Below are 55,784 nucleotides of genomic sequence, written 5' to 3' on the forward strand. Positions count from 1 at the left end.
AGTACCACCGCAAACGCCGTCAACGCCGACTCGGGAAACTCACCCCCATCGAGTTCGAACTCATCATGAACCCAGCCGCTACACTGGCGGCATAAACCCGGAGGTCAACCAAACCTTCAGCGGACCCGGCAGCTCTTCCGCGGCGGCCGTCTTGAACCCGCTGAACCCGTCCATCGCAACCACCTCTATTCCGTCTCGCCATGCCTGCGGGCGACCCGCGAGCCACTGCTTGAAGACAGCCTTGGAGCGGCCCTCGACCATGTCCAACAGCCGTGCAGGACCCGTGTTCTCGCGGGCCGGGGTGAGGTCGATGATCACCGTCACGTACTTGTCGCCCAGCCGCGTGTGCCGCCAGACGTGCTCATCGACACCGATCGTGGTGACGCCATCGAACCGAGCCGCGTCATCGATCAGAAGGCGCCGACCCTCGGCGATGATTACGGTGTTCGCGGTATGCCACGACACCCCGAGACCGGCTGCGGCGCGTGTCACGGTGAGGTGATCGACGACGATCGCGGTCAGCGCCCAGCACAACCCGCCCCGCGAGATCTTCGCGCGAGGCGCTGCGGCCTTCGACGTGTCCTGCCGCCATGTCTTCCCGCAGTGGGAGCATCGGTAGCGGCGCACCCTCACCTGCAGGATCGTGGGCCGGTGCCCGAACGGCTCATGCGCGAGCCGACGGACCACGGTGTCTCGCGGCACGCCCTCTGCTGCGCACTTGCGGCACCACGGATCGTCGTCGACAACGCGGCACTCGATCACCGCCCGATCCGCGTCGAGATGCTGCCCGACGGCCTCGAGGCCGAGCTCATCGAGGCGCCCGACCTCACCACGTTCTGCCGCCTCGAGGCCGAGCTCATCGAGGCGGCAGAACGTGGTGAGGTCGGGCGCGGCGAAGGTAGCGTTGAGCACGTCGAGGTCTTCCGGATGGTGAGTGTAGGAACTTCCATCCTCGGGGGACCTCGACCCCTATCCAGTCACCGCCGCCCGACCCCCGGGCTACACCCTCAACTACGAAGAGCCTGCAATGGTTGCGAGCATCGGCTTGATGTTCGCAGTGGCCGTGACCGGATGCACGGCAACCGGCGACAGTGGTGTCGACGGGGATCCGGTCACGAACGTCGACGCGACGGAATCGGTCGATGCGGCCGAGACCGCCGCGCCGAGCGAATCGGCCGAGCCCGAGGAGTTGGAGGAGCCATCGGCGACGACCGGCCTAGCTGAATCCGAGGACGCGGACGAGCTCGAACCCGCAGCCGTCAACGGCCGCTGGTGCGCTGCAGCCGACAGCCCGACCGACGAAGGCTGCATCACCATCGAATGGCCGAACGTGGCGTTCGACTCGGGCACGCCCTCGCTCACGATCTCGGTCGTGGACGAGGACTCCGACGGCTGCGTCGTGCTCTCGCAGGGCGACGCCCCGTTTGGCACGTATTGCGGTGCCGGCATCGAGCTGCGGGTGCCGGCGGAGAACTTCACGGGCAGCGACTATCCGAGCGAAGACCGCATTTGGGGCTCGCAGACCGGCTGGATGTACCTGCGCGAGTAGCCGCCCACAGAATGTCCCCGATATCCCATTTCCGTCGAGATTTTTGGGACATCGGGGACATTCCGTGCGGTCGCCCTACGGCGCGAACTGCGCGAGCTTACGCGCCAGCTCGAGTCCCGCATCCTCTCGTGACAGATCGACCGACACGACATGGATGCGCCGGTCGCCAACAACGAGGGTTTCGTCGCGCCCGGCGTCCCCCGCGTAGACGAGCACGCCGTCGAGTATCCGGGTCGCGGTGAGGTAGGCGTTGAGCTGGTAGACGTCGTCGCGGCGCGCGCCCGAGGGCTGGAGCACCTTGTACTTCACGTCGCCGACGAACCGCCAGTCGCCGCCGACCCGCACGCCGAGGTCGGGCTGCAACTCCACGCGCCGCCCGGCGTCGAGCCAGAGCTGCTTCTTCCACGCATCCGGCATGACCCGCGCGTCGAGTGACCAAGCGCGGCGCAGTCGCGTGCGCACCCACTGCTCGACGACCTGGGGCATGTTCAGGACGAAGCCGGGGATCGTCGTGTCGCCCGCATCCGGCGAAATCGAGCCCGACGCGAGCACGATGCGCGCGAGGCGAATTGCCCGCTCGTACCAGAGGTTCTGGCGCGTCCACACGATGCGCCGCGACGCCTCGAGCGGGTCGCGTAGGCGCGCGACGTCGCGCACCTCGCGCCACTGCCGGTGCGCGTCCGAGCGCGTGCGATGCGACACAACGGGCGACAGCCGAACCACCTGCAGGGCGGCCCGAAGCACCCGGTTTTCGAGGTTGTCCTCGTCGAACACGTCGGCCTCGACCGCGACGGGCACCGGGGCGAAGCGGCGGATTGTCTGCGGAATCAGCACCTTGCCGCGCACGAACCCGAGGTCCTGGCGCGTGCGCCGGTACGAGTGCAGGAGCCCGCGGCGGAAGGTCTGCTGGCACGCCCGCACGAAGAGCGCGGCCACCGCATCCTCGACCGTCTTCGCGCTCGCGACGGCATCGTCGTGCTCGAGCCAGCCGTACGGGTCGGCGATCTCGCTGAGCAGCTGCAGCAGCCGCTCGACCGGGATCTTCGGCCGCACCGACACCGCGAGGCCGTCGACGACCGCGCCGCCGACGCGGGCGCCAGGGGTCACGGTCACGAGCCCGCCCGGCGCCGGCTCAAACTCCGCGTCGAACCAGGCGCGTAGCTTCTGCTGCTGGCCGACCGTGAGCGCGACGGGCGCGCTGCGGCGATGCTCAGTCAGCTGCAGCATCGGTCTCGTCGATCCGCACCGCCGCCTTCAGTGCGTCGAACTCAAGGCGCGCGACGCGGTCGGGCTGCCCGTAGAACAGCTCGCGCAGCGTCGGCATCACCGTGAAATCCCAGGCCCGGTGGGCGTTCTGCTCGGTGAGGCGCTCCTCGGGTAGGAGGAAGTGGCTCGGGCCGATCGCCTGGTCCGGGTCGGCGATGATGCGGTTCGCTTCGTCGAGCAGCGCGCCGAGCCAGCCGAGATCGGATGCGCGGGCCGACAACCATGCGTCGAGCACGTCGGTCATCGGGGCCTCGCCGGGGCGGAGGTCGCGGATCACGAAGCGGCGTCGGAGCGCGGCGTCGATCGCGGCGATCGAGCGGTCGGCGGTGTTCATCGTGCCAATGAACAGGAGGTTCTTCGGCAGTGTGAAGCGGTCGCCGTAGTTCAGCGTGACCTCGGCCTCGCGGTACTCAAGTAGGAAGTAGAGCTCGCCGAACACCGCGGGGAGGTTCGCGCGGTTGATCTCATCGATCACGAGCACGTGGAGGTGGTCGGGGTTGCGGCGGGCGCGCTCAGCGACCTCCATGAGCGGGCCGTTGCGCAGCGCGAACGCGCCGGGCACGCCCGGGTCGGGGCGCAGGCCCTGCACGAAGTCCTCGTACGAGGTCGCCGGGTGGAACTGCACGAGCGTCACACGGTTGCGGTCGCGCGTGAGGAACCGGGAGAGCCCCTGCGCGACGAACGTTTTGCCCGTGCCGGGAGGGCCCTGCAGGATGATCTGTCGCTTGTCGAGCAGCAGGTCGCGCGTCAGCGTGAGCCAGTCGCGGCTCGAGCGGGTCGTGAAGCCGAGCGAATCCGCGAGCTCTTCGAGGGTCTGCGGAATCGGCTTCGTCGAGGCAGGTTTTGCAGGTGCATTCTCGGCGGTGACGGCGTTTTCGACGCGCAGCTCCGCTGCAACAGAGTCGGGCGACACAACTCTGCGCCCGGCGCGCCAGTCGAGGTACGCCTCGGCGAGCTCGGCCGGCCAATCGGTGTCGGCGGGGTTCAGCTCGAGTGTCTGCTGCGCGAGATCGGCGGCGGTCGCCGGGCTGAGGTCTATGCCCTCGCGCTCGAGCAGCGTGCGCTGCAGTGTGCCGGTCGCCTCGAGCAGCGTCTGGTACGACTCGCCCGGGCCGCCAGCCACTGACGTGTCGATGTTCGCGAGCTGCTCGCGCAGTGACGGCAGGTTCGCGCGGAAGAACTGGGGCCGCGCAGGATTCAGGGTGTGCAGCAGGGTCGACGCAGCCTCGACGAACTCGTCGACCGAGCCCGCGAAGCCGGTCACCTCATGCAGCTCGTCGATCGCGCGGGAGGGCTCGTCGAGGCGCACGCGCTCGAGCAACTCCGTGCCAGTCCCGGGGTTATCGCGCAGCCAGGCGATCAGCGACTTCGCCGCATCCGTCTGTAGCTCATAGAGCGGTTCAAGGATGCTCGGGAGCGCTTCGAGCGTGACGGGCTCCGACCTCGTTGTGGTCGCGTCGGGCTCGAGGCCTTCGCGCACGAGCGAGGCCCACGCCGCCCAGGTCAGCTGGGTTTCGTTCGGCTCGCGCCAATCGAACACGAGTGGCGCCGCGAAGAAGTTCACCTCGCGGCGGTCGCCGTAACGGAGGTTCGGCTCGACGGCGTTGAGCAAGTCGCGCTGCGTGCCGGAGGGGACGAGCTCGGCGTAGGCCCTGAGGATGCGCTTGCGATCCTCCAGGGCAGCACTGTTGATCGCGTATTCGGGGAACCAGAGGTGCTCGATGAGGCGCTGCAGCGGGCCGGATGCCGGCACGTCGATGCGCTCGAGGAGCGACTCAAAGTCGCCCCACGTTGTCAGGGTGCCCTCGCGCGCGTCTCGGGGGAGCGCGGAGAGTTCCTCCGTGAGCCGGATGAGGAACTGCAGGAGCCGCCACCGGTAGGTCTGGTATCCCGTGCCGCCCGGGATGATGCCGGTGGCGAGGGCACGCGCGAGGTCTTCGGGCAGCGCAGGGAGTGTCTCGCGCCAGCCGAGGATGGCGTCGATCTGGGCCTGCTTGGTGGCGGCACGCATCGAAGCCGGGAGCATCGGCAGGCAATAAACATAGAAGAGCTCGGCCGCGAGCAGGATCGCCTCATCGGCGGCCGGCTCGAGCTGGGTGTAGAGCTTCTCAAGGAACGAGCCTTCGCCCTCGTCGGGCCGCTCCACGAAGTAGGTGACGAGGTCGCGCACCGCGGCGTCGTAGTTGAGCGGCGCGCCCGTGAAGAGCGAGCGGCCCTCGATGAGTGCGTTGCGCCAGCGGTCGGCGAGCTCGTAGATGATGTCGGCCGACGGGCGCGACAGACGGAACGTCTTCGTGGTCTCGGCCTGCGCCTCGGCGTCGTCGGCCGCTTCCTCCGAACGCGACCAGCGCGAATCCGCGAGGAACGCGTCGATGTCCTGCGGCGCATCCTCGAACACGAAGCGCTCGAGCTGCTCGGCGTACGGACTCTCGGGGTCGAGGCGCCAAACCGAGCCGCGGAACGTGTAGTAGTACCACTCGCGCGGCTCGAACGCCGAGTCCCACGCGACGCGCACGCGGTCGTCCTCGACCGCGACGATTTCGCCGCGCGCCTTGACCCGCATGCACGACACGGGGCGGCCCTGCGCGTCGAACGGGAGGTCATACTTGCGCACGTAGGTCGACTTGATCGCAATGCGGTCGCCGGGCCGCATCGCGGCGGCCTCGGCGGGGAGACCGTCGGCGAGCGTCCAGAAGCCGCCGGCGATCAGGGCCTCGGTGCGGTCGTTCTTGCCATGCATCGCGGAGACGAGCCAGACGCTGCGCGTCGGCTCCGGGGCCGCGGGCCCCGGGTGGCTGGCGAACCGGTACTTGTTTGCCTGCTCGGGGTCGCTGGCGATGGCCTCGTAGAGCTCTGGGTCGCGACGCACTCGCGACAGAGTCTGGATGCTCTTCAGCCCGTTGCGCGTCTCGACCGGCAGGGCGTCGCGGAGCATGTCGGTGACCTCCCACTCGACCGGGTAGCGGTGGCGGTGCTGCGGCTGCGTGCCGTCGTAGAAGTAGTCGCCGGTGATCTTGCCGACGCGCATTCGGTGGCTCTGGTCGTACGGCGCGACGACGACGTCGCCGACCTCGATCTCTTCGTAGAATCGCCGGAGGACGCCCGCCCACGCGATGAGGCTGCCGCGCGAGGCGTCGGCGTGGGTCTTTTTCAGCTCGTCGACGAGGGCAGCGGTCTCGAGGTTGGACTGGCTCAGGTCGCCGACCTCGTCCCACCCGATCGACACGAACCCGTCACGCTCGAGCTCGCTGTCGAACACGTCGTTGCGGATTAGCCACACGTTCGCCATCGTTGGTCCTCTCTCACGGCTCCCCTGAGCTTATCGGCCGCCAGCGACGCGGATGCGCGCGGCCAGTTACGCCCCGAGGAGCCAGCCCGGCTGCTGCGCGATGATGCGCTCGACCAACTCGCGCTTCGGCGCGGGCGACGAGGTGCGCATCCAGGCCGCGATCAGCGTGATCGAGCCGCCGGCCAGGAACAGCGCGGCGTCGTCGCGGTTGATCGACGCGGGCACGGCGTCGCCCATCGCGTCGAACACGTCGCGATACGACGCGGCGAGCGCCTCGTTCACCGACTCCGGCACGCGCGACGAGGTGCGCCACTCGAGCGAACTCACGAAGAACGTCCGGTGCTCGTCGAGGTAGTCGACGAGGCATTCGAGTGCCGTCGTCGCCGCGACCACCGACGGGGTGCCCGCGCGCAGCGCAGCCGTATCGGCCGTCGAATAGGTGCGGAATACCTCCGCGAGCATGTCGATCGCGAGCGCATCCAGGTCGGAAAACTGGTCGTAGAACGCGCTCCGCGACACCCCCGCCTCGCGGGTGATCGCATTCACCGTCATGTCGGTGCCCGGCCGCTCGGCGAGGCGACCAACCGCATACTTGATCGCGGCGCGGGTGCGCGCGGGCCGCGGGTCCGGCGCTCGCGTCGGCTGCGGTTCGCTGGTCTCCGGGTGCTCGCTCGACATGGACGTCAAGTGTAGTAATGCGCGGCGCCGACTTACGCGAACGCCGCCCTACCGCGTTAAATCGAAGCGGCAGACAACCTCTGCTGCGTCCATCCCCTTGCTGGCCCCGCGCATCCGACCCATCCCACAACGACACCTTCGGTCACTTTCTCTGGACGACCGCGCACTCGGCCGCACCGCATCCGCACGCGAACGCCACATTCGGCGTGCCGATGACCCTCGTCGAGGGCATCGGCGCGCTCGAGATGGGCGCGTCGACCTATGACTAGGTGCGCGAGCACGACTCCGTCTGGTCGTACGGGCAGCCCACGTGGGTGTTCACGCACCGCGACCTCGCGCCGCCGGAGGGCGCGGACGTGCGCTTCACCCAGGCGAGCCTCCGCGACGTGCACGCCGAGATGACCGCCGAGGCCGACGGGCGAGACCTCTGGGTCGTCGGTGGGGGAGACCTCGCTGGCCAGTTCGCGGATGCGGGGCTCCTGGATGAGGCCTGGCTCCAGTACGCTCCGGTCACCCTGGGGGCGGGCGCGCCCCTGCTCCCGCGCGCCCCCGAGCTCGAGCTCATCGACGTCGCCCGCAACCGCGCCTTCCTGTGCGGCCGCTACCGCGTCGTGAAGTAGCCGATTCAGGCTTCGCGGCGGGCGGCGCGCGATAATTGGGGCATGACTCACCAGCCTCAGAACGTCTCGACCCAGGAGCGCGGTGCCGCGGTGCTCGCGCACCTTTCCGCCCCGATTGCGGCCATCGTCTCGGCGGGCTGGCTCGCGATCGCCGGCCCGCTCATTGTCTGGCTCTTCTACCGCAACCACTCGCCGTTCGTGCGCACGGCGGCCGCGGGCGCCTTCAATTTCCAGATCAGCGCGTGGTTGATGTCGGTCGTCGGCTGGGTCCTCTGCTTCACGATCATCCTGCTGCCGATCGGCATCCTGCTGATCATCCTCGGCAACCTGCTTACGCTGATTCTCGGCATCTGGGGCGCCGTGCGCACCTCGGGCGGGCACCAGTACAAGTACCCCTGGCAGATCCGCATCCTCAGCTAGCGCCAGCCAGCCGAAGCCCGGCCGCACGAACTACTCGTGCAGCCCGGCCCCGAGCATCGACACGGCGGCGGCCTGCGCATCGCGGCCTCGATCGCCGCGATGCGCGATGAGTTGGTCAACGAGCTGCTCCGTGAGCAGCATGAGCGCGGCCCGCGAGGTGTGAATCAGCTCGTCCTGAAACGACTCGTTGATCGGTGGCGCGACGAGCACGACGTCGGCCTCGTCGGCGAGCACCGAGCGGGCGAACGAGGTGATCGCGAGCACCCGTGCCCCGCTTGCCTTCGCGGCCCGCATCGCCTCGAGCGTCGATCGATTCGCGCCCGAACCAGACAGCACGACGCAAACCGAACCCGCGCCGAGCAGGCGTGCGGAGATCTGTTGCGACATCGAATCCATGAGCATTTCGGCGGGGCGCCCCGCCGAGTTGAGCCGCAGCACGAGGTCCAACCCGAGCGACGACGAGAGTCCGTTCGCGATAACGAGCACGCGCTCGGCCTCATCGAGCCCGCGCACGAACGCGCCGACCGACTCCTCGGTGAGCGCCGACACCGTGTGGCTGAGGCGCGCGCCGAAGCGCTGCACGCCTGCGCGTACTGAGCCGACCATCGTGCCGTCGCCCGCATCCTCACCTGCCGCGACACGGGCCGAGGTCTCGAGCGCAAGCTCCTGCGCGAGGGCAACGCGCAGCTGCGGGTAGCCCTCGTAGCCGAGCGACTGGGCGGCGCGAATGACCGTCGTGCGGCCGACGCCCACCGCATCCGCGAGTTCTTGCGCCGTGCGCTCGACAGTGCCGCTGCGGTCGGCGACGATCGCCTCGGCGACGCGACGTTCGCCGGGCTGCAGCGAGGGCGACAGTGAACCGATGCGCGCCGACGGCGGTGCGTCAGACGACCCTTGCCAGCTCACGTGACCGCGCTCCCTCCATGATCCGACGACGAATCGCTCCCGAGATCGCGTCGACGATCATCGTCGCGACAATCACGACAATGAGCAGCATGCCGACCGTGTCCCACTGCCGATAGTTCGTGTAGTTCGAGAGCATACTGCCGATGCCGCCCGCGCCGACGAGGCCGAGCACGGCCGAGGTACGGATGTTGATCTCGAAGCGGTAGAGGGCGAACGACATGAGCGCGGGGGCGACGGCGGGCCAGAGCGCCCAGCGGGTCACTTCGGCCGTCGAACCGCCGGCCGCGCGCACCGCCTCGGATGCGCCCTCCTGCGCCGACTCGATGGTTTCGTATACCCACTTGCCCTGCGTGCCGATGCCCGCGATGCCGAGGGCGAGCGCGCCGGTGAACGGCGTGAGGCCGGTCACGGTGAGCAGGATGATCGCGATGATCACCTCGGGCACGGCGCGGATCACGGCGAAGATCGCCCGAAGCAGGGCGCGCAGCCAAGCGGGGCCGACGCCGCGTGCGGCGAGCATGCCGAGGGGCACCGACACGACGACGCAGAGGATCGCGCCGAGCCACGCCATCGAGATCGACCGCCACATCTCGGTGAGGGCGCGCGGCAGCTTCTCCCAATTCGGCGAGGAGAACATGAGCTGCAGGTAATTCGCGACGCTTGCAGGAATCTCGGGCAGGTCGCTCCACTGAATCTGGAGGCCGGCGGCCGAGGCGAGGATGATGAGCCCGGCGACGACGGCGAACACCGTCGACCAGCGGCGCGGCGGGCGCTGGGGCAGCGCGAGCGCGGTCATGTGAGCCTCCTTCGCAGTGCATTCGAGCAGAGCTCGATGAGCACGACGACGACAAGAATTTCGAGGATGATCACCGAGACATCCTCATAGGCGTAGAAGCCGCGGCGCTCGTCGAGCAGGCGGCCGATGCCGCCGGCGCCCACGATGCCGAGGATCGCCGAGATGCGCACGTTGAGTTCGAGCGTGTAGAGCCACTGGTTTGCGAACAGCGGCCAGGTCTGGGGCAGCGCCGTGACGCGGTTGATCTGCAGCTGGCTGCCGCCGGCGGCGCGGCCGGCCTCCATGTAGCCGTGGTCGGCCGAATCGATCGCCTCCGACACGAGCTTCACGACGATGCCGAGGTCAAACAGGAACAGCGTGAGCAGGCCGGGCAGCGCGCCGACACCGACCATCGCGACGAGCACGGTTGCGTAGACGAGGTCGGGCACCGAGCGCACGACGTTGATGATGGTGCGCACGACGCCGCGGCCGAACGAGTTCGGGTTCGTCGGCTTCGCGGCCCATAGCGTGAGCGGCACCGACACGATCGCCGCGACGAACGCGCCGACGATCGCCATCTGCAGCGTCTCGAGCATCGGCTGAACGGTGCGCGGCAGGAACTCGAAGTTCGGCTGCAGCAGCTGGACGAGCTTGTCGGCGCCGTTACGCCAGTTGCGCACGATGGCGCCGAGGTCGAGCTCGACGCCGCCGATGGCGGGGATGCACGTGGCAATCGTCATCGCGGCAATAGCGAGCAGGATGAGCGCGGTGCGCACTCGGTTGCGGGGGCGCGGCGGCAGTCGCAGCTCACCCGAGCCGCCGCGTTCGGCCGCTCGCACCGAGGTGTCGACGGTCATTCCGCCCGGCCCATCACGTCGCGCGCCTGAATCGGGCGTCCGTAGATCTGCTCGAAGTCGGCGTCAGTCGCGGCGCCAGCGGGCCCGTCGTAGACGATCTCGCCGGCCCGCAGGCCGATCATGCGGGTTGTGTATTGCCGAGCGAGGTCCATGAGGTGGATGTTCACGAGCACCGTGAGGCCGCGCTCGCGGTTGATGCGGCGCAGGTCGCCCATGACGGCGTGCGCCGTGGGCGGGTCGAGGCTCGCGACGGGCTCGTCGGCGAGCATCACGCTCGGCTCCTGCGTCAGGGCGCGTGCGATCGCGACGCGCTGCTTCTGCCCGCCCGAGAGCGCGCCGCCGCGGGCCCAGACCTTCTCGAGCATGCCGACCGAGTCGAGCGCGCGCAACGCGAGCTCGCGGTCGTCGGCCGATGGGAGGCCGAGCAGCGTGCGCCAAGCGGGCGAGTGCGCGAAGCGGCCAACGAGCACGTTGTGGAACACGTCGGTGCGTTCGGCGAGGTTGAAGCCCTGGAAGATCATGCCGACGTGGCCGCGCACCTCGCGCAGGGCGCGGCCACGCAGGCCCGTCACGGTGTGCGGGCCGACCGTGACGGTGCCCGAGCTCGCCTCGACGAGCCCGTTGATGGTGCGGATTAGCGTCGACTTGCCCGAGCCCGAAAGGCCGACGATCGACACCATTTCGCCCGGCTCCACCCGCAGCGACACGTCGCGCAGCGCGCGGGTGCCGTTCGGGTAGGTCACCGAGACCTGGTCGAGTTCTACGTGCCACGACGTGGAGGCCGGGGCGAGCCCGGCCTCCACGCGGCCTGCATCAGTGTGCATGCGGATGTGCCCTAGGGGAGTTGGTGATTAGTTCTGGAACTTGGCGAGGATCTCGCCGTAGCGGTCGATCTGCTCCTGCTGCGTGTCAGCGGTCCAGTCCGACAGGCCCACGAGGTTGAACATGACGTCGGCGGCCTCGTCCGAGGAGTCGGCGTACTCGTCCATCGCGGAGGTGAGCTGCTCGACGAGGTCGTCGGGCAGCGACTGCGAGACGGCGACGCCGCCGTTCGGGATCTGCTCGGTGTAGCCGAACGCGACGACCTTCTCCGAGACGTCCGGCGCCTCTTCGAGCACGGTCGAGCGGGCGTCCCAGAAGCCGAAGCTCACCTCGGCGTCGTCGTTGTAGACCGAGAGCACCGCGTTGTTGTTGCCCTCAACGGGCACCTGCTGGATGCCGTTGTCGGTGTCGATGCCCGCGTCCTGCATCGCGACGATCGGGTACTGGTAGCCGGCGGGCGAGGTTGCGGCCTGGAGGGCGACCTTCGTGCCGTCGTCGATCTTCTTCAGCGCGTCGAGGCCGAGGGGGCCCTGCCCGGTCGCGTTGGCGCCGGCCTCTTCGATGCCGTTGCAGTACGACATCTCGACATCGCTCGCGGCGTAGGTCGCCATGACGGGCTCGTCGTCGCAGTACTTGTCGGGGTTGTTCGTGTAGGCCACCGACGAGTACGAGGTGGCGCCGAAGCGCACGTCGCGCAGGATGAGCTTCGCGTCGTACTGGTTGATCGCGTTGTAGAGCGAGCCGGCGTCGGTGATGACGACCTGGGCCTGGTCGGCGCCGAGCGCCTCCACCGTGGCGGCGTAGTCGGTGGCAACGACGCCGTTCACCTCGATGCCGAGCTGGTCCGAGAGGTAGGTGGTGAGCGGGTCGAGCGCCTCGGCGAGGTCTTCACCCTCGGTCGAGGGCACGAGCGAGATGGTGATCGACTCGGGCCATTCGCTCGAGCCGGCGGTGGCGGACGCGTCGGAGTCGCCGGCGGCACAGCCGGTGAGGGTGAGGGCGGCCACGGCGAGGAGGCTGGTGGCGGCAAGGGACTTGCGCATGCTCGGAGTTACCTTTCGATGCTGGTAGTGGGGTGGGGTGACGCGGGAGAGCTGGCCGCGGTTGCGGACCAGGCGAGAATGTCGGGCACGAGTTCGGCGAGCGTGCGGCCGCGCAGCGTGGGCTGTTCGGTCGAGCTCGCGGCGGTCGCGCCGACAAGAGCGGTGGTGGCGCCGAGCGCGGCGGCCGGGGCGAGGTCAGACTCGAAGATGTCGCCGATCGACAGCACCGGGCCAGCCTCGAGGGCGGCGCGGATGATCGGCTCGAGCCCGGCGGGCTTGCCCACGGTGAAGTGGCGCTCGGCGAACGATTCGGCGAGGCCCCAGGTCTCGAGGGCGCGCTCAATGCCATCGGCGGGTGCGTTCGTCGCGAGAACGAGGCGGATGCTCGGATCGAGTCGAGCGACGAGCTCGGCGAGGCCCTTGGCCGGGGCGACGGGTGCCTCGTCGGTGCCGAGCTGGGTGCGGCTGTGCTGGTAGGCGCGGCTCAGGGTGGCCTCGTCGACCCCGTCGGCGCGGGCGAGCGAACCGACGACGTCGTAGCCATCGCGATACGCCGAGCCGCCCGCGTTATAGTCGGCGAGGTCGGTCGCGACCCGGTCGAGGTACGCCGCACTCGCCGACTCCGCGGCCACGCGGGCGTAGGCCCACACGGGGCCGTCGCCGACGGCAACGGTGCCGTCGAAGTCGAAGATGATGGTTGCGGTCACGGGCGCTCCTCGGTTGTGGACGTTGCGTCCAAGAGTGCGCCGCGTTGTGGACTAAAGGTCTACATCTAGGTGAACAGCGGGTGACGTTTTGGACGAATCGTCCGCGTTCCAGCGATATCGCGGATGCTCCACGAAGTCGGCGAGCACCGCGCGCGAGTCCCCGGTGAGAGGAAAAGCGCTGATGAGGCGAAAACCGTCGCCCCCATCGATGCCGTAGATGAGGGCGGTGTTGGACGCTTCGTCCGCGCCGAGGAGCACGACGCGGGCCTTCGCGGAGCCGAGCCGGACGTCGGCGGTGCCTCGCGCATCCGCCGGGGGAGCGAGCAGCGAGGGGCGGATGGCCGCGGTCACGCGCTCGAGCAGCGTGCCCGGGCCGTCGAGGTGGAACGCCTCGGCGGGCAGGCCGAGGGCCAGCGCGAGGTGACCGTCGAGCCAGCGGTCGCGCTTGTAGCCATACGGCGTCGGCTCGTCAGAGAACCAATAGCCGTAAACGTGGAGCAGCCCGGCGTTGCCGACGGGGTACGTCGCCTCGATGCCTGCGGCGTCGTGCAGGTGGTCGAACAGCTTACGGTCGAGCACCGGTCCGCCCGTGTTCTCGTCGATGACCGTCGAGCGGCCCCACTGCGCAAAGCGGCCGGCCGCGGCATCCTCGCCGATGTCGGCGAGCGCCCGCGGCAACCACTCGGTGCGATCCATCACGTGGCCTCCACGGCGACCGCGTCGCCGAGGTAGTTCAGCTTCGCGCGGTCGTCGCCGACGAACTGTTGCGCCGGGCCGTGCTGCACCGTCACGAGGTCGCCGCCGTCGAGGCGCACGACGGTGCGGCGATGCGCGCCGAAGAAGCCGCTCGACACGACGGTGACCGGCACGCCGTGCTCGGCGTCGGCCGCATCGAGCCGCAGTTGCTCGGGGCGAACGAACGCCGTCACGGCGTCGCCCTCCTGCGCATCCGAGCCTGGCAGCACGTCGAGCGAAGTGCCCGGCAAGCGCACCTCGCCGCCGAGATAGGTGCCGGGAATTCGGTTCGAGTCGCCGACGAAGCTCGCGACGAACGGGGTCGTCGGGCGGCGGTAGAGCTCCTCGGGCGTGCCGAGCTGCTCGATCACGCCGGCGCGCATGACCGCGATGCGGTCAGCGACGGCGAGCGCCTCCTCCTGATCATGCGTCACGAAAATCGTCGTAATGCCGAGCTCTGTCTGGATCGCCTTAATCTCGTCGCGCAGGCGCACGCGCACCTTCGCGTCGAGCGCCGAGAGCGGTTCGTCCAGCAACAAGGCGCGCGGCCGGGTGACGAGGGCGCGGGCGAGCGCGACTCGCTGCTGCTGGCCGCCCGAAAGCTGGTGGGCGAAGCGCTCCTTCGTCGCCGCGAGGCCGACGAGCTCGAGCGCCTCGTCGACGCGACGGGCGCGCTCGGCCTTGCCGACCCGGCGCATCTCGAGCCCGAAGCTCACGTTCTGCGCCACGGTCATGTGGGGGAACAGGGAGTAGGCCTGGAACACGACCGACATGTCGCGGTGGTTCACCGGCACGGGCGCGACGTCGTCGTCGCCGACGAGGATGCGCCCGCCCGAAACCTGCTCGAGCCCCGCAAGGCAGCGCAGCATCGTCGTCTTGCCGCAGCCCGACGGACCGAGCAGTGCCACAAACTCGCCGGGGCGCACATCGAGGTCGATGCCGTGCAGCACGGTGGTGTCGCCGTACGCCTTCGTCACGCCGTCAAAGACGATTGGCGTGCCGCGCTCGGCGCGCACGGTGGTGGCGATGTCAGCCATTTGCGGCGACCTCCTTCTGCTTGCGCCGGCGCTCGCCCCGAGGACGAATCGAGGCGAATACGAACAGTAGAACAAATACGACGATGAGCGAGCACAGCGAGGTGATCACGGCGGCCCAGGGGTCGCTGCGCGAGACGTCGAGCAGGGCGACCTGCAGCGTCACGCGGTTGAGCAGGGACGAGACCGTGAACTCGCCGAGCACGACCGCGGCCGTGATGAGCGTCGCGCTCGTGAGGCCGCGGCGAATGCCCGGCACGATGATGCGCCAGAGCACCGTGAACCAGCTCGCCCCGAGCGTGCGCGCGGCCTCGGTGAGCGTGCGCGCATCCATGCCCTGCAACTCGGCGACGATGGCGCGGTAGGCGAACGGCAGCACGAGCACGCCGTAGGCGAGCGCGAGCGTCCAGGTCTCGCCGCCGAGCACCTGCACGATGACGCGGTAGAGCGGGGCGAGGCCGACGACGAGCACGATCGCGGGGATCGCGATGGGCATGATCGTGAGGAACTCGAAGGCGCGCTCGAGCCGCGGGAACCGCAGGTGCACGAGCACGATGGTCGGCAGGAACAGCACCCACACGATGACGATCGTGATGAGCGCGAGCAGCAGCGAATTCGTCACGCCCTTCCAAAGGTTGCGGTATGAGCGCGCGTTCTCGGGGTCGACTAACGCCTGCCAGTGTTCGAAGCTATAGCCCGCGTCGCCGCGCAGTGTGAACTCGAGCATCGCGAGCAGCGGAATAAGAAACAGGCCGCAGATGACGACGAGGATCGTGATGCGCAGCCAGGCCGGAGCCCGCCCGGAGACGGTCGCGGCGGGCTGTCGACGCTTCGTATCGCGGCTCATCGCTGCCACCTCGCGGCTCGGCGCTGCAGCAGCGAGTAGGCGGCCATGACGACGACCATGACGACGATCATGCCGAGCGCGAGGGCGCCGGCGGTGTTGGCGCGCGAGGCCCCCGTCTCGGCGATGAGGGCGCCGCGAATCTGCAGCGGCACGATCTGCGCACCCTGGCTGATGAGCGCCGCCGCGGTCGCGTACGACGAGAACGCGTTCGCGAACAGCAGCAGCAGCGAGCCGAGGAACGACGGCGCGAGGATCGGGCCGGCGATGCGCCGCCAGTAGGTGAACGACGAGCCGCCGAGCGTCGCGGCCGCCTCGGCCCACTCTCGGCGCAGCCCCTCCATGGCGGGCAGGAAGACGATGACCATGAGCGGCACCTGGAAGTAGAGGTAGGGGAGGATGAGCCCGGGCAGCTGGTAGAGCCAGACGCCGTCGGCGTAGAGATCGATGCCGAGCGAGTCGCGCAGCAGCACCGTCACGAGGCCCTGGATGCCGATGGTCGCGATGAACGCGAACGCGAGCATGACGCCGCCGAACTGCGCGAGCACGCTCGACGCGGCGTCGATGATGCGGCGCAGCACGCCGCCGGGCTTCGAGCCGGTGAGGGCGACACAGAGCAGCGCGCCGAGCACGGCGCCGATGATCGCGGTGAGGCCGCTCACCCAGATGGAACTCCAGAACGAGCCGAGCACGACGGGGTCGCCGAGGTGTGCGAGGTTCTCGAGGGTGAAAGTACCGTCGGCGTCGACGAAACCGGTGGCAATCGCGAGCACCGTGGGCACGGCGAGAAACACGAGCACGTAGAGCGCGAACGGGGTGAGTCCGAGCCACTTCATGGCATCACCTCTGACGGTCGAAAGCGGATGGGGAAGAGCGTCGCGCGGGGACGCGCGGGAGGCGACGAAGCCGCAGGGTGCCGAATATCGAGCACGCTGCGGCTTCGTGGCAGGGGGAGCGCTAGCTAATGACCTTCGGCCATTCGGTCGAGAGCAGCTCGTTGGCGGCCTCGGTCTCCTCGGTCGTCGCGGTCACCTGCTCCTCGGGCAGACCACCGGCGGCTTCGAGCGCGTCGGCGTCGACGGTTCCGGCCTCATCCATGGCGGCGAGGCGCACGGGGAAGGCGCCGGCCTCGAGGTAGAGGTTCTGCACCTCGTCCGAGAAGATCCACTCCATCCAGAGGCGCGCGGCGGCCGGGTGCGGAGCATCCACGTTGATCGCCTCGTTGTAGTACGACACGTAGGCGGTGCCGGGGAGCACCGCGTTCTCCCAGCTCGGGGTCTCGGCCTGCTGGCCGATGTTGTTGAACGACCAGTCGATCACGACCGGGGTCTCGCCCTGCGCGATGGTCGCGGGGGTCGGGTCGACGGTGAGGAAGTTGCCCGCGTCGTTGAGCTCCTGGAAGAAGTCGACGCCGGTCTGGAAGTCGTCGAGCGAGCCGCCCTGCTGCACGGTCGCCATGCCGACGCCCGCGAACGCCGCGCCAGCCTCGGTCGGGTTGCCGTTGAGCGCGACCGAGCCGGCGTACTCCGAGCCGAGCAGGTCATCGAGCGAGGTAGGCGCCGAGAACTGGTCCGAGTCGTAGCCGATCGACATGACACCGGTGTAGTTGTTCACCCACAGGCCGGTCTCTTCCTTGTTCTCGGCCGGGATGTCGTCCCAGGTCTGCACCTGGTACGGGGCGAAGTAATCGGTGCTCTCGAGCGCAACCGCGGTGCCGAGGTCGAACACATCGGGGGCGGTGTCCTGGCCCTTGAGGTTGTCGGCGGCCTGGATCTCTTCGGCGCTCGACACGTCGGGCGACGTCGAGTTCACGGTGATGCCGTACTTGTCTTCGAACCCCTGGATGATCGCGCCGTAGTTCGCCCAGGTCTCGGGCAGCGCGATGACGTTGAGTTCGCCCTCGGCCTGGGCCGCGGCGACGAGCTCGTCGAAGCTGCCGAAGTCCTCGGCGCTCGTGGCGGCCGCGGCATCAACGCCGTTTGCGGCGGTGCCGGCGGAGTCGCCGCCGCTGCACGCGGTGAGGCCGAACATGGCGACGAGGGCGGCCGCCGAGGCCGCAACGAAGGGACGTCGTTTCACGATGGTTCCTATTCTGCTAGGGAGGGAGCCGTGCCTCGCCGACCGACGTCGGCCGCTGGCACCTGCCCGACCGTACGGCGGCTCTTCGACCGAACGGGCCCCTTTCGGTGACGCCGAGCTGACCTTCCGGTAAACGCTCGGCGGTTCGATGCCGTTCGGTAACCCCCGCGTCGACTCTGCGCCACCGAGCCTGCGTAGCCTCGCACGCATGTCACTTGAGCAGAACTTGCGCGACTCCGCGCCCGCGATTGCACCGCTCGGCGAGGACGCCGAAAACCACTGGTTTCTCGCGGATCTCTACGACCGCATCCTCACCGGAGACCTGCTCGACCCCGAGGACGCGCAGGAGCTGCTCACCGAGTACCTCGAGGACGAGGACGACGACGAGCTGCCGGAGGAGCTGGTCTCGGCGCTCGAGGCCGACGAGGATGCGCTGACGCTCGAGCTCGTGCGCGTGATCTGGCAGGCCGCGGCCGAAGAGGCTGGTGCCTGGGTCGACGACCACACCGACACCGACCGCTTCTTCGACGCACTCGACGAACTCGAAGACGAAGACATCGACGCGGGCGTCTTCACCGACCACGCGTCGGTGCCCGCGCGTCCGGGTCAGCGCGGCACCGTCGTGCTGTGGGTCAACGCGTGGGAGGACCTTGACGCTGACGAGCCGAGCGACACGCTACTCAGCGTCACGGGTGCCGACGCGGGCATCACCGACGAGGTCGCGGCCGCGCTGCGGCAAGCCGGCCTCACCGTCGTCGACGTGGCCGCCGAGACCGTTACCGTGCGGATGCAGTGGCGTCATCACGTTGAGTCGTGGGACGAGGCGTCCGGAACCTCGGGCGCCCAGTAGCCCGCGCGCGAGGTCGGCGCCGGCGCCCGGCCTCGCGTCGACCCGACTTTGGCAGACCATCGAGACAGAGCAGCAGGATCGCGAGCGCGATCGCGCCGTAGGTGAGCGCATCGGCGAACGTGAGCCATTCGCCGAGCAGCACGACCGAGACGACGACCAACAGCGTCGGCTCGAGGTAGCTCAGCATGCCGAACAGGCTCATCGGCAGCGCCCGCTGTGCGAGCGAGTAGGTCGCAAAGCCGATTGCCGTGAGCACGCCGAGCAGGGCGATCGCGGCCCAGTTCATCGGCGTCGCGGCCACGGCGGCAAGCGAGTGCGGCTGGAGCACGAAGACCGCCACGATCGGCAGCAGCGTTGTCATCTCGAGCGCGAGGGCGGCGGGCGAGTCGAGGTTGAAGCGGCGACGGAGCACGAAGTAGGCCGGGTAGCCGAACGTGACCGCGAAGGTGGCCCACGAGATGCTCGCGCCTGTCGCGAGCGCGACGGTGACGCCGACGACGGCGAGGCTGACGGCTGCGATGCCGAAGCCGCTGAGGCGCTCCCGGTAGAGCACGACGCCGAGCGCGACGAGCATGAGTGGCAGCAGGAAGTAGCCCATCGACACGGCGAGCGCGTTGCCGCTCATGGGGCCCCACGCGAATAGCCAGGTCTGCGTGCCGAAGAGCAGGCCGTCGGCGACGAGCACGAGCGCGAGGGTCGGGCGGCGACGGATACGGCCGAGGATGCGCCGCAGCTCGGGCCACTGCCGCAGCAGGGTGAGGATGACCGCGAGGAACGGCAGCGCGGCGACGATGCGCCACCCGAAGACGGCCGAGGCGTCGAGGCCGTCAAGCATGCTCGGGATGCCGAAGAGTGCGGCGAACGCGACCGAGGCGAGGACCGAGGTGAGGATGCCGCGGGCGGTCGCGATGCGCGCGGGCGACGTCGCGGCCGGCTGGGCGGCGACGTCGGCGTTCGGGCGCTGGGGGAGCACCTGGATTGCGCCGGTGGTGGGCATCACGAGATCGTTCACATCCACCACGCTAGGATGGGTGACCTATAAGCAAAAGCTGCAATACTTGCAAGAAAATGTCTTGTTTTACTTTACAATCAATTGAGGGTGTCGCGTGAGTGAGATGAAGCGGTTGCGGATGCTGCTCGAGCTCGACCGGCTCGGTACGGTTTCGGCCGTCGCGAAGCTGCTTTCGTACAGCACCTCGGCGGTGTCGCAGCAGCTCGCGCAGCTCGAACGCGACTTTGACGCCGCGCTGCTCGAGCCCGACGGCCGCCGGGTGCGGCTCACGGCGCAGGGGCAGGTGCTGCTCGGCCACGCGCGCCGCGTGCTGCGCGAGTGGGAGGGCGCGCACTCGGCGGTGACGACCTCGCAGGATGAGGTGCGCGGCACGCTCTCGCTCGCGGCGTTTCAGAGCGCGTGCCTGACGATGGTGCCCGAGCTCGTGCGCGAGCTGCGGGAGCAGCATCCCCTGGCCGACGTCAGCGTCGTGCAGGCCGATGCCGACGTATCGCGCGATCGAGTCGTGTCACGCGAGTTCGACCTCGCGATCGTCGAGCGCTACTCGGGACAGTCGTTCCCGCGGCGTGATGACATCGTTGAGACGGTGCTGTTCGATGACCGCATGCTGCTCGTCGTGCCCGAGGGGCTTGAGCGTGACGTTGCGGGGCCGCGCGACGTCGCCGATCTTGACTGGGTCATGGAACTGCCCGGCACACCGACGCGCGACTGGGCGATGTCGCTGTGCCGCCGCGCGGGCTTCGAGCCGCGCATCCGTTTCGAGAGCTCCGACATGCTCGTTCACCAAAACCTCGCTCGCGAGGGCGTCGCGGTGGGGTTCCTCCCCGCGCTCATCCCGTCGCGCCTACTCAGCGGCACGCGGTTCGTCGACCTCGGGCCGGCCGAGTCGCGCACGGTCTACACGGTGTCGCGGCGCAGCCTGCAGTCGACGCCGCTCATGATGGCCGTGCTCGGGCTGCTCGCTCGGCGTCCCGAGGCGGCCGTCGACGAGCCAGCGATGTAGGCGTAGTCCCTTGGTTAGGCGAGTTTCACGACGGTACGGCCTCGCACCCGCCCGGCGAGGATTTCGTCGGCGATGTCGAAGGCACCCTCGAGCGTCGTCTCCTCGGTGAGCGAGTCGAGCAGCTCGAACGGCAGGTCGCTCGCGAGGCGATCCCACGCCTGTTGCCGGAGGGTGCGCGACGCGGTGACCGAGTTGATGCCCGCCAGCGAAACGCCGCGCAGGATGAACGGCAACACGGTCGTCGGAAGATCGGTGCCCGCGGCAAGGCCACAGGCGGTGACGGTGCCGTTGTCGAAGGTCTGCGAGAGCAGGTTTGCGAGCACGGTCGAGCCGACGCAGTCGACTGCGCCGGCCCAGCGGCGCTGCTGCAGTGGCGCGCCGGACTCGACGAACTCGGCCCGGTCGAGCACCTCCGCGGCGCCGAGTGATGCAAGGAAGTCGCCCTGCACCTGGGCGCGGCCGGTGATCACCGCCACTTCGTAGCCGAGCTTCGCGAGAATCGCGACGGCGATCGAACCGACGCCGCCCGAGGCGCCGGTGACCGCGACCGGCCCCGAATCGCGTGTGACGCCCGCGCGTTCGAGTGCGAGGACCGAGAGCATCGCGGTGAAGCCAGCAGTTCCAATCGCGGCCGCGCGCTTCGCGCTGAGGGACTGGGGGCGGCGCACAAGCGCGTCGCCGTTCACGCGGGCCCGTTCGCTGAGCCCGCCATGCTTCGTTTCGCCGATGCCGTCGCCAGTGAGGATCACCTCGTCGCCCGGCTGGAACGCGAGATCCGCCGACGAGACGACCCGGCCGACGAGGTCGATGCCGGGGATGAGTGGGGACGCCTTGACGATGCCGGGGCGGCCGGCTATCGCCATGCCGTCCTTGTAATTGATGTCGGAGTACTCGACCTCGATATCGATCGGCCGCTCACCGCCCGAAGCAGTGAGGAAGTCATCGTCGAGCTCGCGCAGCTTGGCGGCGTGTTCGGTGACGCGACCTCGGTCGGTGGTCTGTTCAATGACGATGGCGCGAAAGCTCACGTGCAGCTCCTTTGGTGGCGATGGAGTTCAGGATAGGGCGGGGTGGTGCGAGTCGACTGACCGCCGGCGGAATAAAACCAAGCGACAGCCGTTGGCTTCGGGGCGTGGCATTTCACGTCAAGGCGCCCGGGTGCGCCGAAGCAATCCTCGACTTTCAGGAGCACGATGACCCACAAGTTGTTCGAGCCGCTCACGCTGCGCGGCGTGACCTTCCGCAACCGCATCTGGGCGCCGCCGATGTGTCAGTACGTCGTTGAACAGCACGACGGCGTGCCGACCCCGTGGCATCTCGTGCACCTCGGGCAGTTCGCGATCGGCGGCGCCGGCGCAATCATCGTCGAGGCGACGGGTGTCGTGCCCGAGGGGCGCATCTCGCCTCGCGACCTCGGCCTGTGGAACGACGAACAGCGCGACGCGTTCACCCCGATCGTGGACTTCGTGCACTCGCAGGGGGCCAAGATCGGCATCCAGCTCGCCCACGCCGGGCGCAAGGCGAGCACCTACGGCGAGTACGACGCCGAGGGCAAGAGCGGCTCGCTCTCGACGGAGGACGGTGCTTGGGTGACCGTCGCCCCCTCGACGATCGCTTTCGACGGGCTCGACACCCCGGAGGCGCTCGACGAAGCCGGCCTGGCCGAGGTGAAGGCCGCGTTCGTCGCCGCAGCCAACCGTGCGCTCGACGCTGGCTTCGACTTCCTCGAACTCCACGCCGCCCACGGCTACCTGCTCCACTCGCTCATTTCACCGCTGAGCAACCAGCGCACCGATGAGTACGGCGGTTCGCTCGAGAACCGAGCGCGCCTACTGCTCGAAATCGTCGACGCCGTGCGCGCCGAGATCGCCGACACCGTGCCACTGTTCGTGCGCCTCTCGGCCACGGACTGGACCGAGGGCGGCGTCACCATCGACGAGACGGTGCAGCTCTCAAGCTGGCTTAAGGAGCACGGAGTCGATTTCATTGACGTGTCGACCGGCGGCAACGTGCTCGCCGAGATCCCCGTCGGCCCCGGCTACCAGACGCCGTTCGCGAGCCGCGTGCGCGCCGAGGCGGGCATCCCGACCGGGGCCGTCGGGCTGATCAACGACCCGTTGCAGGCCGAGCACGTGCTCGTCACTGGCCAGGCTGACGTCGTGCTCATCGGGCGCGAACTGCTGCGCAACCCGCGCCTGCCCATCCAGGCCCAGGAGGCGCTGCGTTTCGATGCCGGGCTCGTGCCCGGGCCTTACCGACGCGCTCACCGCTAACGGAAACCCGCAGCATCGCGTCGGCTACGCTTGGCCATCACACCGAGCCAGGCGTGGCCGAGCGATGCGCGCCGAGGGGGACGAACGCTCATGATCGAGTTTCGCCATGTCACGAAGCGCTATGACGAGCAGGCGCCGGCGGTCGACGACTTCAGCCTGACGGTTGACTCGCGAACGACGTGCGTGTTCGTTGGATCGTCTGGTTGCGGTAAGACGACGCTGCTGCGCATGATCAACCGGATGGTCGAGCCGACCTCCGGGGAAATCGAGATCGACGGCACGCCGGTGTCGAAGCTCGACCCGGTGAAGCTACGCCGCAGCATCGGCTATGTCATGCAGAACTCCGGGCTCATGCCGCACTTCACGGTGGCCGACAACATCGCGACCGTACCGCGACTCGAGGGCGCGACCCGGCGGGCGGCGCGGAGCCGGGCACTCGAGCTCATGGACACGGTCGGCCTCGGACCCGAACTCGCCGACCGGTACCCGAGCCAGCTTTCGGGGGGCCAGCAGCAGCGCGTCGGAGTGGCCCGTGGGCTCGCGGCCGACCCAAACATCCTGCTCATGGACGAACCCTTCGGTGCGGTCGACCCGGTCGTGCGCGCCGAGCTGCAGCAGGAGCTCATCCGCCTTCAGCGCGAGCTCGACAAGACCGTCGTGTTCGTCACTCACGACATCGACGAGGCATTTCTGCTCGGCGATCAGGTCGTGATGCTGCAGGCCGGCGCGCAACAGCTGCAGGTCGGCAGCCCGAGCGAGATCATCGAAGCCCCCGCGAACGACTTCGTCGCCGCCATGATCGGCGCCGACCGCGGCAAGCGCGCGCTGCAGCTCAAGCAGACGCCGAACGGCACCGTAGTGGTGGATGCGCAGGGGCGCACCCAGGGCGTGCTGCGCGAGGAGTGACGTGAACTGGGTCGCGAACAACCTCGAGCTCATCTGGCAGCTCACGCTCGTGCACGCGCGCCAAAGCCTCATTGCGCTCGTGCTCGGACTCGTGGTCTCGCTGCCGATCGGCTGGGCCGCTTGGCGCTACCGGCCGCTTCGCGGCCTGCTCACCGGCGTAACCGGCCTGCTCTACACCGTGCCGTCGCTCGCCCTGCTCGTGATTCTGCCCGTCATCGCCGGCTACCCCGCGGCAAGCGAGGTGAACCTCGTGGTCGCGCTGACGCTCTACGCGCTCGCGATCCTCGTGCGCTCGGTCGTGGATGCGCTCGATTCGGTCGACAGCGATGTGCGACAGGCCGCGGATGCGCTTGGGTACGGGGGAGTGCGCCGCTTCTTCGCCGTCGACCTGCGCCTCGCGGTGCCCGTGCTGCTTGCCGGCCTGCGCGTGACGGCGGTGAGCACCGTCGCGCTCGCGACGGTCGGTATTCTCGTCGGCGTCGAAAACCTCGGCTACCTGTTCACGAACGGCCTGCAGCGGCGCATCATCGCTGAGGTGTTCGCCGGCGTGCTCGCCGTCGTGATCATTGCGCTCGTGATCGACCTTGCCCTCGTGCTACTCGGGCGCGCGCTCACGCCGTGGCTGCACGCCGCGACCCGTCGCACCAAGGTCGAGCGGAGCCTGGCATGAGTTTTCTGCTCGACGCCGTCGCATGGATCTTCGGCCCCGGCCAGTGGAGCGGCGACGCGACCCTCCTCGGCTTGCTCGGCGAGCACCTGCTCACCACCTTCGTCGCGGTGCTCGTCGCGGTCGCGCTCGCTGTGCCCCTCGGGTGGTGGATCGGCCACACCGGTCGGGGTCGCGAGTTCGGTGTTGCCGTGACGGGCGCGGCGCGCGCGATTCCGTCGTTCGGTCTGCTCGTGCTGCTCGTGTTGCTGCTCGGCGTGACGCGCCGACCCGAGGCGGCGCTCATCACCTTCGTGATTCTCGCGATTCCGTCGTTGCTCGCCGGCGCCTATTCGGGCATTGAGGCGATCGATCGCCGCGTCATCGATGCAGCGCGCAGCGTCGGCATGACCGACTGGCAGCTGTTCTGGCGCGTCGAAGTGCCACTAGGGCTGCCGCTGCTGCTTGGTGGGCTGCGCACGGCCGTGCTCCAGGTGGTCGCGACCGTGACGATCGCCGCCTACCTGAATCTCGGGGGCCTCGGCCTACCGATCATCACGGGGCTGAGCCTGCGCCGCTACGACGAGGTGCTCGGTGGTGCGCTCCTCGTCGTGGCCCTCGCCCTCGCGCTCGACCTGCTCCTTGCACTTGCGCAGCGCGCCTCCGTACCGCGCGGAATACAACTTGCCGCGGCGCGTTGATGACCGTGGCCGTGTCACACGCCCACGCTAGGGTTGGCGGGCAGGCTCACCGATGAGAGGAACACTCATGCAGCATCGTCGAATTCGCGCAGGAATCGGGGCAGCCGCGGCGTTCGCCGTGGCGGTAGCACTCGCCGGATGCACCTCGGGCGATCCGCTCGACACGCCCGCTGAGAGCGGCACGGCCGCCGCGGGCGACACCATCGTCGTTGGCTCGCAGAGCTACTACTCGAACGAGATCGTTGCCGAGATCTACGCGCAGGCGCTTGAGGCGAACGGCTTCACGGTCGACCGCAGCTTCAACTCGGGCCAGCGCGACGCGTACATGCCCGAGATCGAGAATGGCAATATCACGCTCTTCCCTGAGTACACCGGCAACCTGCTGCAGTACCTCGACCCCGAGGCGACCGCCCGCGAGAGCGAGGAGGTCTACGCCGCGCTCGAGGCCGCGCTGCCCGACGGCCTGCAGGTGCTCGACCAAGCCGAAGCATCCGACCAAGATTCCTACACCGTGACGCAGGAGTTCGCGCAGGAGTACGAGCTCGAGTCGATCGCCGATCTCGCGGGCGTCGAGGAGCAGCTGACGCTCGGCGGCCCGCCCGAATTGGCCGACCGCCCGTACGGGCCGAAGGGCCTCGCTGACACCTACGGTGTTGACGTTGAGTTCTCGGCGACCGGCGACACGACGGTCGAAGACCTGCTCGCTGGCACTGTCAACGTGGCGAATGTGTTCACGGCCGACCCGCGCATCGAGACCGACAGCCTCGTCGTACTTGATGACCCCGAGTCGCTGTTCCTCGCCTCGCAGGTCGTGCCGGTCGCGAGCGACGCGCTTGACCCGGCGGCCGCCGACGTCATCAACGAGGTGAGCGCGAAACTCACCGCCGACGACCTCATCGCGATGAACGTGCAGAGCACCGAAGACCAGGCATCGACCCCCGACATCGCGAGCGAGTGGCTCGAGCAAGCCGGGCTCAACGGCTAGCGAGACGTAGATAGCTGCGGACGCGCCCGAGCGAATACTCGCCCGGGCGCGTCCGCATTCATGAGTGCGACCCAACGAGAATGCGCGGTGGCCGTTGCGCCACCGTCGAGCCGTTCTCGTATTCCGACCGCGAGGCGTCCATCCGCGCCCTCCACGGAGTGCAGACACTGTTCATGGTGTCGGCCTCCGAGAGCGCCGATCGGCTTAACCAACACCGCGCGGTCATCAATGCCGCCGCCGAAGCCGGGGTCAACCACGCCGTCTACACCTCGTTCGCGGCGGCCGCGCCCGACGCGACCTTAGTGAGCGGCGACGTCGAGGCGATCACCGGCACTCCGCCGCGGTCGTTCGAGACGTTCCTGCGTGAAACGGCCTAGCTCGGAGCCCCGTCGGCCTGCGCGCGCCAGCCGAGTTCGACGAGCTCGCGGAGCACGTCGAGGTCGAGGTCCTGCAGCGAGTTCGCGTACACGCAGCCGGCGCCGAGGGCGTGCTTGCCGAGCCGTTCGAGCGCCTCAGGCTGGTGCGTGTAGCCCTGCAGACCGTAGAACGTGAGCTTCGCTTTGCGCGGGCTGAAGCCGACCTTGAACCACGAGTTGGTGCCCATCGTGTTCGTGTAGTCGGTCTCGCCGAAGCCGATCATCGACGGGCCCCACATGACAGCGCGTTGGCCCGTGACCGCCTCGAATAGCTCCAGTAACTGCGAGCCCTCCTCGCGCCGGCGCGCGGTCGGGAGTTCGGCGATGAACTCGCGTGGGTCAACGTCGGTCGGCTTTGTCTTGATCTCGCTCGCCATGTCTCGGAGTCTACGGCCCTGGATGCAGCGCATAGCTCACGCATAGGCGGTGCTTGCTCTGTTGCAAAACGGTCCGCGAATGATGGTGACATCGCAACCGACGAGAGGATGCCCCCATGACCGGATTCCCCGATCCCGAAGAGACACCCGAGGGCCTGAAATACCAGGGCCGCAAACTCGACCGCCCCGACGAGGAGGTCGTTGACCAGGGCGCCTCCTTCGACATCACAACGCTGCTGACGCGCCGAGGTGTGCTCGGTGTGCTCGGCGTCGGCGCCGTCGGAACTTTCCTGGCCGCCTGCACGGCCGGCTCGACCGGCACGACCGCGACGCAGAGTGCTACCTCGAGCGCCTCCGCGAGCGCAACCGCCACCGCCTCGGCGACCGCCACCGAGGCGCTGCCAGCGGGCGAGATTCCTGACGAGACGGCCGGTCCGTACCCGGGCGACGGCTAGAACGGCCCCGACGTGCTGGAGGAGTCGGGCATCGTGCGCAGCGACATTCGCTCGAGCATCGGCGCCGACGACCCCGTCGACGGTGTGCCCCTCGACTTCACGTTCCGCATCACCGACATGGCGAACGGCGACCGCGCCTTTGAGGGCGTCGCCGTCTACGCGTGGCATTGCAACGCCCTCGGCGAGTACTCGCTCTACTCGAGCGGTGTCGAGGACGAGTCGTGGCTGCGCGGCGTGCAGGTCGCCGACGCGAACGGCCAGGTGACGTTCAAGTCGGTCGTGCCCGGCTGCTACACGGGTCGCTGGCCGCACATCCACTTCGAGGTGTACCCCGACGTCTCGCAGATCAGCGACTCGACAAACGCGATCGCGACGTCGCAGATGGCGCTGCCGCAGTCGATGGTCGACTCCGTCTACGAGAGCAGCACCTACACTGGCTCGGCGAACAACCTCGCGCAGATCACGCTCGACAGTGACAACGTATTCGGCGAAGACGGGGGAGCGCTCCAGCTCGCCACCGTCGCGGGTAACGCGACCGACGGGTACACCGCATCCCTCGTCGTGCGGGTCGACACGACGACCGAGCCGACCGCCGGTGGCGGCGGTGGCGAGGGTGGCGGCGGCCGCCCGTAGCGTTTCGACAGACACCTCGCGGGCGACGATACTTGGGTGATGGATCCGGATCTTGCCGTCGAACGCGCAGCCCAGCTCTTCAAGGTGCTCGGGAGTACCTCCCGGCTGCGGCTCATGCGCGAGATCCGGCGCGATCCCGCCACAGTATCGGCGCTCGTCGAGGCGACTGGCATGTCGCAGCCGCGCGTGTCGCAGCACCTGCGGATGCTCCGCGAGGCTGAGCTCGTCAAGGCCGTGCGGCACGGGCGCGAGATGTATTACGAAGTTGCGGATTCGCACGTCGTGCACCTGATTGAGGATGCGCTTGAGCACGTTGCCGAGGATGGCGACGGTGACGCCGTAGGGTAGGTGCCGCAAGAAACCGGCTCAACTCGAAGGACCACCGTGGCGAACATCAATTGGGGACGTATCGGCCGCATGGTCGTCGACACCGTCGTGAAGGCGGTCTCGTCGACCGCGACACAGGAGCGCACGTCGTCGCCCGCGAAGTCGAAGCGCCGCACCACGTCCTCGGGTGCCACGCCGAAGACGTCGCCGAAGCCGACCTCATCGCGCGGTTACGAGCAGCACGGCGACGACGAAGCGACCGCCGGCCAGTACGGCCCGGGCCGCACCCGCGAGATTCGTGCGAACGAGGTGCGCGGCATCCAGACGAGCTACGCGCCCGACCGCGATGGCACGCCCGACCCGGGTGAGGTCGTGTGGACCTGGGTGCCCTACGTCGAGAACGACGGCCGCGGCAAGGACCGCCCGGTGCTCATCCTCGCCCGCATCGACGCGACCTCGGTGCTCGGCTGCTATCTCTCGACCAAGGAGCACAACGGCTACCTGTCGGTCGGCGCCGGCGATTGGGACTCGAGCGGACGTGAGAGCTTCATGAACCCCGAGCGGTTGCTGCGCGTGACCGACGACGGGATGCGCCGCGAGGGCGCCGTGATGCAGCGCGGCTCATTCGACCGCGCCGTCGCCGCACTCTCGGCCGAGTACGACGAACTGTTCTAGTGGGAGGCTGCGGGCGCGGGCGCGACAAGGCACCCGCGCCGAGCGGTTACGCCGCGTAGAGGCCGAGCAGACGCTCGACCTCGGCGCGCACGACCGTGTTGCCGGCTGCGACATACGTGCGCGGGTCGACGGCCCCGGGGTTCGCGGCGAGGTACTCGCGCACGGCCGCGGTGAACTGCACGTTGAGGTGCGTCGAGACGTTGATCTTCGTCATGCCCGCGCGGATCGCCGCGACCATGCCCGCATCCGAGACGCCAGAGGAGCCGTGGAGTACGAGCGGCACCGGCACCGTCGCGGCCATGCGCTCGATGAGCGCAAGGTCGAGGTCGGCGCTGCGTTCGGTCATCGCGTGCGACGAGCCCACCGCGACGGCGAGCAGGTCGACGCCCGTCTTCGCGACGAAGTCGGCTGCGTCGTCGGGGTCGGTGCGCACGCCCGGCGCGTGCACGCCGTCTTTGCCACCGACTTCACCGAGCTCGGCCTCGACGGTGACGCCCGCCGCGTGGCAGAACTCGACGACCTCGATGGTCGTGGAGAGGTTCTGCTCGAACGGCAGGTGCGAGCCGTCGTACATCACCGACGTGAAGCCGAGGCCGACGGCCTCGCGAATGAGGTCGACGTCGTCGGCGTGATCGAGGTGCACGACGGTGTCGATCTTGGCGGCCTTCGCGACCTCGATCGTCGCCCGGCCTATGGGAGCGAGGTGGCCCCCGTGGTACTTCACGGCGTTCTGGCTGACCTGCAGCACGACGGGGCGACCGGCCGCGGCGGCCGCGTCGACGAGCACCTGCGCGGTCTCGAGCTGCACGACGTTGAAGGCGCCGAGGCCCTTCCCGGCCTCGCGGCTCGCAGCGGCAACGGTGGTGAGATCGGTGAGTGGCATGCGCCCTCCTCAGATAGTTGGAATCGCAACTTTGAAAAGTGGTATCGCAAGTATCGCAGGTTGTGGCGCATTCAGGCAGAGAAAGATTGCACGCGGCAAGCTAGAGAGCCAGCCAATTAAGGAGAACCATGATCTTCATCGTGGTCAAGTACGACGTGCTGCCTGAGTATGCCGACACATTCATCGAGCGCACCCGCGAGTTCACCGAGGCCACCCGTGCCGAGCCGGGCAACAAGTGGTTCGAGTGGAGCCGCTCGGTCGAGCGCGAGAACGAGTTCGTGCTCGTCGAAGCATTCAATGACGACGCGGGCGCCGCGCACGTGGGGTCGGAGCACTTCGCGAAGGGTCTCGAGACGATGCGCCCGCTGCTCGCGTCGACGCCGAAGATCATCAGCCGCACGATCGACGGCGACGACTGGGATGAGATGGGTGAGCTCCAGGTCGACTAGTTTCGCGGCACCCGAGTGCGTTCGCGCGATTTCCAGGTCCCTCCGGCAGGGTGGCGCCATGGATATCCGCGAACGCATTCTCGCGTTGAACATTGCCGGACGCATCGACAGTGAGGTCGAGCCGCCGCAGCTGCGCATGAACTTCATGACCGACGGTGCCGACCAGCAGACCGTGTGGAGTTATGTCACCGAGCCCGAGCTACTCGCTGCCTGGTCGCCGAACGTACCCGATCGTCCGCTCACCTCGGTCGGCCCGGCCGAGGCACGGGAAAACCCCGAGGATGCCCCGTTCTCGGTCGAGGTGCTCGCCGTCGACCCGGGCAAGCAGGTCACGCATCGCTGGGGTGACGACCTCATTACCTGGACCATCACCGGCGACCGCATCGACTTCGCGATAGTGCTGCGCGAGCTCGACGCCGCGGCGATGTACGCGGCCGGCTGGCAGGTCTGTTTCGGCGTGCTCGCTGCCCTCCTCCAAGGCGAAAAGCAGCCGCGCATCGTAGGCGAAGACGCCTTCCGCGTCGGTTGGCAGGAGCTCAAAGAGCGCTACGACGTCGAGTTCGCGCGCCCGTAGTATCGGAGCATGACCGCAGCCGTCCCGGCCCCTACGCGCATCCTCGGCCTCGACTACGCCCGCGCGTTCGCGATCTTTGGGATGGTCGGCGCGCACCTCGGCAACGCCCCGGCGTTCGTGCTCACCGACCCGAGCACGTGGGACGGCATTGTCCACGGCAACTCGTCGATCCTCTTCGGCCTGCTCGCCGGGGTGTCGATCGCGATTATGACCGGCGGCACGCGCATCCCGCAGCCGCACGAGCTGCCAGCGCTTCGGCTGCGCCTGCTCGGCCGCGGCGGTGTGATCTTCGCGATCGGCCTCATGCTCGAACTGCTCGGCACCTCGGTCGCGATCATTCTCACCTTCTACGGCTTGCTCTACCTGCTCGTGCTGCCCATGCTGCGGCTGCGACCCGCGGTGCTCGTCGCGCTCGCGGTCGGCATCGGGGTGGTCGGGCCTCCGGTGATCGCGACGATCTACAGCCTCGGCTATCTCATCTACGCACCGGGCTTCGACATGCTCTTCGGCGGCATGTACCCGCTCACCACGTGGTTCCCGCTGCTGCTGCTCGGCCTCGCGCTCGGCCGAACCGACTTCACCAAGACGATCACCGCGATCACCATGCTCGTGTTCGGCTTTGGCGTCTGGCTGCTCAGCCAGGGGCTCGGGATGCTGCTGACGCCGGTAATCGAAGACGTCGAGTTCACGACCGGGGGCGTGACCGCGACGATGCTGCGGGCCCTGGCCGACATCACGCCGCACGGCGGCGGCACCCTCGAACTCATCGGCTCGGGCGCGCTCGCGTTCGCGCTGCTTGGCTTCTGCCTGCTGATCCCAAGGGCCGCCGCGAACGTGCTGCGGCCGGTCTCGGCCGTCGGCGCGATGCCGTTGACCACCTACACGGGCCACCTCATCGTGCTCGCGCTCGTCTGGCCGGGCGGCGAGCTGCCGTACAGCAACGTCGTCTGGGCCATCACCGTCGTCATCATGCTCGTCGCGTGCCCGATCTGGTTGCGCTTCGTGCGGCGCGGGCCGCTCGAGCAGGTCACCGCGCACGTCGGGATGCTCGCGGCTGGGCAGCGGCTCGTCGCCCGACCGGTCGTCGTGCGCGCCGCGGAAACGCCAAACGGCGGGGCACCCTCCGAAGAGGCCGCCCCGCCGTCGGTGCGAGAGTAGCGCGCGAGCTAGTAGCGGTTGCCGCCGCGGTCGTCACGATCGCGGTAGTTGCCACCACGGCCACCGCCGTTATAGCCGCCGCCACGTCCACCGCGGTACCCACCACGGTCGTCGCCGTCACGGTTACCTCGATAACCGCCGCGGTCGTCGCCGTCGCGGTTACCGCGGTAGCCGCCGCGGCCGCCGCCACCGTAGCCGCCGCGGCCGTCGCGGTCGTCATCGCGACGACGCTTGGCGGGCCCGTTGTCGGGGCGAATGTCAATGTTCTGGCCGGCGACCCGGATGCCACCGAGACGGTTCAGGTCGTCGCGTGAGAGGTCGCGGGGCAGCTCGACGATGGTGAACGCCGGGTAGATGTTGATCGCACCGATGTCGTCGCGGCCGATGCCGCCCTCGTTCGCGAGCGCGCCAACGATCTGGCGGGGCTCAACGCGGTTGCGCTTGCCAACCTCGATGCGGTACGCCTGTAGGTTGCCGTTCGACTCGCGGCGCTCGCGGCGGCCGCCACCGTCGCGGTTGTCGCGGCCGTTGTCGCGGCGGTCGCGCGAGAAGTCGGGCTGGTTCGCTATCGGGTCGTTGTTGGGGTCGAGCAGCAGCGGGTCATCGCCCTGCGCGACAACGGCGAGGGCCGCGGCGACGTCCGACTCCGGCACATCGTGGTGACGCACGTAGTGGTCGATGATGTCGCGGAAGGCCTCGATTCGTGCCGTGTCTTCGAGCGCCGCGGTGATCGCGTCGTCGAAACGGCTCAGGCGCGTCTCGTTGACGTCGGCGACGGAGGGCAGGCGCATCTGCTCCATCGGCTGGCGCGTGACGCGCTCGATGTGGTTGAGCAGGCGACGCTCGCGCGGGGTGACGAAGCTGATCGCGGCGCCGGTGCGGCCCGCGCGGCCCGTGCGGCCGATGCGGTGCACGTACGACTCGGGGTCGGTCGGAATGTCGAAGTTCACGACGTGCGTGATGCGCTCGACGTCGAGGCCGCGGGCGGCGACGTCGGTGGCGATAAGGATGTCGAGCTTGCCAGCCTTGAGGTCGCTCACGAGGCGCTCGCGCTGGTTCTGTGCGATGTCGCCGTTGATGGCGCTGGCCGAGAGGCCGCGGGCGCGGAGCTTGTCGGCAAGCTGCTCGGTCTCGCTCTTCGTGCGCACGAAGATGATGAGGCCGTCGTACTCTTCGACCTCGAGGATGCGCGTGAGCGCGTCCACCTTCTGGTGGAAGGGCACGACGAGGTAGCGCTGCGAGATGTTCTTCGCGGTCGCGGTCGTCGACTTCACCGTGATCTCGGCGGCATCGTTGAGGTACTGCTGCGAGATGCGGCGAATCTGCGGGGGCATCGTCGCCGAGAAGAGGGCAACCTGCTTCTCTTTGGGGGTGTCGGCGAGGATCGTCTCGACGTCCTCAGCGAAGCCCATCTTCAGCATCTCGTCGGCCTCGTCGAGCACGAGGAACTTGATCTCGCTGAGGTCGAGGCTGCCGCGCTTGAGGTGGTCCATGATGCGACCCGGGGTGCCAACGACGACGTCAACGCCGCGGCGCAGTGAGTTGAGCTGCGAGCCGTACGCAGCGCCACCGTAAATCGGCACCATGCGCACCGCGGGGAGCTTCGAGGCGTAGCTCTCGAATGCCTCGGCGACCTGCAGTGCGAGCTCGCGGGTAGGCGAGAGCACGAGCGCCTGCGGTTTCTGGGCGCCGCCCTCGATGCGCGAGAGCACGGGCAGCGCGAACGCGGCGGTCTTGCCCGTTCCCGTCTGGGCGAGGCCCACGACGTCGCGGCCCTCGAGCAGGGTCGGGATGGTCGCGGCCTGGATCGGGCTCGGGGTCTCGTAACCGATCTCGGTGACGGCCTCGAGCACCGGGGCGCTCAGGCCGAGCTCGGAAAAGCTGGGGGTAGTTGAGTTTGAGTCGTCGTCGGGAACGTCGGTCGTGGGGTGCGTCATAGTGGCGCCTTCCTTCGGTGCGTGCTCGTCGGGATGCGTAGAGACGAACACACAAGTGCAAGGGGGCAGTCGTCGAGTCGCATCCGGGCCTGATGGCCGGTCTGAGGAATGACCACCGGTGTGGTGATCGAACGGGTGACGCCAGATCCGTGCGGCCGAGTTCCGGCGCAGCTTGGGCGTCAACCAGCCAAGTCTACCCCAAGGGTGCGCGTGCGGTCGAGACGCACCTTGCCGAGAAGAAATCCATGTCGCGGGAATATTCTCGCCGCGGACGAGTTCTACCTGGCATGCAGGTTCATGCAAACGCATGATTCAATCGCGAATCACAAGGAGTCACCATGCAGTTCGGCATCATGTCGGTCAGCGATGTCACCCGCAACCCCGTCACCGGCGAGACGCCGAGCGAGGCCGAGCGCATCAAGGGCATGATCGAAATCGCGAAGAAGACCGAGGAGGTCGGGCTCGACGTCTTTGCCGTCGGCGAGCACCACAACCCACCTTTCTTCTCGTCGTCGCCCACGACGCTGCTCGCGGCCATCGCCGCCCAGACCGAGCGGCTCATCCTCACCACGTCGACGACGCTGATCACGACGAACGACCCGGTGCGCATCGCCGAGGAATACGCGATGCTCCAGCACGTCTCGGATGGTCGCATGGACCTCATGCTCGGCCGCGGCAACACCGCGCCTGTCTACCCGTGGTTTGGCCAGGACATTCGTCAGGGCCTGCCGCTCGCGCTTGAGAACTACAACCTGCTCCACCGCCTCTGGCGCGAGGACGTCGTGAACTGGCAGGGCAAGTTCCGCACGCCGCTCAACGGCTTCACCTCGACGCCGCGACCGCTCGATGATGTGCCCCCGTTCGTGTGGCACGGTTCGATTCGCACCCCCGAAATCGCCGAGCAGGCCGCGTTCTACGGCAATGGCTACTTCGCCAACTTCATCTTCTGGCCGCCGGAACACTCGCTGCGCCTCGCGAACTTCTACCGCGAGCGCTTCGAGCACTACGGCCACGGCACGAAGAAGGAGGCGATCGTCGGCCTCGGTGGTCAGACGTACATCGCGAAGAAGTCGCAGGATGCCTACCGCGAGTTCCGCCCGTACTTTAACGAGGCGCCCGTGTACGGCAATGGCCCGTCGCTCGAGCAGTTCTCGCAGGCCACCCCGCTCGCGGTCGGCAGCGTGCAGGAGGTCATCGACAAGATCCTCGGCTTCCATGAGCTGTTTGGTGACTACCAACGCCAGCTGTTCCTGCAGGACCACGCCGGTCTGCCGCTGAACATGGTGCTCGACCAGATCGAGCTGCTCGGTACCGAGGTCGTGCCCGTCGTGCGCAAGGAACTCGAGGGGCGTCGCGACCCCGAGTCGGCGCCGGCCCCGACGCACGAACTCCTCGTTGCGAAGAAGTATGGCGACGGGCCCGCGCGCCAGCCCCGGCCCACGGCGAACCGTGGCGACAACGTCACCGGCGGCTCGCCCTACCTCGACTCCGACGAGGTCACCGCGAAGCGCGAGGCGGAGGCGGCTGCGCAGCCGACCGCCGAGGCTGACGCCTAGTTTGCAGCCCGCCGAGGAATCCGGAATGAAGCGGCGACGGCGCGCGTTAGATGAACCGAAGTAGATGGAGAGGAACGAGCACAGCGATGACTTCAGCATTCAATGAGCACACCGGCACGGGCGAGTCGGAGGAATTCCGCGTCGTGGTTGTCAATGCCGGCACCTCGAACCCGTCGTCGACCGCGATGCTGGCCGACCGCGTCGTCGAGGAGCTCATGAAACACGCCGATACGAGTGGCGCGAAGCTCAGCGCAACGGTGATCGAGTTGCGCGACCTCGCGCAGGAGATCGCGAACGGGCTCGTCACCGGGCTCCGCGGGGAGGGCCTCGAGCGGGCAAGTCGACTCATCGCCGATGCCGATGCGCTCGTTGCCACGACTCCGGTCTACAAGGCCGAGGCCTCGGGCCTGTTCAGCGGCTTCTTCCAGGTGCTCGACCGCGACCTGCTCGTCGGCACGCCGGTCGTGCTCGGCGCGACCGCCGGCACGAGCCGCCACGCCCTCGTCATCGACGGTCAGATGCGCTCGCAGTTCGCCTACCTGCGGTCGCTCGTGGCCCCGACGTCGCTGTTCGCAGCGACCGAGGACTGGAACGACCCGAACTTCGCGACGCGAATCCGCCGCGCCGCGGGCGAGTTGTGGCTGCTCATCGAGTCGCGGTTCGCGGCGCGTCTGCGCGCGACGAACTGGGACACCTATCAGCACGACTTCGGCAGCGCGAAGTCGTCGGGCGACAACGACGAGATCGATCTCTCGAGCGACCTCATGCGCCTCGCGACCGGCGGCAGCCTGGCCTAAACAAGCCCCATCCCCACCACGCACCGCGCCGTGTCATCGCCCCGAACGGGTGGTGCCGCGGCGCGGTGGCGCGTTGAGGGGGTCTTCGGGCCACGGATGCTTCGGGTAGCGGCCGCGCATCTCGGCGCGCACCTGGGTGTACGGGCCCGACCAGAATGACGCGAGATCGTCGGTAATCGCGAGCGGCCGTTGCGCCGGCGAGAGCAGGTGCAGCAGCACGGGCACGCGGCCGTCGACGAGGCGCGGGGTGTCGACCCAGCCGAAGCACTCCTGCAGCTTCACCGCGAGCACGGGCGGGCCGTCGGTATCGTGCTCGGCGTACTGCACGCGCACCATCGAGCCGGTCGGCACCTCGAGCCGCTCGGGCGCGAGCTCGGCGAGCCGGGCGGCGTCTGGCCACGGCAGCAGTCGTCGCAGCGGGTCGAGCAGGTCGATGGACGCGGCGGTCGAACCGCGTGCGAGCCGGTCGAGTTCCGGCGCGAGCCAGTCGTCGAGCCGTGCGAGCAGCGCGCCGTCGTTCACGTCGGGCCATGGCGCTCCAAGCGTGCGATGGAGCAGGGCGAGTCGACGCCGTAACTCGTCGGCGGCCGTCGACCAGCGCAGCAGCCCGAGGCCCACGCGCTCGAGCTCGCGTGCGACCGCATCCCGCGCCTCCTGCGGGTTCGGCGTGTGCGGCGACGACGCGAGCAGGATCTCGCCGAGCCGAGTCTCGCGGGTGGCCCTGACCCGACCATCCCGCCACTGCGTCACCGTCGTCGTGCGCACGAGCGGCCCGGCAAACTCACGGGCCGACTCGGGGTCGATCGGCACGGCGGCACGGATCACGGCGCCCGAGGCATCGGTCGTCGTTGCCCGGGCGACCTCGGCCACCGCGAGCCAGTCGTGCCCGGTGAGCGCACTGCCGCGGGGCAGCGTGGCGCCGGTGCCCGAGGCGAGCTGGTAGCCGCCGCCGCGCGCGCGGGCGAGTCGCTCGGGATACGCGAGCGCGATCACCTCGGCGAGACCAGCGTCGTCGCCGACCGACGTGGTGGCGCGGCCAGGTGGCACGAGTTCGCGCAGGCGGCGGGCATCGTCTCGCCAGCGCTGCGACGACGCATCCCGCCCATCCCGCAGCTGGCGCACGAGCGCCGCGAGGTCGCCGCCGGGCGCGCGGCGATCCGACTCGATGGCCGCTGCATACTCGGCGGCCCGTGTCGCGCCGAGTCGGGGCGCGGCATCGAGCAGCGCCCGGGCGATGCGCGGATGCGCCGGAATGCTCGCGAACTCGCGCCCGCGCGCCGTCAGCCCGGCCTCGTCGAGGGCGCCGAGGTTGCGCAGCGTCGCCTGGGCGCGTTGCAGCGATGCGACTGGCGGCCGCTGCGGGAGTGGCAGCTCGCTCGCGTCGGGGTCGCCCCAGGCCGCGAGCGTGAGGGCGAACGGGGTGAGCTCGGCCGAGGCGATCTCGGGCGTCGGTGCGGGCGCGAGCCGGGGCCAGTCAAGCTCGGCATAGCAGCGCACCACGCTGCCGGGGCCGACGCGCGCGGCGCGGCCCGCGCGCTGGGTTGCGGCCGCCTGCGAGACCGACACCGTCACGAGCTGGGCCATGTCTCGCGCGAGGTCGATGCGTGGCTCCCGCGAGAGCCCGGCGTCGATCACGAGCCGAACATCCGGCACCGTCAGCGAGGTCTCGGCGATGGCCGTCGCGACGATCGCGCGGCGCTCGCCGTTCGGGCGGAGCACGCGTTGCTGCTCCTCGAGCGAGAGCGACCCAGTGAGGCTCTCAGTGGGGATGCCGCGGGCGCGCAGCCCCTCGGCGACCCGATCGACCTCGCGCGCGCCCGGCAAGAAGACGAGGGCGCTACCCGCCGGTACGTCCGCGAAGGCGTCGGCGCTCACACGGGTGACGTGACTGAGGAAGTCGCGCGTGACGCCGCGCTCGTCGAGCGGGCGAACGTCGCGCGGCGGAGGCGCCCAACGCACCTCGAGCGGATGCGGGGCCACGTCGACCTCGCACGCGCGCGTTCCAGGGCCGAGCAGCTCGGTCCACGCCGCCACGTCGAGCGTCGCCGACATCGCGACGAGGGTGAGGTCGTCGCGCAGCTGCCCGAGCTCGCCGAGCATCCCGATCGCGAGATCGCTGTCGAGCGAGCGCTCGTGCACCTCATCGAGCACGACGGCATCGACGCCCGCGAGTTCGGGGTCGGCGAGCAGGCGCCGCACGAGCAGGCCCGCGGTGACGAACTCAACGCGGGTCGCGGCCGACGTGCGCCGCTCGCCGCGCACCGAATAACCGACCGCATCCCCGAGTCTCGTGCCGCTGAGTTGCGCGAGTCGGCTCGCGGCCGCGCGGGTCGCGATGCGGCGCGGCTGTGTGACGATGACGCGGCCGTCCGCGAGCTCGGCGACCGCGGGCGCCACGACCGTCGTCTTGCCCGATCCCGGCGGCGCGGCAACGACGGCCCGCGCGCCCGGCTTGGCGAGCGCATCCCGCAGTTGGGGGAGCAGGGTGGCGGCGGGGAGGCCCTCGGCGATCCGCGTGAGGTCGAACATCCCTTCCAGTGTGCCGCATCGATCAGCGTCACTCTGCGGGGTGATAGCGATACATCCACCGCCCGGCGCGGCGGGGCGGTCGGGCGTGGGAGATTAGTACGGACGATGCCCCTCCCCGGCAGCCGCGTGCGCTGCCGCCTCTCGAAAGGACACCCGTGGACCTATTTACCGGAGCCCTCGGCCTGGTCATTCTCATCGTGGTGATCGTGATCGCGGTCATCGCGCTCGTCGTGTTCATCATCATTTCCCGCACCTGGTACCGCACCGCCGCCGCCGACGAGGCCCTCGTCATCACCGGTAAGGCGAAGCGCGGCCAGGAGACCTCGAAGATCGAGGTGATCTCGGGTGGTGGTCTGTTCGTCAACCCGTTCACCCAGCGCTCCTCGAAGCTCTCGCTGCGCTCGCGCTCGATCGAGATCAAGCCGACGGCGCAGGCCGCGAACGGCGTGACCGTCGACGTTGAGGGCATCGCGCTTGTCAAGGTCGGCTCGGCGCCCGAGGCGATTCGTCGCGCCGCCGAACGCTTCCTCTCGCAGGACCGCGCCATCGAGGCGTTTACCACCGAGGTGCTCGAGGGTGCGCTGCGTGGTGTGGTCGCGACGCTCACCGTCGAGACGCTGATGAAGGACCGCAAGGCCCTCGCCGAGCAGATTGCCGAGGGCATCGAGGGCGACCTCGAGCGTCAGGGCCTTGTGCTCGACTCGTTCCAGATTCTCGGCATCACCGACCAGGGCGGCTACATCGAGGCGCTCGGTGCGCAGGAGCTCCGCCGCGTGCACCGCGAGGCCGAGACTGCGAAGATCGACGCCGACCGTGCCGTCGCAAAGCGCCAGATCGAGACCGACACCGAGACGCTCTATGAGCGCACCACGTTCCAGGAGTCGGAGGCCGCGTCGAAGGCGAAAGTCGGCCGAGCGATCGCCGAGGCCGAGCAGGCCGAGGCGCTGCGCCGTGCCGAGCTGCAGCAGGCGGTGCTCGACCAGGAGGCTCAGAACAAGCAGTCGCAGCTTGACGCCGATGTGAAGAAGGTCGCCGACGCGAACCTCTACGACCAGGAGCGTCGCGCCGACGCGCAGGCCTACCAGCAGAACAAGGAGGCCGAGACGCGCAAGCTCGTGTCGGAGGCCGACGCGACGGCCCGCACCACCGCCGCTCGCGGTGAGGCGACTGCCCGCACGACCGCGGCCGATGCCGAGGCGACCGCGCGCCGCGCGAAGGCGGATGCGGATGCGCATGCGCGTCGCGTCGAGGCCGAGGCGGAGGCGGAGGCGATCCGCGCCGCCGGTCAGGCCGAGGCCGCCGCGCAGCTCGCGCTCGGTGAGGCCGTTGAGAAACACGAGCAGGTGCTCGTGACGCAGCGACTCATCGATCAACTCGTGCCGATGGTCGCCGAGTTCGCGAAGGCGCAGCAGGCGATCGACGGCTACACCGTGATCACGACCGAGGGCGGCGCCGGTCACCAGGTCGCCGAGTCGGCGGCGACGATGCGCGCCCCGTTCGACGCAATCAAGAATGCGACCGGCATCGACCTGGGTGAGCTCATCCAGGCGAGTGTGCAGGGCACGCGCACCGGCGCGTCGCTTGCCGATGGGATGCGCGGGCAGGCCCCCGCGGCCCCGGCACAGGGCGGCAACGCGGCCGAGTAGTGCGACGAAGTGATGAAGGCCCGCGCCAAATTCTGGCGCGGGCCTTTTCTTCAGACAAGGCGCAAGCGGGCGGTGCTTGAATCGCGATATGACCACTTTGCACACCATTTCTCCCACGGGCCTCCGCGGTGGACCAACGCTGCTCCTCCTTCACGGCTTCGGTGCGGACGAACGCGATCTGTTCGGTCTCATCTCGCCGCTCGATGTGCCGCCGCACTGGGACATCCTGTCGATTCGAGCGCCCCTGCCCGTGCCGGAAATGACAGGTGCGTCCTGGTTCCCTTTCGACCCGAAGACCAAGCGCGGCGGCGTTGCCGAGGCGCTCGACGGTCTCGATGATGAGGCGATCGCGAAATCGCTGCAGCTGCTGCTCAATACCCTCGACCAGAAGGTGCCGACGAGCAAGATCGTGCCGATCGGGTTCTCGCAGGGCGCCGTCATGGCCGCCGAACTGCTGCGCGCCCGGCCCGAGCGGGTGCCAGCGGCCGTGCTGCTGTCGGGCTTCGTGCTGCCAACCCAGAACAGCTCGGTCGAGTCCGACGCGAAGCTCACCGAGCTCGAACGCCAGGTGTTCTTCGGCTGGGGCGAGCAGGACGACTCGTCCATCTCGCGCGCCGCGTTCCACCTCACCGAGGACTGGCTCAAGCGCCACACGAAGGCTGAGATTCACCGCTTCCCCGAGCTCGGCCACGAGATCTCGATGGACGAACTGCGCGAGGTGCGCGACTTCCTCGAGCGGCTGCGCATCCGCTAGGCGGATTCGATGATCGAGTCGGGTCACGACTACGTGCGCGGGGCGCTCGCGCGCGGGCACGAAGCACTGTGGTGGAAGTGCGCCGGCCTCGATGAGGCGGAGCTTCGCCGGCCGCGCACCGCGACGGGCACGAACCTGCTCGGCCTGGTGAAGCACGTCGCGTTGATCGAGGGCGGGTACTTCGGCGCGGTGCTCGGCCGCGACTGGCCGACTCCCGAGGAACTCATCACCGAGGCCGACTGGGACGTCGACCCGCAGGCCGACTGGTATGCCCGCGCGGACGAGTCGGCCGCGAGCATCCTCGATCTTTCACATCGCGTCGCCGAGTTCGTCGATGCCGCCTTCGAAGAACTTGAGCCGGATGCGCCGGGCGAGGTGCCGTGGTGGCCGCTCGAGCGCCGCTCGGTGACGTTCGAAGAGATCGCGCTGCACGTGCTCGTCGACCTCACCCGCCACGTGGGTCACGCGGACATCTTGCGCGAGGACATCGACGGCGCCGTCGGCCTGCGCGCCAGCAACACGAACATCCCCGACGATGTCGACTGGGACGCGTATCGCGAGAAGCTCGAACACCTCGCCGAGGGCGCCGAACGGACGTAGTGTGCGGCGCCGGACGACCCACCATTGGTGAGTGCGGTTTTCTACGGAAGCTGCTGTTACGGCTGCATCGATCGTAGAAAACTGCATCAGGGCGGGCGGATGCGGGCGCCTAGGCGGGGGAGTCGGCGTCGCGGAGCTCGAGGGTGCTTGAGCCGTCCTCGAGCTGGCGCACCTCGACGTGGGTGGGGATGCGCTCGTGCATCGAGGTCACGTGGCTGATGACGCCGACGGTGCGACCGGATGCGCGCAGATGGTCGAGCGTGCGCATCGCGACCTCGAGCGTGTCGGCATCGAGCGATCCGAAGCCCTCATCGATGAAGAGCGTGTCGAGCGCGATGCCGCCCGCCTGCGCCGAGACGACATCGGCAAGACCGAGCGCGAGTGCGAGCGAGACGAGGAAGGTCTCGCCGCCCGAGAGTGACTGCGGGCTGCGGTTGATGCCCGTATAGATGTCGGCGACCTCGAGCCCGAGCCCCGACTGCGCGCCGCGGCGGGCGAGCGAGTCGTCGCGCACGAGCGAGTAGCGGTTCGACGTGATTTCGCCGAGGCGAACGTTCGCCGCGATGATGATCTCTTCGAGGTGAGCCGCAAGCACATAGGCCTCGAGGTTGAGCTTGCGGTTATTGTCGCCGCGCAGTTCACCCGCGAGTTGCTGCCGCATGCGCGCCCGCGCGAGCGTGCGGTCGGCGCCGCGCAGGTGCGCGCGGCCTCGGGTGATGGCCGCGTCGATCGTCTGCCGCCGTGCTGTCGCCTCGCCGTGCGCGCGCTGGGCTTCACCGAGCGCGTCGGCGGCGCGCTGCGCCGCGTCCTTCGCCGGGGTGACATCGACTTGCTCTTCGGGCAACCCCTGCAACTCGGGTTCGGCGAGCGTCGCTCGGGCACCATCGATGCCCGAGTCGTGGGCGCGCTTGCGCTCGGTTAGCTCGGCGCGACGCGCGTCGCTGAGCGCCGCGGCCCGGGCGGCATGCTCGTCGGCGAACTCGCTCGCCGCAAGCCGCTCGGCGGCACGCTCGGCCGCATCGCGCGCGGTCTCGCGGGCGCCATCGGCGGAGCGCTGCGCCTCGATGACAGCGCCTAGCGCATCGGCCACGGACTCGACCATGGCGCGTCGGGCGCTCACCGTCTCGAACGTGCCGCGCAGCTCGCGCTGCTGCTCGGCGAGCGATGCGAACTCGGTGCTCGCGGCGGTGGCCGAGGCGAGCTGCGTCTCGGCCAGCTCGGCAAGCTCACGTTCGCGCTGCTCGTCTCGGGCGTCCTGCGCCCGGAGCGTGTCGGCGTTCGCACGGGTATGCGCAAGCTCGGCCGCCGCCGATTCAAGCTGCTTCGCGCGGGCGGTCGCGTCGCGGTGTCGCGTGGTGGCTTCGTCGACGTCGAGGCCACCAGCGGCCGCGGCGTGCTTGGCGTGCTCGGCCGCCACGTCGTCGTACGCGCCGCGCGCTTCGGCATCGGCATGCTTCGCCGACTCGACGGCGGCCGAGGATGCCTCGAGGTCGGCATCGGTGACCGGTTCGCCAACCGACTCGGCGGGGGAGGGATGCGTCGTCGAGCCGCAGACCGCACACGGTTCGCCGTCGACGAGGCGGCCGGCGAGCTCGGCGGCGCTGCCGTCGAGGCGGCGGGTAATCAGCTCGCGGTCGGCGGCGGATGCGCTCGACAGTGCGTCGGCGGCCTGCTCGCGCTGTGCCAGAGCGGCGTCGCGACGCTTGTCCAGGCCCGCGGCCGCCTTCGCCGCGCGCAATTGCCCGGCGAGCATCGTCACGAGCTCGTTCGCTTCGTCGAGCTGTCCAGCCTTTGCGGTGAGCTCGGCGACGGCGCCGTCGAGTGCCCGAAGTTGCGTGGGCCGATCGGCGCGGGCCTGCCGAAGCTGCTCAAACTGTTCTCGCGTGATTGCACGCTCGGCGTCGGCGGACCGCGCTGCGCGCTCAGCCCGCTCGACCCGCTGGTCGACCGACTCACCTTCGCGGAGCGTGCCGAGGCGTTCGCGCAGCAGCGTGTGTGCGGCCGTACGCGCGGCGAGCTCGGTGCCGTCGACGAGGTTGTTCAGCTCGGCCGCATCGGCCCGCGCAATTCGGGCGTCGAACGCCGCGGCGGCCGCCTCGAGCGTCCGCTCGCCGGATGCGCGGGTGCGTTCGGCCCGCGCGTGGGCATCGAGCACGGGCACGAGCGGCGAGGCGAGCCGGTCGCGTCGCAACGGCTCGTCGACCTCCCGCGCGATGTCTTCGCGCTCGGCCTCGAGGCGCGCGAGCTGCGCTGCAGCCGAATCTCGGCGCTGCTGGCGTTCCTGTTGTCGCTCAAGGTCGCGCAGCCGCTTCGCCGCGTCGTCGTGCACACCCTGCGCTGCCCCGAGTGCCGTCGCCGCGGCGGTCACCGAGTCGGCAACCTCGGCCGCGAGCGAGGTGAGAGCTTCGTCGGTGACGGCGGACTCGTCGTCGCCGAGGCCAAGCTCGCGGGCGACGCCCTGCAGGTCACGCTGCAGCCCCTGCCATTCCTGCGCGGCTTCGCGGGCGCGCTCCTGCGCGAACTCGCGGAGGTCGCGGTACCGGTGCGTGCGGAAGAGCTTGCTCAGCAAGTCTTGGCGATCCTTCGAGTCGGCGTGGAGGAAGCGCTGGAAGTCGCTCTGTGCGAGGAGGACCACCTGAAAGAACTCGCCACTCGTGAGCGGAAAGACCTGGCCAAGCTCGTCGGCGACATCGCTCGCCTTCGTCGCGACGCCCTGCCAGTCGTCGGCCGCCGCGTCCCAGCGATCGAACTGCTGTGCGGCGCCCTGTACCGTGGTGCCCTCAGCGACGCGTTTTTTGCGGCGCTCGTACTCGGGCGACCTGGTGATGCGGTAGCGCTCGCCGCCGTGCTCAAACTCGAGCGTCACCTCGGTTGGGTTGTCGAGCGACGCAAAGGTGCTGCGCACCCGGCCGACCGAGCCGTCGTAGCGCGGCACGCTGCCGTAGAGCGCGAACGCGATCGCGTCGAGCACGGTCGACTTGCCGGCACCGGTCTTGCCGCTGATCAGGAAGAGCGCGTCAGCGGCCAGGCTCGTGAAGTCGATTGTCTGCGAGTCGCGATACGGGCCGAACCCGCGAAACGCGAGGTGGAGCATCCTCATCGCTGGGTCTCCTTCGCACGCGCGGCGGCGAGTAGTTCGTCGAGTTCGTCGAGTTCGGCCTCGGTGGCCGATTCTCCGCGCACGAACTCGAAGAACGAGCGCAGTCGCTGCTCGTCGCTCGTGTGTTGCGAAAGCTGCTCGAGGTGCGAGGGGGCACCCTCGGCCGGGGCCGGTGGGTCGTATTCGAGATGCACGGCGTGGGGGAAGCGCGCGCGCAGGCGGCGCATCGCGTCGATCGGCCGGGCCGCGTCGGTGAGTTGCGCCTGCACCCAGTCGCCAGCGGCGTCGGCGTGAGCGGCGTTGGTCAAAAGCTCGTCGAGCTCGCCGCGCAGTCGCGTCAGCGCGCGGGGCACCGGTAGCTCTAGCCACGTCGCGCCGGCGAAGCCGTCGGCGTCGAGGTCGACGAGCCAGGCGCCGCGCGGCGCCCCCGCCTCGCTGAACGAGTAGTGCAGCGGCGCTCCCGAATAACGGATGCGCTCGGTCACTTCGACGCGCGAGTGGATGTGCCCGAGCGCGACGTAGTCGAAGCCCTCGAACAGCGAGCTCGGCACGACGTCGATGCCGCCGGCCGTGAGGTCGCGTTCAATGTCGTCGCCCGGGGTGGTCTCGGGTACCCCGGAGGCGAAGCAGTGCGCGAGCACGAGGGTGCGCTCGCCGTCGGAGCCGTGCGCCGTGAGGTCGGCGCGCACCGCCTCGGTCGCCCAGCGCAGGGCGTCTTCTTGCGAGCGCACCCCGTCGGCACCCGGCAGGTGACGCACGAGCGCCGGTTCGAGATAAGGGATGGGGTAGCACCGCACCGAACCGTGCTCGTCGCGGAGTTCGATGGGCGCGGCCGGCTGCGCCGGGTCGGCCGAAATGTGAATGTCGGCGAGCTTCGCCCAGGCCGAGGGAAATCGCAGACGTGCCGCCGAGTCGTGGTTGCCGCTCGACACAACGACGGTCGCGCCAGCGGCGCGTAGGCGCTGGAGCGCGGCGGCCAAGAAATCGAAGGCGGCCGCGGCCGGCGCTGACGAGTCGAAGATGTCGCCCGCGACAACGACGACATCGACGTCGTGTTCGGGCACGAACTCGGTCAGTGCACGCAGCACCTCCTCGAGGTGAGCGAGGGTGGATTCGCCATGGAAAGTACGACCGATGTGCCAGTCAGACGTGTGCAGGATGCGCATGCACGCAGGCTAGCGCGAGCCTGCGACATTGACCTCGCGCACCCCGATGAACCGCCGCGCCTGCGAGGCAACCAGCCACACGAGCACGAGGAAGAGCACCGCATCCGTCGCGATATAGAAGAAGTGAGCGAACGAGCCACCCTCGCCGCCGGCGAGCACGGCGTCCGTGTGCACCGCGAGCAGCGGACGAATCACCCCGAACTTGAGCACAAGCAGAGCGAAGGCGGCACCCGCGAGCGTCCAGGACCGTCGATCGGCACGGCTGCGCCACAGCGCGATGGCGAGCACGAGGGCGATGACGATCTCGGTGATGTTCATCGCGAGAAACACGAGCCGGCCGATGCCGAGGCCAAGCGGAATCGTGATGCCGGGTGCCTGGAATTTCAGCGGCGCCTCGATGAGGTCAATAGCGATGATGAGGCCAAGCCAGACGGCCGGAAGGATGAGGCGCAGAGCCTGCCACACGCGAATCGACATGGCCTAACTCTACGCTTTGTAGTGATCGCGCCCGGCGGTGCGATCAGGCTCCCGGAGCCGTCACGAAATCGATGAGTTCCTCGACCCTGCCGATCACCGAAGGCTCGAGGTCATTCCAGTTGCGCACTCGCCCGAGGATGCGCTGCCAGGCCCGCGCGATGTCGGCCTGTTCCTCGTGGGGCCACCCCAGGTGCGCGCAGATGCCGTGCTTCCACGACTGGCCGCGCGGGATATTCGGCCACTCGCGCATCCCGAGCCGCTCGGGTCGCACCGCCTGCCACACGTCGATATAGGGGTGACCGATGACGAGCACCGAGTCGCGGCCGAACTTCGCGGTGATGTCGTCGGCGATGCGCGACTCCTTCGAGCGTTCGACGAGGTGGTCGAGCAGGATGCCCGCACGTCGTGGGCCTCCCGGCGCGAACTCGCGCAAGACCTCCTCGAGGTGGTCGGCGCCCTCGAGGTACTCGACCGCAACACCCTCGATGCGCAGGTCGTGGCCCCACACCTTCTCGACCAGCTCGGCGTCGTGCCGGCCCTCGACGAAGATGCGGCCGGCGCGGGCGACACGGGCGCGGGCGCCCTCGACGTAGACCGAGCCGGAGGCGCTGCGGGTGGGCGTCTTCGGCGCCACGGCGGCGAAGGTCAGCAGCACCGCGCCGTCATCGTCAAAGAACATCTCGTGCCGCGGAAACTTCTTCACGGCGCCGTCGGCGTCGCGTAGCGTTACGGTCTCGCGATCGGCGGCGGCGAGCTGCCCGTAGAACTCTGTTACGGGATCCTCAAGCCACATGCCCTTGCGCGCGGTAACCTTACGAGGGCCCTTAGGCTTGCGTGATTCTCGCAATCGCGCAATCGGGTCAATGTCATACCGCTCGTCCATAATGAGCGCGAGTTTACTGGGCCCACGCCCATCCTTCAGATTTTGGCGTGCGCTAAGCTGATTGTTCTCATCGAGCAGGAGGAATACATGTCGCAGAACGACGGGCGCGACCTGGAGCACCCCCGCGGTGACGACGACCAGCACCCAGAGCAGTCGTCGACCATGTCATTCACCGGTGACTTCAGCGCTCAGCTCGCCGCACTCATCGCCGGTGGTGTGAGCAAAGAAGAAATGGACTCGATCGGAGCCCTGCCTTCGGGCTCGGCGCTGCTGATCGTTCGCCGCGGCAGCAACGTTGGCGCCCGCTTCCTGCTCGACACCGACCTGCAGATCGCCGGCCGCCACCCGAACGCCGAGATCTTCCTCGACGACGTCACGGTGTCGCGTCGCCACGCGGAGTTCACGCGCACGGGTCGTACCTTCCAAGTGCGCGACCTCGGCTCGCTCAACGGCACGTATTACAACGGCGAAAGCATCAACCAGGCTCAGCTAACGAACGGTGGCGAGGTGCAGATCGGCAAGTACCGGCTCACCTTCTACGCATCGCCGCTCGACGTGCCGGGCACGCAGACGGCGCAGTAGCCGATGGTGGCGTCAACTGCGGCGGCCGCGTCGAGTGGCGCGACCCCGAAGCTGTCGATCGGGCAGGTATTGCAGCGCCTCGGCGCTGAGCACCCGGAGCTCACTCCGTCGAAGATTCGCTTTCTCGAAGAGCAGGGGCTCGTGCACCCTGCCCGCACCGAGAAGGGGTACCGTAAGTACTCCGACCAGGACGTGCAGCGCATTCGCGTCGTGCTTGCTCTGCAGCGCGACCACTACCTGCCCCTGAAGGTGATCGGCGAGTACCTCGACGCGGTCGACCGTGGCGAGAACCCCAAGGTGCCGGGCGCCGCGGCGCCGGCGCGCGCCAAGGGTGAGGCGACCGCACCAGCGGGCCTCGGCATTCTCGAAACTGGGCTCGAGCTGCGCCGCGATGAGCTGCTGCAGCGCTCGGGCGCGAGCCGAGACCTGCTCGAGGCGGCGCACACCGCCGGTCTCATCGCGAGGGCGATGCGTTACGGCGAGGAGGAACTCGTGCTGCTCACGACGCTCGTCGAGCTCGACGGCTCGGGCATTCAGCCGCGTCACCTGCGGCCCTACCGTTCGGCCGCTCAGCACGACCTCGGCCTCGTCGAGCGCGCGATCACGCCGCTGAAGCGGGGCAAGGATGCGGAGGCTTCGGCCCGCGCGCAGGAGAAGGCGGATGAGCTCGCGACCGCGCTCGAACGGGTCCGCTCGGCGCTACTGCGCCAGGGACTGCGCGACCGCCGCGGCTAAGTCCGGACGGGCGAGGCAGGCCGGAGGTTACGGTTTGGTCTCACCCTCAACTTGAAGTTGAGGGTTTCGGCGTGCCACCTCTGGCGACGTGGAATTCTTTGACACGATCTCATCGTTGTAATTCGACCTCGATGAACGACGCTGGCTCGCCTACACTGAGGTGAGCCGACCTTCGAAATCGGATGCGTCATGCGACGCTGCACCGGCGAGCCGCACCTACGAATCCGGTCCGAAGGACAAGACTGACTGCAACGCAACTGGGCGGAACATCCGCACAAAGCAGACCGGCACGGTTCGGTTGGAAAGGGTAACGCCATGAGCGCACGCGAGGGTGCAGACGGACAGCCGCTGCACGGAGAGCTGCTGTTCACTGATGGTCTGCCCGACCTTGACCCGAACCTCGGGTACCGTGGCGCCGTCGCCGCGAAGGTGGCCGGCATCACCTACCGTCAACTCGACTACTGGGCCCGCACGGAGCTCGTGCAGCCGACCATTCAGAACGCTGCAGGATCGGGCTCACAGCGCCTCTACTCCTTCCGCGACATCCTCGTGCTCAAGCTCGTGAAGCGACTGCTCGAGACGGGCATCTCGCTCCAGCAGATTCGCATCGCCGTCGAGCAGTTGCACGATGCCGGCATCACCGACCTCGCCCAGACGACGCTGATGTCCGACGGCGCGAGTGTGTACCTGTGCACCTCGAACGACCAGGTCATCGACCTCGTCCAGCGTGGCCAGGGCGTCTTCGGCATCTTCGTCGGTCAGGTGCTGCGCGAGGTCGAGACGAACCTCGTCGACATCGAAACCGAGCGGGCCGAACCCGAAGACGAACTCGCGGCACGCCGCAAGAAGCGCGTCAGCTAGCGCATCCATACCTCAGAGAAACCGCGGACTTGTACGAAAAGTTCGCGATTTTCTTGTTTGCTTGAACATATCCACGAAATATCGCGTGTGCGCCGATCCGCGCGGTTTCCCCACGCAAATCCCGCCGCTCGACCGATAGTGTGAACTGCACCGCACAACAACGTGCACAATCCACTTCCACACCCAAGGAAGAGTGAGGGGAAGCGTGTTCAAGAAGATTCTCGTCGCGAATCGCGGTGAAATCGCGATCCGTGGATTCCGGGCCGCGGTCGAACTCGGGGCGAACACCGTCGCCGTGTATCCATTCGAAGACCGTAACTCGCTGCATCGCCTGAAGGCCGACGAGGCCTATGAGATCGGCTCGGAGGGGTCGCCGGTGCAGGCGTACCTCAACATCGACGAGATTATTCGGGTCGCGAAGCTTTCTGGCGCCGATGCTATCTACCCGGGCTACGGCTTCCTTTCCGAGAACGCCGACTTTGCGAAGGCCTGTGCCGACAACGGCGTCACCTTCATCGGCCCCTCGCAGACCGTGCTCGCCTCGGCGGGGAACAAGGTGCACGCGAAGCAGCAGGCCATCGGCGCCGGGGTGCCGGTGCTGAAGTCGTCCGAGCCGTCGACCGATGTCGACGCCCTCATCGCGGCGGCCGACGAGATCGGCTACCCCGTGTTCGCCAAGGCCGTCGCCGGAGGCGGTGGTCGAGGGATGCGCCGCGTCGAGCGGCACGAAGACCTCCGCAGCGCACTTGAGTCGGCCATGAACGAGGCAAAGAGCGCCTTCGGCGACGACACTATGTTCATTGAGCAGGCCGTGCTGCGGCCCCGGCACATTGAGGTGCAGATCCTCGCCGACTCGAGCGGTGACGCGGTGCACCTGTTCGAGCGCGACTGCTCGGTGCAGCGCCGCCACCAGAAGGTCATCGAGATCGCGCCCGCGCCGAACCTTGACCAGTCGATCCGCGACGCGATCTATGCCGATGCGGTGAAGTTCGCCAAGTCGATCAACTACGTCAACGCGGGTACCGTCGAGTTCCTCATCGACACCGAGGGCGAGCGCGCCGGCCAGCACGTGTTCATCGAAATGAACCCACGTATCCAGGTTGAGCACACGATCACCGAGGAAATCACCGACATCGACCTCGTGCAGTCGCAGATGCGCATCGCGGCGGGGGAGTTGCTGGCCGACCTCGGTCTCGAGCAGGACGCCATCGAGCGTCGCGGCTACGCGATCCAGTGCCGCATCACCACGGAAGACCCGTCGCAGGACTTCCGCCCCGATTCGGGCACGATCACGGCCTACCGCTCGGCCGGTGGGTCGGGCATCCGCATCGACGGCGGTACCGTCGCGACCGGCGCCGAGGTGCTGCCGTACTTCGACTCGCTGCTGCTCAAACTCATTGCCCACGGCAGCGATTTCCCCACCGCGGTGAGCCGAGCCCGGCGCGCGCTGAGCGAGTTCCGCATCCGTGGCATCGCCACGAACATTCCTTTTATCGAGGGCGTGCTCGGCGACGAGGCATTCGTCGCCGGCGAGGTCTCGACCGACTTCATCGAGAAGCGGCCCGAGCTGCTGCAGTACCGCAAGTCGGCGAACCGCGGCACGAAGATCCTCAACTGGCTCGCCGACGTCACCGTGAACAAACCCAACGGCGAGCGCCCCGCGACGGCGCAGCCGCGGCTCAAGCTGCCGGCGCTCAAGGCGGCAGGTGAGCCGACCGGCCAGCGGCAGCTGCTGCGCGAGCTCGGCCCCACCGGGTGGGCAGCACAGCTGCGCGCCGACCCTCGCCTGCGAGTGACTGACACGACGTTCCGCGACGCCCACCAGTCGCTGCTCGCCACCCGCGTGCGCACGACCGACCTGCTCGAGGTCGCGCCGCACGTCGCGCATCAGCTGCCCGAGTTGCTCTCGATGGAGGCCTGGGGTGGTGCGACCTATGACGTCGCCCTGCGCTTCCTCGGCGAAGACCCGTGGGAGCGACTCGCGCGCCTGAGTGCCGAGTTGCCGAACATCCCGGTGCAGATGCTGCTGCGCGGCCGCAACACCGTCGGCTACACGCCGTACCCGACTTCGCTCACCGATGCGTTCGTGCGCGAGGCGACCGACACGGGCGTCGACATTTTCCGCATCTTCGACGCGCTCAACGACGTCGAGCAGATGCGCCCGGCGATCGACGCCGTGCTCGAGACCGGCAGTTCGGTGGCCGAGGTGGCCATGTGTTACACCGGCAACCTGCTTGACCCGGCCGAAGACCTCTACACGCTCGACTACTACCTGAAGCTGGCCGAGCGCATCGTCGATGCGGGCGCACACGTGCTCGCGATCAAGGACATGGCGGGCCTGCTTCGCCCGGCCGCGGCGACGAAGCTCGTCGAGGCACTGCGCGAACGCTTCGAGGTGCCGGTGCACCTGCACACGCACGACACCGCGGGCGGCCAGCTCGCGACGCTCGTCGCGGCAAGCAACGCCGGGGTGGATGCGGTCGACGTCGCCGCCGCGCCGATGTCAGGCACGACGAGTCAGGTGTCGATGAGCGCGCTCGTCGCGGCACTCGCGAACACCGAGCGCGACACCGGCTTCGACCTGCAGGCCGTCACCGACCTCGAACCATACTGGGAAGCCGTGCGCGCGATCTACCTCCCGTTCGAGTCGGGCCTGCCGTCGCCGACCGGCCGCGTCTACCGCCACGAGATTCCCGGCGGGCAGCTCTCGAACCTGCGCCAGCAAGCGATCGCCCTCGGCCTCGCGAACGACTTTGAGCGCATCGAGGACATGTACGCCGAGGCCGACCGGATTCTCGGTCGCCTGCCGAAGGTGACGCCGTCGTCGAAGGTCGTTGGTGACCTCGCGCTCCACCTCGTGGCCGTGAACGCCGACCCGAAGGACTTCGAGGAGCACCCCGAGAACTACGACATTCCTGCGTCGGTCACGGGCTTCCTCGCCGGCGAGCTCGGCGACCTGCCGGGCGGCTGGCCCGAGCCATTCCGCACGAAGGCGCTGCGCGGTCAGCAGCCGAACATCGATGTGAAGCCGCTCAGCGCGCAGGACGAGGCTGACCTCGCGGGCGACTCGGCAACCCGCCGGGCGACGCTGAACCGCCTGCTGTTCCCACAGCCGACCGCGATCTTCGAAGACATCCGCGCGCTGTTCGGCGACCTGTCGAAGCTCGACACGCTCGACTATCTCTACGGACTCGAGCCGGGCGAGGAGTACCGGGTGCCGCTCGAGAAGGGCGTCGACCTGTTCATCACCCTCGAGGCGATCGGTGAGCCGGACGAGTCGGGCACCCGCACCGTCATGGCCACGCTGAACGGCCAGCTGCGCCCCGTGCTCGTGCGCGACCGCAGCGTCAAGGTCGAAGAAATCGAGCGCGAGAAAGCCGACCCGAACAACGCCGGCCACGTCGCGGCGCCATTCTCGGGCACCGTCACGGTGCGCGTCGAGGCCGGCCAGGAGGTCGCGCAGGGCGACCAGATCGCGACCATCGAGGCTATGAAGATGGAGGCGGCAATCACCGCGAGCGTCGCGGGTACGATTGAGCGGGTGGTGCTCCAGCAGGCATCGCAGTCGGTTGACAACGGCGATCTCGTTGCCGTCATCCGACCCGCAGACAGCAGCGGGCTGGTCGGCGCCGAGTAGCGCGCGCACGGCCATCCCCGCAGGACGAAGGGATGGCCGTGCCCCAGACCGAGTACGAGGAGTTCGACCTCATTATCATCGGGGCCGGTTCGGGCAACACGATTCCCGGGCCGGACTTCGCCGATTGGCGCATCGCGATCGTTGACGACGGTCGCTGGTTCGGGGGCACTTGTCTCAACGCCGGCTGCATTCCGACGAAAATGTTCGTGCACCCGAGCGACGTTGCGCGCGAGGTGCGCCAAGGTGGGCACCTCGGCGTGCACGGCTCGGCTGAGCTCGACTGGGCGGCCGTGCGCGACCGCGTCTTCGGTCGCATCGACTCGATCTCGCACGGCGGCGAGGCCTACCGCGACCACGGGGAGCCGAACATCTCGCTCGTGCGCGAGACCGTGCAGTTCACGGGGGAGCGCGAGCTCACGACGGTGAGCGGGCGACGCCTGCGCGGTGAGCGCATCGTCATCGCGGCCGGCTCGCGGCCGCGCGAGCTGCCGAACCTGCCGTTCGGCGACACTGTGATTTCGAGCGACGACGCCCTGCGGCTCGACGCGCTGCCCGCGAGCCTTCTCGTCATCGGTGGCGGTGCGGTCGCGTCGGAGTTCGCCGCCGTCTACTCGGCGTTTGGCGTCGAGGTCACGCAGCTCAACCGCTCGCCGCTGCTCCGCAGCGCCGACGCCGACGTCTCCGAGACCTTCACCAAGCTCGCGGGCGAGCAGTGGTCGGTGCGGACCGGCGTCACGGTCGCCTCGGCTGAGCACCGCGACTCGGGCTGGCAACTCACGCTCGATGACGGCAGTGAACTCTCGGCCGAGCTCGTGCTCGTGGCCGCCGGGCGCATCCCGAACACCGACCGCCTCGGTGTCGACGCGGCCGGCTTCGACGTCCGCGCCGACGGCACGCTCGCGGTCGACCTGGGCCAGCACGTGCTGCGCGACGGCGAGCCCGTCGACGGCATCTACGCGCTCGGCGACGTCTCGTCGCCGCACCAGCTCAAGCACGCCGCGAACCAGGATGCGCGCATCGTCGCCGAGAACCTGCGCCGCACAGCCCGCGGCGAAGCGCTCGCCGAGAACACGCTCGGGCCCGTGCCGTACGCCGTGTTCAGTGCCCCCGAGGTCGCCCACTTCGGGCTCACGCTCGCGGAGGCCACCGAGCAGGGCATGGACGCGTTCGAGGTGCGCCACGACTATGGCTGGACGGCCTGGGGGTGGGCGCTCGACGACGAGGTGAGCTTCCTCAAGATCGTCGTCGAGCGGGTCACCGGCAAGCTGCTCGGCGCCCATATCATCGGCCCCGACGCACCCATTTTGCTGCAGCCGCTGCTGCAGGCCGCGAGCTTCAACCAGAGCGTGCGCGGCCTTGCCCGCGGCCAGTATTGGCCGCACCCGGCCGCCACCGAAATCATCGAGAACGCCCTGCTGAAGGCGGAGGAGGAACTGCAAGCGTGACCATTCGCGACATCCGGTATTACGGCAACCCCGTGCTGCGCACGGAGGCCGACCCGATCACGAAGATCGACGACCGCATCCGCAGCCTCATTGCCGATCTCGTCGAAACGACCGACATGGATGGTCGCGCGGGCGTGGCTGCGCCGCAGATCGGCGTGCCCCTGCGCGCGTTCAGCTACAACGTCGACGGCAAGGTCGGCTATGTTATCAACCCCGTGCTCGAGGAGGTCTCGGGCGAACCGACCGAGATCGATGAGGGCTGCCTCTCGGTGCCCGGCCTTTGGTTCCCGACCAAGCGCTACCCATACGCGCGCGTGCGCGGCATCGATCTCGAGGGCGAGGAAGTCGTGCTCGAGGGCACGGGCGTGATGGCGCAGATGCTGCAGCACGAGACCGATCACCTCAACGGCACAGTCTACGTCGACACGCTCGCGAAGGACCAGCGCCGGCTCGCCCTCCGGGAAATCCGCGAGAGCGACTGGTTCTAAGAACCAGCCGCTCTCGGCAGTGGGGCGCGGGGGCTAGAGCGTCGGCACCGACGAGGTCTTCGAGTAGATCTCGGCGATGACCGGGGCGATGCGCTCGAGCACCACGTTGCGCTTGATCGACAGCTTCGGCGTGAGCGTGCCGTCGTCGATGCTGAAGACATAGTCGAGGATGCGGAACTCGCGAATCGACTCGGCCCGCGACACGCGCGTGTTCGCGCTATCGATGACCGACTTCAAGTGCGCGCGCACCTTGTCGTTCTCGGCGGCTTCGGCGAGCGAGAGATTCGGGTCAAGCCCCTGCGTCTCGAGCCACTTCGGCAGCATCTCGGGGTCGAGCGTGATCACGGCCGAGATGAACGGCTTCTGGTCGCCCACGACGACGCACTCGCCGACGATCGTGTCGGCACGGATCGGGTCTTCAAACGTCGCCGGCGCGACGTTCTTGCCGCCCGCCGTCACGATGATGTCCTTCTTGCGGCCCGTGATGGTGAGGTAGCCGTCCGCGTCGAGGCGGCCGAGGTCGCCGGTGCGGAACCAGCCGTCCTCGGTGAAGGCATCGGCCGTCGCTTCGGGGTTATTGAGGTACTCGCGGAACACGCCGACGCCCTTGACGAGAATCTCGTCATCGTCATCGATGCGCACGC

55 protein-coding genes and 1 pseudogene (1 of these 56 running past the window's edge) are annotated in these 55,784 nt (G+C 68.7%); 30 read left to right on the forward strand and 26 right to left on the reverse strand.

Annotation, left to right across the window (positions count from 1 at the left end; all coding sequences use genetic code 11):
- Window positions 1-111: 111 nt before the first annotated feature.
- Window positions 112-912, reverse strand: a pseudogene (locus tag EJL01_RS00005) (ISL3 family transposase); the annotation flags it as partial.
- 115 nt (window positions 913-1,027) lie between these two features.
- On the opposite strand from EJL01_RS00005, the gene EJL01_RS00010 reads away from it, so the two are divergent.
- Window positions 1,028-1,549, forward strand: coding sequence for a hypothetical protein (locus EJL01_RS00010; RefSeq protein WP_125105692.1), 522 nt, complete (start codon window positions 1,028-1,030; stop codon window positions 1,547-1,549).
- Between the two features lie 75 nt (window positions 1,550-1,624).
- Here the strand turns inward: EJL01_RS00010 and EJL01_RS00015 are convergent, their stop codons facing one another.
- The 3 genes from EJL01_RS00015 to EJL01_RS00025 all read right to left on the reverse strand — a co-directional run bounded on the left by EJL01_RS00015 (window position 1,625) and on the right by EJL01_RS00025 (window position 6,782).
- Window positions 1,625-2,776: an McrC family protein gene (locus EJL01_RS00015; protein WP_125105693.1), complete on the reverse strand. Its 1,152-nt coding sequence runs from the start codon at window positions 2,774-2,776 to the stop codon at window positions 1,625-1,627.
- On the reverse strand, window positions 2,760-6,095 hold the full coding sequence (locus tag EJL01_RS00020) for an AAA family ATPase (RefSeq protein WP_164509666.1): 3,336 nt from the start codon (window positions 6,093-6,095) through the stop codon (window positions 2,760-2,762). Before EJL01_RS00020 ends, EJL01_RS00015 begins: the two co-directional genes overlap by 17 nt.
- A 75-nt stretch (window positions 6,096-6,170) precedes the next feature.
- Window positions 6,171-6,782: a TetR/AcrR family transcriptional regulator gene (locus EJL01_RS00025; protein WP_125105695.1), complete on the reverse strand. Its 612-nt coding sequence runs from the start codon at window positions 6,780-6,782 to the stop codon at window positions 6,171-6,173.
- Between the two features lie 17 nt (window positions 6,783-6,799).
- Between EJL01_RS00025 and EJL01_RS13170 the strand changes: the two genes are divergently transcribed.
- Genes EJL01_RS13170 through EJL01_RS00035 form a run of 3 tightly spaced genes read left to right on the forward strand, consistent with a single transcriptional unit; the run spans window position 6,800 to window position 7,822 of the window.
- Complete coding sequence (locus EJL01_RS13170; RefSeq protein ID WP_241209056.1) at window positions 6,800-7,051, forward strand: hypothetical protein; 252 nt, start codon at window positions 6,800-6,802, stop codon at window positions 7,049-7,051.
- The gene (locus tag EJL01_RS00030) at window positions 7,052-7,402 is read left to right on the forward strand and encodes a dihydrofolate reductase family protein (RefSeq protein ID WP_241209057.1); all 351 of its coding nucleotides are present in this window, start codon (window positions 7,052-7,054) and stop codon (window positions 7,400-7,402) included.
- 42 nt (window positions 7,403-7,444) lie between these two features.
- Window positions 7,445-7,822, forward strand: coding sequence for a DUF4870 domain-containing protein (locus EJL01_RS00035; RefSeq protein ID WP_125105696.1), 378 nt, complete (start codon window positions 7,445-7,447; stop codon window positions 7,820-7,822).
- A 30-nt stretch (window positions 7,823-7,852) separates the two neighbouring features.
- Here the strand turns inward: EJL01_RS00035 and EJL01_RS00040 are convergent, their stop codons facing one another.
- The 11 genes from EJL01_RS00040 to EJL01_RS00090 form a co-directional block, all read right to left on the reverse strand.
- Window positions 7,853-8,728 (reverse strand): MurR/RpiR family transcriptional regulator, encoded by an 876-nt coding sequence (locus EJL01_RS00040; protein ID WP_125105697.1) that lies wholly within the window; start codon window positions 8,726-8,728, stop codon window positions 7,853-7,855.
- Complete coding sequence (gene phnE, locus EJL01_RS00045) at window positions 8,706-9,524, reverse strand: phosphonate ABC transporter, permease protein PhnE (RefSeq protein WP_125105698.1); 819 nt, start codon at window positions 9,522-9,524, stop codon at window positions 8,706-8,708. Before phnE (EJL01_RS00045) ends, EJL01_RS00040 begins: the two co-directional genes overlap by 23 nt.
- A complete protein-coding gene (phnE, locus tag EJL01_RS00050) occupies window positions 9,521-10,360 on the reverse strand; it encodes a phosphonate ABC transporter, permease protein PhnE (protein WP_125105699.1) in 840 nt (279 codons plus the stop codon). Before phnE (EJL01_RS00050) ends, phnE (EJL01_RS00045) begins: the two co-directional genes overlap by 4 nt.
- Window positions 10,357-11,184, reverse strand: coding sequence for a phosphonate ABC transporter ATP-binding protein (phnC, locus tag EJL01_RS00055; protein ID WP_125105700.1), 828 nt, complete (start codon window positions 11,182-11,184; stop codon window positions 10,357-10,359). Before phnC ends, phnE (EJL01_RS00050) begins: the two co-directional genes overlap by 4 nt.
- 27 nt (window positions 11,185-11,211) lie before the next feature.
- On the reverse strand, window positions 11,212-12,225 hold the full coding sequence (locus EJL01_RS00060; protein ID WP_125105701.1) for a phosphate/phosphite/phosphonate ABC transporter substrate-binding protein: 1,014 nt from the start codon (window positions 12,223-12,225) through the stop codon (window positions 11,212-11,214).
- A gap of 8 nt (window positions 12,226-12,233) precedes the next feature.
- Window positions 12,234-12,932, reverse strand: a complete 699-nt coding sequence (locus EJL01_RS00065) for an HAD family hydrolase (protein ID WP_125105702.1) — start codon at window positions 12,930-12,932, stop codon at window positions 12,234-12,236.
- Window positions 12,933-12,983: 51 nt separating this feature from the next.
- The gene (locus EJL01_RS00070) at window positions 12,984-13,631 is read right to left on the reverse strand and encodes an amino acid deaminase (RefSeq protein WP_164509667.1); all 648 of its coding nucleotides are present in this window, start codon (window positions 13,629-13,631) and stop codon (window positions 12,984-12,986) included.
- The gene (locus EJL01_RS00075) at window positions 13,628-14,704 is read right to left on the reverse strand and encodes an ABC transporter ATP-binding protein (RefSeq protein ID WP_125105704.1); all 1,077 of its coding nucleotides are present in this window, start codon (window positions 14,702-14,704) and stop codon (window positions 13,628-13,630) included. The genes EJL01_RS00070 and EJL01_RS00075 overlap by 4 nt, the downstream gene beginning before the upstream one ends.
- Window positions 14,697-15,548 carry an ABC transporter permease gene (locus EJL01_RS00080; RefSeq protein WP_125105705.1) on the reverse strand — a complete coding sequence of 284 codons (852 nt, stop codon included), beginning with the start codon at window positions 15,546-15,548 and terminating at the stop codon, window positions 14,697-14,699. The genes EJL01_RS00075 and EJL01_RS00080 overlap by 8 nt, the downstream gene beginning before the upstream one ends.
- Complete coding sequence (locus tag EJL01_RS00085; protein ID WP_125105706.1) at window positions 15,545-16,381, reverse strand: ABC transporter permease; 837 nt, start codon at window positions 16,379-16,381, stop codon at window positions 15,545-15,547. The genes EJL01_RS00080 and EJL01_RS00085 overlap by 4 nt, the downstream gene beginning before the upstream one ends.
- Before the next feature lie 121 nt (window positions 16,382-16,502).
- On the reverse strand, window positions 16,503-17,624 hold the full coding sequence (locus EJL01_RS00090; RefSeq protein WP_428831947.1) for an ABC transporter substrate-binding protein: 1,122 nt from the start codon (window positions 17,622-17,624) through the stop codon (window positions 16,503-16,505).
- A 208-nt stretch (window positions 17,625-17,832) separates the two neighbouring features.
- On the opposite strand from EJL01_RS00090, the gene EJL01_RS00095 reads away from it, so the two are divergent.
- A complete protein-coding gene (locus EJL01_RS00095) occupies window positions 17,833-18,474 on the forward strand; it encodes a hypothetical protein (protein ID WP_125105707.1) in 642 nt (213 codons plus the stop codon).
- Here the strand turns inward: EJL01_RS00095 and rarD are convergent.
- Window positions 18,401-19,471 (reverse strand): EamA family transporter RarD, encoded by a 1,071-nt coding sequence (gene rarD / locus EJL01_RS00100; RefSeq protein ID WP_164509668.1) that lies wholly within the window; start codon window positions 19,469-19,471, stop codon window positions 18,401-18,403. The genes EJL01_RS00095 and rarD overlap by 74 nt on opposite strands.
- 118 nt (window positions 19,472-19,589) lie before the next feature.
- On the opposite strand from rarD, the gene EJL01_RS00105 reads away from it, so the two are divergent.
- On the forward strand, window positions 19,590-20,489 hold the full coding sequence (locus EJL01_RS00105) for a LysR family transcriptional regulator (protein ID WP_241209167.1): 900 nt from the start codon (window positions 19,590-19,592) through the stop codon (window positions 20,487-20,489).
- Window positions 20,490-20,503: 14 nt separating this feature from the next.
- On the opposite strand, the gene EJL01_RS00110 is transcribed toward EJL01_RS00105, so the two are convergent.
- Window positions 20,504-21,517, reverse strand: coding sequence for an MDR family oxidoreductase (locus EJL01_RS00110; protein ID WP_164509669.1), 1,014 nt, complete (start codon window positions 21,515-21,517; stop codon window positions 20,504-20,506).
- Window positions 21,518-21,682: 165 nt separating this feature from the next.
- Between EJL01_RS00110 and EJL01_RS00115 the strand changes: the two genes are divergently transcribed.
- The 6 genes from EJL01_RS00115 (at window position 21,683) to EJL01_RS13440 (ending at window position 26,377) form a co-directional block, all read left to right on the forward strand.
- Window positions 21,683-22,762, forward strand: a complete 1,080-nt coding sequence (locus tag EJL01_RS00115) for an NADH:flavin oxidoreductase/NADH oxidase (protein WP_125105710.1) — start codon at window positions 21,683-21,685, stop codon at window positions 22,760-22,762.
- Between the two features lie 90 nt (window positions 22,763-22,852).
- On the forward strand, window positions 22,853-23,668 hold the full coding sequence (locus tag EJL01_RS00120) for an ABC transporter ATP-binding protein (RefSeq protein ID WP_125105711.1): 816 nt from the start codon (window positions 22,853-22,855) through the stop codon (window positions 23,666-23,668).
- Window position 23,669: 1 nt separating this feature from the next.
- Complete coding sequence (locus tag EJL01_RS00125; RefSeq protein WP_125105712.1) at window positions 23,670-24,338, forward strand: ABC transporter permease; 669 nt, start codon at window positions 23,670-23,672, stop codon at window positions 24,336-24,338.
- Entirely contained in the window at window positions 24,335-25,015 is a 681-nt protein-coding gene (locus EJL01_RS00130; protein WP_125105713.1) for an ABC transporter permease, read from the forward strand. The genes EJL01_RS00125 and EJL01_RS00130 overlap by 4 nt, the downstream gene beginning before the upstream one ends.
- Window positions 25,016-25,082: 67 nt before the next feature.
- Entirely contained in the window at window positions 25,083-26,000 is a 918-nt protein-coding gene (locus tag EJL01_RS00135) for an ABC transporter substrate-binding protein (RefSeq protein ID WP_125105714.1), read from the forward strand.
- A gap of 80 nt (window positions 26,001-26,080) precedes the next feature.
- Complete coding sequence (locus EJL01_RS13440; protein ID WP_125105715.1) at window positions 26,081-26,377, forward strand: Rossmann-fold NAD(P)-binding domain-containing protein; 297 nt, start codon at window positions 26,081-26,083, stop codon at window positions 26,375-26,377.
- Here the strand turns inward: EJL01_RS13440 and EJL01_RS00145 are convergent.
- A complete protein-coding gene (locus EJL01_RS00145) occupies window positions 26,374-26,793 on the reverse strand; it encodes a DUF1801 domain-containing protein (RefSeq protein ID WP_125105716.1) in 420 nt (139 codons plus the stop codon). The two genes, EJL01_RS13440 and EJL01_RS00145, sit on opposite strands and share 4 nt — an antisense overlap.
- A gap of 116 nt (window positions 26,794-26,909) precedes the next feature.
- Between EJL01_RS00145 and EJL01_RS13395 the strand changes: the two genes are divergently transcribed.
- The 4 genes from EJL01_RS13395 to EJL01_RS00160 are packed head-to-tail and all read left to right on the forward strand — an operon-like array spanning window position 26,910 to window position 28,883.
- The gene (locus EJL01_RS13395; protein ID WP_348982885.1) at window positions 26,910-27,248 is read left to right on the forward strand and encodes a hypothetical protein; all 339 of its coding nucleotides are present in this window, start codon (window positions 26,910-26,912) and stop codon (window positions 27,246-27,248) included.
- Between the two features lie 12 nt (window positions 27,249-27,260).
- Window positions 27,261-27,881: an intradiol ring-cleavage dioxygenase gene (locus EJL01_RS13400; protein ID WP_348982886.1), complete on the forward strand. Its 621-nt coding sequence runs from the start codon at window positions 27,261-27,263 to the stop codon at window positions 27,879-27,881.
- A 39-nt stretch (window positions 27,882-27,920) separates the two neighbouring features.
- Window positions 27,921-28,229: an ArsR/SmtB family transcription factor gene (locus tag EJL01_RS00155; protein WP_125105717.1), complete on the forward strand. Its 309-nt coding sequence runs from the start codon at window positions 27,921-27,923 to the stop codon at window positions 28,227-28,229.
- A gap of 36 nt (window positions 28,230-28,265) precedes the next feature.
- Window positions 28,266-28,883: a hypothetical protein gene (locus EJL01_RS00160; RefSeq protein ID WP_125105718.1), complete on the forward strand. Its 618-nt coding sequence runs from the start codon at window positions 28,266-28,268 to the stop codon at window positions 28,881-28,883.
- 46 nt (window positions 28,884-28,929) lie between these two features.
- Here the strand turns inward: EJL01_RS00160 and EJL01_RS00165 are convergent, their stop codons facing one another.
- Complete coding sequence (locus EJL01_RS00165) at window positions 28,930-29,766, reverse strand: class II fructose-bisphosphate aldolase (RefSeq protein WP_125105719.1); 837 nt, start codon at window positions 29,764-29,766, stop codon at window positions 28,930-28,932.
- Window positions 29,767-29,894: 128 nt separating this feature from the next.
- Here EJL01_RS00165 and EJL01_RS00170 point away from each other — a divergent pair, with 128 nt between their 5' ends.
- The 3 genes from EJL01_RS00170 to EJL01_RS00180 are packed head-to-tail and all read left to right on the forward strand — an operon-like array spanning window position 29,895 to window position 31,947.
- Complete coding sequence (locus EJL01_RS00170) at window positions 29,895-30,215, forward strand: putative quinol monooxygenase (RefSeq protein ID WP_125105720.1); 321 nt, start codon at window positions 29,895-29,897, stop codon at window positions 30,213-30,215.
- Window positions 30,216-30,273: 58 nt separating this feature from the next.
- Complete coding sequence (locus EJL01_RS00175; protein ID WP_241209058.1) at window positions 30,274-30,789, forward strand: SRPBCC family protein; 516 nt, start codon at window positions 30,274-30,276, stop codon at window positions 30,787-30,789.
- Between the two features lie 9 nt (window positions 30,790-30,798).
- Entirely contained in the window at window positions 30,799-31,947 is a 1,149-nt protein-coding gene (locus EJL01_RS00180; RefSeq protein WP_125105721.1) for a DUF418 domain-containing protein, read from the forward strand.
- A gap of 8 nt (window positions 31,948-31,955) precedes the next feature.
- Here EJL01_RS00180 and EJL01_RS00185 read toward each other — a convergent pair whose 3' ends face one another.
- The gene (locus tag EJL01_RS00185) at window positions 31,956-33,884 is read right to left on the reverse strand and encodes a DEAD/DEAH box helicase (protein WP_125105722.1); all 1,929 of its coding nucleotides are present in this window, start codon (window positions 33,882-33,884) and stop codon (window positions 31,956-31,958) included.
- A gap of 338 nt (window positions 33,885-34,222) precedes the next feature.
- Between EJL01_RS00185 and EJL01_RS00190 the strand changes: the two genes are divergently transcribed.
- Together EJL01_RS00190 and EJL01_RS00195 are read left to right on the forward strand one after the other, a co-directional pair.
- On the forward strand, window positions 34,223-35,440 hold the full coding sequence (locus EJL01_RS00190) for a CE1758 family FMN-dependent luciferase-like monooxygenase (protein ID WP_125105723.1): 1,218 nt from the start codon (window positions 34,223-34,225) through the stop codon (window positions 35,438-35,440).
- Between the two features lie 86 nt (window positions 35,441-35,526).
- Window positions 35,527-36,237 carry a CE1759 family FMN reductase gene (locus EJL01_RS00195; RefSeq protein WP_125105724.1) on the forward strand — a complete coding sequence of 237 codons (711 nt, stop codon included), beginning with the start codon at window positions 35,527-35,529 and terminating at the stop codon, window positions 36,235-36,237.
- Between the two features lie 33 nt (window positions 36,238-36,270).
- Here the strand turns inward: EJL01_RS00195 and hrpB are convergent, their stop codons facing one another.
- A complete protein-coding gene (gene hrpB / locus EJL01_RS00200; protein ID WP_125105725.1) occupies window positions 36,271-38,766 on the reverse strand; it encodes an ATP-dependent helicase HrpB in 2,496 nt (831 codons plus the stop codon).
- 155 nt (window positions 38,767-38,921) lie between these two features.
- Between hrpB and EJL01_RS00205 the strand changes: the two genes are divergently transcribed.
- The 3 genes from EJL01_RS00205 (at window position 38,922) to EJL01_RS00215 (ending at window position 41,766) form a co-directional block, all read left to right on the forward strand.
- Window positions 38,922-40,412, forward strand: coding sequence for an SPFH domain-containing protein (locus tag EJL01_RS00205; RefSeq protein ID WP_125105726.1), 1,491 nt, complete (start codon window positions 38,922-38,924; stop codon window positions 40,410-40,412).
- An 88-nt stretch (window positions 40,413-40,500) separates the two neighbouring features.
- Complete coding sequence (locus EJL01_RS00210) at window positions 40,501-41,166, forward strand: alpha/beta hydrolase (RefSeq protein WP_125105727.1); 666 nt, start codon at window positions 40,501-40,503, stop codon at window positions 41,164-41,166.
- Between the two features lie 9 nt (window positions 41,167-41,175).
- Window positions 41,176-41,766 (forward strand): DinB family protein, encoded by a 591-nt coding sequence (locus EJL01_RS00215; RefSeq protein ID WP_125105728.1) that lies wholly within the window; start codon window positions 41,176-41,178, stop codon window positions 41,764-41,766.
- A 109-nt stretch (window positions 41,767-41,875) separates the two neighbouring features.
- Here the strand turns inward: EJL01_RS00215 and EJL01_RS00220 are convergent, their stop codons facing one another.
- From EJL01_RS00220 to EJL01_RS00235, 4 genes are read right to left on the reverse strand one after another with little or no spacing between them, the layout of a single operon-like run.
- Window positions 41,876-44,866, reverse strand: coding sequence for an AAA family ATPase (locus tag EJL01_RS00220; RefSeq protein WP_125105729.1), 2,991 nt, complete (start codon window positions 44,864-44,866; stop codon window positions 41,876-41,878).
- Entirely contained in the window at window positions 44,863-46,032 is a 1,170-nt protein-coding gene (locus tag EJL01_RS00225) for an exonuclease SbcCD subunit D (protein WP_125105730.1), read from the reverse strand. The genes EJL01_RS00220 and EJL01_RS00225 overlap by 4 nt, the downstream gene beginning before the upstream one ends.
- A 9-nt stretch (window positions 46,033-46,041) precedes the next feature.
- Window positions 46,042-46,509 (reverse strand): hypothetical protein, encoded by a 468-nt coding sequence (locus EJL01_RS00230; RefSeq protein ID WP_125105731.1) that lies wholly within the window; start codon window positions 46,507-46,509, stop codon window positions 46,042-46,044.
- Window positions 46,510-46,552: 43 nt separating this feature from the next.
- On the reverse strand, window positions 46,553-47,392 hold the full coding sequence (locus EJL01_RS00235; protein WP_125105732.1) for a DUF3097 family protein: 840 nt from the start codon (window positions 47,390-47,392) through the stop codon (window positions 46,553-46,555).
- Between the two features lie 87 nt (window positions 47,393-47,479).
- Between EJL01_RS00235 and EJL01_RS00240 the strand changes: the two genes are divergently transcribed.
- The 6 genes from EJL01_RS00240 to def all read left to right on the forward strand — a co-directional run bounded on the left by EJL01_RS00240 (window position 47,480) and on the right by def (window position 55,140).
- A complete protein-coding gene (locus tag EJL01_RS00240; protein ID WP_125105733.1) occupies window positions 47,480-47,974 on the forward strand; it encodes an FHA domain-containing protein in 495 nt (164 codons plus the stop codon).
- A gap of 3 nt (window positions 47,975-47,977) precedes the next feature.
- On the forward strand, window positions 47,978-48,709 hold the full coding sequence (ftsR, locus tag EJL01_RS00245) for a transcriptional regulator FtsR (RefSeq protein ID WP_125105734.1): 732 nt from the start codon (window positions 47,978-47,980) through the stop codon (window positions 48,707-48,709).
- A 315-nt stretch (window positions 48,710-49,024) separates the two neighbouring features.
- Window positions 49,025-49,570, forward strand: coding sequence for a MerR family transcriptional regulator (locus tag EJL01_RS00250; RefSeq protein WP_125105735.1), 546 nt, complete (start codon window positions 49,025-49,027; stop codon window positions 49,568-49,570).
- Window positions 49,571-49,775: 205 nt separating this feature from the next.
- The gene (locus EJL01_RS00255; protein WP_125105736.1) at window positions 49,776-53,207 is read left to right on the forward strand and encodes a pyruvate carboxylase; all 3,432 of its coding nucleotides are present in this window, start codon (window positions 49,776-49,778) and stop codon (window positions 53,205-53,207) included.
- A 32-nt stretch (window positions 53,208-53,239) separates the two neighbouring features.
- Entirely contained in the window at window positions 53,240-54,652 is a 1,413-nt protein-coding gene (locus EJL01_RS00260; protein ID WP_125105737.1) for a mycothione reductase, read from the forward strand.
- Window positions 54,649-55,140 (forward strand): peptide deformylase, encoded by a 492-nt coding sequence (gene def / locus EJL01_RS00265; protein ID WP_125105738.1) that lies wholly within the window; start codon window positions 54,649-54,651, stop codon window positions 55,138-55,140. The genes EJL01_RS00260 and def overlap by 4 nt, the downstream gene beginning before the upstream one ends.
- Window positions 55,141-55,173: 33 nt before the next feature.
- Here def and EJL01_RS00270 read toward each other — a convergent pair whose 3' ends face one another.
- Window positions 55,174-55,784, reverse strand: partial view of an AMP-dependent synthetase/ligase gene (locus tag EJL01_RS00270; RefSeq protein WP_125105739.1) — the 3' end only. The gene runs 1,246 nt beyond the window's last position; the window shows 611 of its 1,857 coding nt (coding positions 1,247-1,857); the start codon falls outside the window, past its right edge; its stop codon occupies window positions 55,174-55,176.

The sequence above is a fragment of the Gulosibacter massiliensis genome (genome assembly GCF_900626105.1).
GTDB classification, from domain to species: domain Bacteria; phylum Actinomycetota; class Actinomycetes; order Actinomycetales; family Microbacteriaceae; genus Gulosibacter; species Gulosibacter sediminis.

Excerpts from the sequence above, each read along its gene's own strand:
- EJL01_RS00010 (WP_125105692.1), top strand. The coding sequence starts at position 1,028 with ATGGTTGCGAGCATCGGCTTGATGTTCGCAGTGGCCGTGACCGGATGC.
- EJL01_RS00015 (WP_125105693.1), bottom strand. The coding sequence starts at position 2,776 with ATGCTGCAGCTGACTGAGCATCGCCGCAGCGCGCCCGTCGCGCTCACG.
- EJL01_RS00025 (WP_125105695.1), bottom strand. The coding sequence starts at position 6,782 with ATGTCGAGCGAGCACCCGGAGACCAGCGAACCGCAGCCGACGCGAGCG.
- EJL01_RS13170 (WP_241209056.1), top strand. The coding sequence starts at position 6,800 with ATGCGCGGCGCCGACTTACGCGAACGCCGCCCTACCGCGTTAAATCGA.
- EJL01_RS00035 (WP_125105696.1), top strand. The coding sequence starts at position 7,445 with ATGACTCACCAGCCTCAGAACGTCTCGACCCAGGAGCGCGGTGCCGCG.
- phnE (WP_125105698.1), bottom strand. The coding sequence starts at position 9,524 with ATGACCGCGCTCGCGCTGCCCCAGCGCCCGCCGCGCCGCTGGTCGACG.
- phnE (WP_125105699.1), bottom strand. The coding sequence starts at position 10,360 with ATGACCGTCGACACCTCGGTGCGAGCGGCCGAACGCGGCGGCTCGGGT.
- phnC (WP_125105700.1), bottom strand. The coding sequence starts at position 11,184 with ATGCACACTGATGCAGGCCGCGTGGAGGCCGGGCTCGCCCCGGCCTCC.
- EJL01_RS00060 (WP_125105701.1), bottom strand. The coding sequence starts at position 12,225 with ATGCGCAAGTCCCTTGCCGCCACCAGCCTCCTCGCCGTGGCCGCCCTC.
- EJL01_RS00075 (WP_125105704.1), bottom strand. The coding sequence starts at position 14,704 with ATGGCTGACATCGCCACCACCGTGCGCGCCGAGCGCGGCACGCCAATC.
- EJL01_RS00080 (WP_125105705.1), bottom strand. The coding sequence starts at position 15,548 with ATGAGCCGCGATACGAAGCGTCGACAGCCCGCCGCGACCGTCTCCGGG.
- EJL01_RS00085 (WP_125105706.1), bottom strand. The coding sequence starts at position 16,381 with ATGAAGTGGCTCGGACTCACCCCGTTCGCGCTCTACGTGCTCGTGTTT.
- EJL01_RS00095 (WP_125105707.1), top strand. The coding sequence starts at position 17,833 with ATGTCACTTGAGCAGAACTTGCGCGACTCCGCGCCCGCGATTGCACCG.
- rarD (WP_164509668.1), bottom strand. The coding sequence starts at position 19,471 with ATGCCCACCACCGGCGCAATCCAGGTGCTCCCCCAGCGCCCGAACGCC.
- EJL01_RS00105 (WP_241209167.1), top strand. The coding sequence starts at position 19,590 with ATGAAGCGGTTGCGGATGCTGCTCGAGCTCGACCGGCTCGGTACGGTT.
- EJL01_RS00115 (WP_125105710.1), top strand. The coding sequence starts at position 21,683 with ATGACCCACAAGTTGTTCGAGCCGCTCACGCTGCGCGGCGTGACCTTC.
- EJL01_RS00120 (WP_125105711.1), top strand. The coding sequence starts at position 22,853 with ATGATCGAGTTTCGCCATGTCACGAAGCGCTATGACGAGCAGGCGCCG.
- EJL01_RS00130 (WP_125105713.1), top strand. The coding sequence starts at position 24,335 with ATGAGTTTTCTGCTCGACGCCGTCGCATGGATCTTCGGCCCCGGCCAG.
- EJL01_RS00135 (WP_125105714.1), top strand. The coding sequence starts at position 25,083 with ATGCAGCATCGTCGAATTCGCGCAGGAATCGGGGCAGCCGCGGCGTTC.
- EJL01_RS13440 (WP_125105715.1), top strand. The coding sequence starts at position 26,081 with ATGCGCGGTGGCCGTTGCGCCACCGTCGAGCCGTTCTCGTATTCCGAC.
- EJL01_RS00145 (WP_125105716.1), bottom strand. The coding sequence starts at position 26,793 with ATGGCGAGCGAGATCAAGACAAAGCCGACCGACGTTGACCCACGCGAG.
- EJL01_RS13395 (WP_348982885.1), top strand. The coding sequence starts at position 26,910 with ATGACCGGATTCCCCGATCCCGAAGAGACACCCGAGGGCCTGAAATAC.
- EJL01_RS00155 (WP_125105717.1), top strand. The coding sequence starts at position 27,921 with ATGGATCCGGATCTTGCCGTCGAACGCGCAGCCCAGCTCTTCAAGGTG.
- EJL01_RS00165 (WP_125105719.1), bottom strand. The coding sequence starts at position 29,766 with ATGCCACTCACCGATCTCACCACCGTTGCCGCTGCGAGCCGCGAGGCC.
- EJL01_RS00170 (WP_125105720.1), top strand. The coding sequence starts at position 29,895 with ATGATCTTCATCGTGGTCAAGTACGACGTGCTGCCTGAGTATGCCGAC.
- EJL01_RS00175 (WP_241209058.1), top strand. The coding sequence starts at position 30,274 with ATGGATATCCGCGAACGCATTCTCGCGTTGAACATTGCCGGACGCATC.
- EJL01_RS00180 (WP_125105721.1), top strand. The coding sequence starts at position 30,799 with ATGACCGCAGCCGTCCCGGCCCCTACGCGCATCCTCGGCCTCGACTAC.
- EJL01_RS00185 (WP_125105722.1), bottom strand. The coding sequence starts at position 33,884 with ATGACGCACCCCACGACCGACGTTCCCGACGACGACTCAAACTCAACT.
- EJL01_RS00190 (WP_125105723.1), top strand. The coding sequence starts at position 34,223 with ATGCAGTTCGGCATCATGTCGGTCAGCGATGTCACCCGCAACCCCGTC.
- EJL01_RS00195 (WP_125105724.1), top strand. The coding sequence starts at position 35,527 with ATGACTTCAGCATTCAATGAGCACACCGGCACGGGCGAGTCGGAGGAA.
- hrpB (WP_125105725.1), bottom strand. The coding sequence starts at position 38,766 with ATGTTCGACCTCACGCGGATCGCCGAGGGCCTCCCCGCCGCCACCCTG.
- EJL01_RS00210 (WP_125105727.1), top strand. The coding sequence starts at position 40,501 with ATGACCACTTTGCACACCATTTCTCCCACGGGCCTCCGCGGTGGACCA.
- EJL01_RS00215 (WP_125105728.1), top strand. The coding sequence starts at position 41,176 with ATGATCGAGTCGGGTCACGACTACGTGCGCGGGGCGCTCGCGCGCGGG.
- EJL01_RS00220 (WP_125105729.1), bottom strand. The coding sequence starts at position 44,866 with ATGAGGATGCTCCACCTCGCGTTTCGCGGGTTCGGCCCGTATCGCGAC.
- EJL01_RS00225 (WP_125105730.1), bottom strand. The coding sequence starts at position 46,032 with ATGCGCATCCTGCACACGTCTGACTGGCACATCGGTCGTACTTTCCAT.
- EJL01_RS00230 (WP_125105731.1), bottom strand. The coding sequence starts at position 46,509 with ATGTCGATTCGCGTGTGGCAGGCTCTGCGCCTCATCCTTCCGGCCGTC.
- EJL01_RS00235 (WP_125105732.1), bottom strand. The coding sequence starts at position 47,392 with ATGGACGAGCGGTATGACATTGACCCGATTGCGCGATTGCGAGAATCA.
- EJL01_RS00240 (WP_125105733.1), top strand. The coding sequence starts at position 47,480 with ATGTCGCAGAACGACGGGCGCGACCTGGAGCACCCCCGCGGTGACGAC.
- ftsR (WP_125105734.1), top strand. The coding sequence starts at position 47,978 with ATGGTGGCGTCAACTGCGGCGGCCGCGTCGAGTGGCGCGACCCCGAAG.
- EJL01_RS00250 (WP_125105735.1), top strand. The coding sequence starts at position 49,025 with ATGAGCGCACGCGAGGGTGCAGACGGACAGCCGCTGCACGGAGAGCTG.
- EJL01_RS00260 (WP_125105737.1), top strand. The coding sequence starts at position 53,240 with ATGGCCGTGCCCCAGACCGAGTACGAGGAGTTCGACCTCATTATCATC.